This is a genomic window from Pararhizobium sp., assembly GCF_965279435.1.
Lineage (GTDB): Bacteria > Pseudomonadota > Alphaproteobacteria > Rhizobiales > Rhizobiaceae > Pararhizobium.
Genome location: NZ_CBDIHY010000003.1, coordinates 2329423 through 2384199, shown reverse-complemented (window position 1 = coordinate 2384199; position 54777 = coordinate 2329423). Strand labels below are relative to the sequence as shown.

The following is a 54777-nucleotide window of genomic DNA, read 5'->3' as shown; positions in this document are numbered from 1 at the left end:
ACCCTGACCACGGCGTTGATCATCGCCGCCATCTTCGAGGTCGCAGGCGCTGTGTTTGGCGGCGGGCGCGTTGTTTCGACAATCGAGGCCGGGATCGTCGATGCAGCCCAGATGCCATCCGGCGAGGCCTTCGTCTGGGTGATGATGGCAGCGCTGATTTCGGCTGCGGTGTGGATCAACATCGCCACCTGGTCCGGCGCGCCGATTTCGACCACCCACTCGATCGTCGGCGGCATCCTCGGATCGGGCGTTGCGGCGGCCGGATTTTCCTCGATCCACTGGGTATCGCTTGCGGGAATAACCGCCAGCTGGATGGTTTCGCCGATCCTCGGCGGCGGCATCGCGGCGCTGCTTTTAGCCTTTATCAAGACCTTCATTATCTACCGGGAAGACAAGATCGACGCGGCGGTGTTCTGGACGCCCGTCCTGCTCGCCGTCATGACCGGATCGTTCGCCACCTATTTTGCCGTGATCGGCATCGAGAAGGTGGCTCATATTCCGATGACGCAAGGCATCCTGATTGGCCTGGCAGTCGCGGCTCTGACCGCCGTTGTCAGCAAGCCCTGGATAGCCCGCCAGGCGCGCGGTCTCGACAACCGCAACCAGTCGCTACGCAAGCTGTTTCAGATGCCGCTGATCCTGTCGGCCGCACTTCTCTCGTTCGCCCACGGTGCCAATGACGTGTCGAATGCGGTTGGCCCGCTCGCGGCCATCGTTGCAAACGTCAATGGCCTTGCCATCGTGCAGACGACCTATGTGCCCCTCTGGGTCATGCTGATCGGCGCCTTCGGCATTTCCTGCGGGCTGCTGCTGTTCGGCCCGAAACTGATCCGCGTCGTCGGCCAGGAGATTACCAAGCTCAATCCGATGCGCGCCTATTGCGTGGCGCTGGCAACGGCAATCACCGTTATCATCGCCACATCGCTCGGCCTGCCCGTCTCGACCACGCATACGGCCGTCGGCGCTGTTTTCGGCATCGGCTTTTTCCGCGAATGGTACACCCGCAACTCGAAGCGGCGGCTGGAATATGTGCGCCAGAAAACCGGGCAACTGGACTTCGAGCGCCGTGTCCAGCACAGTCCGGAAGAATCGCACCGGCGCCGTCTGGTGCGGCGGTCGCATTTCATGACAATCGTCGCTGCCTGGGTTATCACCGTTCCCATTTCGGCGCTGCTGTCGGCGGCGGTCTACATGGTTTTCGCAGCACTCTTTATCTAGACTAAAGGACTGATCTATGCGCGCCAACTTCCGCATGCAGCGGCTTTTCATCGACGTGCCGCTGGTAAAGGGGACGATCTACGAAGTCTCGCGGGAGCAATTCAACTATCTCGTCAACGTGCTGCGCTTCGAGGCGGGCGACGCCGTGCTTGTCTTTAACGGCCGCGATGGCGAATGGCAGGCTGAACTGTCATTCCCAACCAAGAAACGGCTTTTCCTGACGGCCACCGAACAGGCCCGGCCGCAGCCGGCACCTTGCGATCTGCACTATCTGTTTGCGCCGCTGAAGGTCGGTAGGCTCGATTATCTCGTGCAGAAGGCCGTGGAGATGGGGGCCGGCCTGTTGCAGCCGGTGATGACCCAGCATGTGCAGGGCAAGATCAGCAATCTCGATCGCGTCCGCGCCAATGTCGTTGAGGCCGCCGAACAATGCGGCGTTCTCGGCATTCCCGAGGTCGCAGAACCGCGCAGGCTGGACGATATTCTGAGCGGCTGGCCGAAGGATCGCCGGATTATTTTTTGTGACGAGGGCGATGCCGGGCAAAATCCGTTGCCGGTTCTGGCGGCGGTGAAAGAACGGAAATTGGCGCTGCTGATCGGTCCGGAAGGCGGTTTTTCGGATATCGAACGGTCTCTGCTGCGCAGTCTCGATTTCGTCACGGCCATCCCGCTTGGACCGCGAATCCTGCGCGCGGATACGGCGGCTGTGGCAGCGATGGCGGTGATCCAGGCATCGATTGGCGACTGGCAATAGAAACTGAGGAATTCAAGCCGTTTTAAGGTGTTGAAAATTTGATCCGGCCTTGAAACAATTTCACTTGCACCACACCTGAAACCGGTTCAATCACCCTTCTGATGTCTGCCGTCCGGCAGGTCCAGCCCGTTCAAAAGAAGACGCCCATGGCCAGAGACACCACCGACCAGACGCCGGTTACCTCCGTTGCAGACCTGACCGAATATCTGGCAGAGGGCAACAAGCCGGAGGACAAATTCCGCATCGGTACGGAGCACGAGAAGTTTGCCTTCTTCAAGGCAGACAACAGCCCGGTTCCCTATTCCGGTGATGCCAGTATCTCGGCCCTCTTGAACGGCATGGCGCAGAAAAGCGGCTGGGAGCCGATCATCGACGCCGGCAATATCATCGGTCTAGCCGAACATTCCGGCCAGGGTGCGATTTCTCTGGAGCCTGGCGGCCAGTTCGAGCTGTCCGGCGCGCCGCTCGAAAACCTGCATCAGACCTGCAAGGAATCCAACCGCCATCTGGCCGATCTGCGCGAGATCGCCGAGCCGCTCGGCATCCGTTTCCTCGGTATTGGCGGCAGTCCCAAATGGACGCTGGCGGAGACACCGCGCATGCCAAAATCCCGTTACGACATCATGAGCCGCTATATGCCGAAGGTCGGTACGCAGGGCCTCGACATGATGTATCGCACCTGCACCATCCAGGTGAACCTCGACTTCTCGTCCGAAGAAGACATGCGCCGCAAGATGCAGGTGTCGCTGAAGCTGCAGCCGCTGTCGACGGCGCTGTTTGCCAGCTCCCCCTTTACCGATGGCAAGCCGAACGGACTGCTCTCCTGGCGCGGCGATATCTGGCGCGACACCGACAACCAGCGCGCCGGCGTGCTGCCTGCAGTGTTCAATGCCGATTTCGGCTTTGAAGATTACGTCAAATGGGCGCTCGACGTGCCGATGTATTTCGTCGTTCGTGACGGCAAGTATCATGACTGCACGCATGTCACCTTCCGCCAGTTCATGAATGGCGCTATGAAGGGCGAGCTTGCCGACTGGGAGCCCAACATGGGCGACTGGACCAACCATCTTTCGACGCTGTTTCCGGATGTGCGCCTGAAGCGCTTCCTGGAAATGCGCGGCGCCGATGGCGGCCCGTGGCGCCGCATCTGCGCGCTGCCGGCCTTCTGGGTTGGCCTGCTGTATGATGGCGCAGCGCTTGACGCCGCTGAAGACCTGACCCGCAACTGGACCTATGAAGACACGCTTGCGATGCGCAATGCGGTCCCGGTACAGGGCCTTGCGGCCACGCATCGCGGCACATCGCTGTTCGATATCGCCCGCGAAGTGATGTCGATTTCGCGGCTCGGCCTGAAGAACCGCAACCGGCTGAACGGCGACGACGTTGACGAAAGCATCTTCCTTGCTCCGCTCGACGAAGTGCTGGCCAAAAAGGCAACGCTCGCTGAGGATCTTCTGGCGCTCTATAACGGCCGCTGGAATGGTTCGGTCGAGCCGGTTTTCACCGACTACCAGTATTAAGCGTTAGAACCGCTTCTTCAGGAAATAACGCGGTATTGCGTTCGGCGCGCCTTCAAGCTCGCCGAACACCGTGTAGCCGAGCTTCTCGTAGAACGGCCGCGCCTGAAACTCGAACGTATCCAGCCAGACACCGATATAGCCGCGCGCCCGCGCTATCGCTTCCGCCTCGGCAAGCAGGCGCGAGCCGAGCCCTTGGCCGCGATATTCATCGGGGACCGCCAGATATTTGACGAAGGCCCAGCCGAAGCCGTCCATGCCATAGAGACCGCCGGTAACCTCTTGCGTATCGGGATCGCGCAGCAGAATGGCGAAATCCGGCTTTTCCTCGATTGCACCGATGTGGAGTGCTGCATGCTTCTCCAGAACGGCGAGGATCGGTGCCGCGTCCTTTTGACTGGCGTTTTCAGGGATGATTTCGATGATGGGGCGTTTCATGCGGGTTCCGTTCCTGGCTTTACCAAAAGAGAATAGGCGAACACCCGGACCTTGTGGAGCGTGAAATTCCGCCGGCGTGGACAGCGTGCCGGGCAGTAGTGTCCCGGCTAACAAAAAGCGGTGTTCTCGTGGGCTTTTCCCGTTATAGTGCAGACACATGCGTTGCGCTGCCTGCTGGAGAGGACGGAAAAATGATCCCGCTTTTTGATATGATGATGCAGGCGCAGAACGGCAATGCCATGGATGTGATGGCCAAGCAGCTCGGCCTTGCCCAGGAGCAGATGGCCAAGGCGACGGCAGCGCTGATGCCGGCCTTTTCCACGGCGCTGAAGCGCAACACAGCCAATCCCTATGATTTCAGCACGTTCCTCACCGGCATGTCGAACGGCAATTACGCGCAATATTTCGAGGATATGAACAAGGCTTTCACGCCACAAGGATTGGCTGATGGCAACACCATTCTCAATCAGCTTTTCGGCTCCAAGGACATGCTGCAGGCAATCTCCGGGCAAGCGGCGCAGATGACTGGCATCGGCCAGGAGATCTACAAGCAGATGCTGCCAGTGGTGGCAAGCGCGATCATGGGCGGGCTGTTCAAGCAGGCTTCCGGCCAGATGGGCAGTCCGATGGGCGGAATGCAGAACCCCTTTGCCAATACGCCGATGGAAGCGATGATGAAGCCGTGGCTGGAAGCATCCGGCTTTAGCAAGAAGCCGCAACCGGCACCCAATCCGTTCGACAATCCCTTCACGCAGGCGATGCAGGGCTTCTTCGGCATGGCCAAGCCTGAAGAAAAACAGCAATCCGCACCGGATATGTTTGCCGCCAATCCTTTCATGAAGGCTTTTCAGGACATGATGAGTGGAAAGCCGCAAGCGGCCGCCGCACCGGAGCCGGAAAAGAAGCCTGCCGATGCCAATCCGATGGCGCCGTTCACCGACATGTTCAACAGCATGTTCGACAGCGGGCTTGTGGCGCAGAAAGAATATCAGAAGAGCATCGACGGGCTGTTCGAGACCTATCGGAAGAATACCAGCGTCTGAACCTTGGGTTGGGGCCTTTATAACCCGCTGGGCGATACTTCTGCTGGAAGTTTAAGTTCCAGACCCTCGGCATATTTGGTCAATTGCATCGACAATTCCTTTGCGGCCGAAGCCGAAATCTTCACTTGGATCTGATGCGGCGCCTGGTCTGTTCCGTTGTAGATTTCGTGCTCGCGCTGCGATCGGACGTAGCCTATGCGCAGTACAATCTGTCCCAAGACCGATGCGACGCCCCATTCGACCAGCCCATGTGTCGTCATTTTCCCGTTATCATCGAAATCCCACTTATTCGTATCGGCATCGGTCATGGCAAAACTCCTTTTGGAGGAAGTCGTGCGACCACAATACGTTGAGCCAATCTAATGTTCTATCAGTCTTAAGAGGTAGGCAGGAGGTACGCATAATACCGATCGCCGAAAGGAGATCGGGCCGAAAACTCGCGATGTGATTTCACCAAGCCAGCCGCATCCCCTCACCTCTCTTCCCAAAAAGAAAAAGCCCGGTACCGGTCTTGGGGACCGGACACCGGGCAAGCAGCAGGGCAATTGGCTCTAACCCTGCGGGGAACGGTAACGCGCAGAGGCGGCTGCGCGTCCCTGTTGCGTGGAACGTTTTTCAACGTCTGAGGTCACGCAACAAAACTTTTAAAACTGTCTGCGGGGCTTTCCGACCTTGAGCCCCGCGCTGCGAATGCGCGGATCAATCGTGACGCGCATTCCGGTAAAACGTATTCGCCCGATTGCGGGACGCCTGTGTCAGGTGTCGGCCCGGATCGTCGAAGAAGGATGACGTCAACGCCTCGCGCACTTCATGGCGGCAAAGCCCCATGTCGAGCAGCTGATGATCATCGAGATCCCGCAGGCGGCCGATGGAATTTCGGCTTCGCAGCTGGCGCCATACCGATAGCAGCACGCCCATCAATCCCGTCTGGCGGGATGTCGCGGACAGCTTCCCGGCTAGGGTGAGGTCAAGTGCGTGGTCGGTCGTGCGCATGATACTGCTCCTTTTCGCAGGCACGAAGCGACCCTTCCCCCGCTGGGAGGTCGGCGCGGGGGTTGGGTCGAAACTATGATGGTGGACCGGCTGTGCAGGAGGCTCGCCGGAGTGGTTCAGAATGCGATTTGCAAGCCCAAATTCGCAAATCCTTATTGATCAGTCCAACGAATGTTTCTAATGGTATTCATCAAACAATTTTATGAGTGCTCTTTTTGAGGACCAAAACCATGTCCGCACCGCTCGATATCGATCAACTGCAGACGTTCGTAGCCATCGCCGATACCGGCAGCTTCACCAAGGCTGCAGATCGTGTTTTCAAGACGCAATCGGCGGTCTCGATGCAGATGCGCCGGCTGGAAGAGCGCATCGGCAAACAGCTGTTTGCCAAGGACGGGCGCGGCAACCGATTGACGACGGAAGGTGACCGGTTGCTCAATTTTGCCCGGCGGATGATCCGGCTCAACAATGAAGCGATCGCCTCCTTCGACGACAACCGGCTGGAAGGAACGCTGAGGATCGGCACGCCCGACGATTATGCCGACCGCTACATGCCGGAGATCATCGTCCGCTTTGCCAAGACTCATCCGAATGTCGAGCTCAACATCGTCTGCGAGCCCTCGGTGGATCTTGCCGAGAAGATGGCTAGGGGCGAACTGGACATCGCACTGGTCACGCACAATCCGCGCGCCCGCGCCTCCGACGTGGTTCGCACCGAACCACTCTGCTGGGTCAGCTCGATCAACCATCCGCTGCCGGAAAATGCGCCGGTACCGCTTGCCGTCGGCAAACGCGATTGCGGCTGGCGGCAGGCCGCCTGTTCGGCGCTCGATGCCACCGGCAAGGAATATAATATCCTGTTTACCAGCTGGTCATCGACGGTGGTCGCGGCTGCAGTTTTGGCCGGCATGGCCGTTTCGGTGCTGCCGGAATCGGCGCTACGCACGGGCATGAAGGTTTTGACGCAGGCGGACGGTTTTCCGGCGCTGGCCCCGGTGCAGATCGGCATCATGAAGCGTCCGGGCCTTTCGCCGTCGCTGTCGAATGCGATCACCAATCACATCACCGCCTGCCTCGACAATATCACGCCGACGACGAGCACCGACGATATGGCTGGCGATATGAAGAATTTTTCGCGTTATCCGCGGCTGCGCCAGAGCCATATGCTGCCTGGTTGGTAAGACCCGGCCATCTGAACCAGCAAAAAGGCCGTGCTCCTTGCGGAGGCGCGGCCCTTTTGTATCTGCTCTTATTGATACTCGGCCATAAAACGCGGCCGTAAAAATCGACTGCAATATAATTTGGTCATACGCAGCCCCAAAAAGCACTGCAGGGCATTTATATTACAATATGAACATATGCCCAAGAGGCCGAACTGGAACATTTTTGGTGTAATCCCCTATAAAATTAGGGGTTGATTAACAACAAAATGCCTTGATCTCGCCCGCTGAACGCAAACCGGGCCCTTTTCAGAGCCCGGCTTCCAAAATACAGATGGCTGAACCCACCACTTGCGGCAGTTGCGCACCCTTAACCGATCAGACGATGTCGAACCGGTCTGCGTTCATCACCTTGTTCCAGGCGGCAACGAAGTCACGGATGAATTTCCCCTGTGCATCATTCTGGCCATAGACTTCGGCCAGAGCGCGCAACTGGGAATTCGAGCCGAAGACGAGATCGGTGCGGGTGGCGGTCCATTTCAACTCACCGGTTGTGCGGTCCCGCCCTTCGAAGCTTTCCTTGTCCGGCGAAGCCGCTTTCCAGACCGTGCCCATATCCAGCAGGTTGACGAAGAAGTCGTTGCTCAGGGTTTCCGGGCGTGCGGTGAAGATGCCATGCTGAGACTGGCCATGATTGGCGTTCAGCGCCCGCAGGCCGCCGACCAGAACCGTCATTTCCGGAGCCGTCAGGGTGAGGAGCTGTGCCTTGTCGATCAACAGCTCCTCGGCCGATACCGTGAAGCTTGCCTTCTGATAGTTGCGGAAACCGTCCGAAACCGGCTCGAGCACCGAGAAGGATACGATATCGGTCTGTTCCTGCGACGCGTCGGTACGGCCGGGCGTGAAGGCAACGGCAACATCCTGACCGGCATTCTTTGCAGCCTTTTCGACGGCGGCTGCACCACCGAGCACGATCAGATCGGCCAGCGACACTTTCTTGCCGCCCAGATGAGCATCGTTGAACGCCCTCTGAACGCCTTCGAGCGTGGCGAGAACCGTCGCCAGTTGCTCCGGCTGATTGGCCTCCCAATCCTTCTGCGGGGCAAGACGGATGCGTGCACCATTGGCACCGCCGCGCTTGTCCGAACCACGGAAGGTCGAGGCCGAGGCCCAGGCCGTCGACACCAGTTGCGAAACCGTCAGGCCCGTTGCCAGGATCTTTTCTTTCAGGTCAGCGATATCGGCTGCATCGATCAGCGGATGATCGGCTGCCGGGATCGGATCCTGCCAGATCAGGTCTTCGCTGGGCACTTCCGGACCGAGATAACGCGCCTTCGGACCCATGTCGCGGTGGGTCAGTTTGAACCATGCGCGGGCAAAGGCATCGGCAAACTGATCCGGATTTTCGTAGAAACGGCGAGAGATCTGCTCGTAAGCCGGATCGACGCGCAGCGCCAGGTCGCTGGTCAGCATGGCAGGTGCATGGCGCTTTTCCGGATCATGGGCATCCGGCACCGAGCGGGCGCCCATGCCGTGCTTCGGCGTCCACTGGTGGGCACCGGCCGGGCTCTTCGTCAGTTCCCATTCATAGCCGAACAGGTTCCAGAAGAAGTTGTTGCTCCAGCGCGTCGGCGTCGAGGTCCAGGTGACTTCGAGGCCACTGGAAATGGTGTCGCCACCCTTGCCGCTGCCGTAGCTGCTGGCCCAGCCGAGGCCCTGCTGTTCGATATCAGCACCTTCCGGCTCGGGGCCCACATGGGCGGCATCGCCGGCGCCATGGGTTTTGCCGAACGTGTGGCCACCGGCGATCAGAGCAACGGTTTCCTCATCGTCCATGGCCATGCGGGCGAAGGTTTCGCGGATGTCGCGGGCGGACGCCAGCGGGTCCGGATTGCCGTTCGGGCCTTCCGGGTTCACATAAATCAGGCCCATCTGCACGGCTGCGAGCGGGTTTTCCAGATCACGCTCGCCGCTATAGCGCTTGTCGTCGAGCCAGGTGCGTTCCGCACCCCAGTAGATATCTTCTTCCGGTTCCCAGACGTCGGCTCGGCCACCGGCAAAGCCGAAGGTCTTGAAGCCCATTGATTCCAGCGCGCAATTGCCGGCCAGGATCATCAGATCGGCCCAGGAGAGTGCGTTGCCGTATTGCTGCTTGATCGGCCAGAGCAGGCGCCGCGCCTTGTCGAGGTTGACGTTATCCGGCCAGCTGTTGAGCGGTGCAAAGCGCTGCGTACCCGAGGCAGCACCGCCACGGCCATCGCCGGTACGGTAAGTGCCGGCGCTGTGCCAGGCCATGCGGATGAAGAAGGGGCCGTAATGACCGAAGTCGGCCGGCCACCAATCCTTGGAATCCGTCATCAGGGCAAAGATGTCCTGCTTGACCGCAGCAAGATCGAGCGTCTTGAACGCCCCGGCATAATCGAAGGCTGCACCCAAGGGGTCAGAGAGCGCGGAATTCTGGTGCAGAATTCTCAGATTGAGCTGATTTGGCCACCATTCCCGGTTCGATGTCCCCTCGCCCGAGTTGCTGGTGAGCGACCCGTGCATGACCGGACACTTGCCCGTTTTCTCGACTTTGGCGTCCATTTCTGCCTCCTGTTTGAAATGCAATTGTTTTGGTTCCGCCGCAACATCTCCCATAAGCTCCATAATTTCCAATTGTATTTAATTGAAATATCGATAGGATAAACCTATCATGATCACCATACGACAAATGCGCTATTTCGATGCGCTCGCCAGTGCCCGGCATTTTGGACGGGCGGCCTTGATGGTCAATGTCAGCCAGCCGGCACTCTCGGCGCAGGTCGCCGAAATGGAACGCGAACTCGGCGTCAAGCTTGTGGAGCGCGGCAAGGGGCCGACACTTTTGACGCGCGAAGGCGAAGCGCTTTTGCCGGAAATGCGCAAGATCCTTGGCGGTATCGACCAGCTCTATCAACAGGCGCGCCAGGTCACCGGGGTACTGGAAGGTAAACACCGGCTGGGGATCATTCCGACCGTTGCGCCCTATCTCGTGCCCGTGCTCATTCCTCTCGTGCGCGAACGCTATCCCAATCTGCAGATCGAACTAAAAGAGCTTCTCACCGGCCCCCTCCTCGACGAGTTGCGTCATGGACGGCTCGACAGCGTCATTGTTGCGCTGCCAGTCGATGAGGAGAACCTGTCGAGTTCGCTGCTGTTTGAAGACCGGTTCCTGATCGCCAGCACGGAGGATGAAAACACCATCCTGATGTCGCCAATGACCGAGGACAAGGTCGATGTCGAGCGGTTGCTTCTGCTCGAGGAAGGCCATTGCCTGCGCGACCATGCGCTGGCGGTGTGCGGCATCCATTCCGGCAAACGCGTCGCCAACTATGGCGCAACCTCGATGGCCACCCTTTTGCAGATGGTCAGCCACGGCATGGGCATCACGCTGATCCCGGAGATCGCCGTCAACGATGAAAAGACCCGCAATCGCATGCGGATCGTTCCCTTCGCCGAGCCGCAGCCATCGCGCAAGATCGGCCTCGTCTGGCGCACCCGAAGCGGCCGTCAGAACGACCAGCACGCGCTGGCCAGCCTGATATCGGAAGCGGCGAAACGCCTGCTGCAGTAGATTAGGCGACCTTAGCTTTCAAAAACTCCACAGTCCGGCTCCAGGCCAGATCGGCGGCTTTCTTGTCATAACGGGCTGCCGACGTGTCGTTGTTGAAGGCGTGGTTGACGCCGTCGTAGATGTGGATGGTGAAGTCCTTGCCATTGTCGGTCAGGGACTTCTTGTAGGCGTCGATGCCGGCATTGATGCGGTCGTCGAGACCGGCATACTGCAACAGCAGCGCCGCCTTGATCTTCGGTACGTCTTCAACCGGCGGCTGGGCACCGTAATAGGCGACGCCGGCTTTCAGGTCCGGAGAGGCGACGGCCAGCTTGTTGACCATACCGCCGCCCCAGCAGAAACCGATGGCGCCGGCCTTGCCGGTGGTGAGGTCATTGCCTTCGAGATAGGCGACGGTCGCAACCGCGTTATCGACGGTCTGCTTGCCATCCAGTGCGCCGATCATTTCGCGTGCCTTGTCCTCGTCGGCCGGGGTTCCGCCGGCGGGTGAGAGAAAGTCCGGAGCAAGTGCTACGAAGCCTTCCAGCGCCATGCGGCGGGCGACATCCTTGATATGCGGGTTGAGGCCGCGGTTCTCGTGGATGACGATGACGGCAGGCAGTTTGCCGGTCGCATCGACCGGGCGCACCAGATAGCCCTTCATATCGCCACCGGCGCCGGGATAGGTGACATCCTCGGCCTTCACGCGCGGGTCGGCTTCCGGGACGATTTCCGCCTGCGCACTATTGGCGGCCAAGAGCGGCGCGATGGCAGCGGCAGTTGCGGCCGATCCGGTCAGCGCCGTCAGCTTGCGCATGAAGGCGCGGCGGTCGAGGCTCAGATGGGTGTACTCGTCATAGGCGTTGATCATCGCCTGGGTGATCTGCGGCTTGTCCATGCTTTCCTCCTGTGGCCGGCGCCATCAGGTCCGAAGGACCTGCAGGCGCTGCGATAGCGTTCGATCGCGACATCACGTCCTGCCGAGGAAACAGAATTGCGGCACTTGAAGCATTAGACAATGACAACGTCGCTGAGTTGACGCAAACGTGATCCGGCCAGCGTCAGCCGGATCACGTTTCTTGCCTACTGCATATACCAGCCATGGCTGACGACGAGCGACTGGCCGGTCAGCGCATTGGTCTCGAAACCGGCAAACAGCAGCGCTACTTCGGCGACATCCTCGACAGTGGTGAACTGTGCATCCACCGTGCCGCCAAGCATCACCTTCTTGATGACCTCGTCTTCGGAAATGCCGAGTTCCTTGGCTTGCTCCGGAATCTGCTTGTCGACCAGCGGCGTTCGCACGAACCCGGGGCAGATGACATTGGCGCGCACGCCGTCCGGTCCGCCTTCTTTGGCAACCACGCGGGCAAGGCCAAGCAGGCCGTGTTTGGCGGTAACATAGGCCGATTTCAGCGGCGAGGCTTCGTGCGAATGCACCGAGCCCATATAGATGATCGCCCCGCCCTTCTGCGCCTTCATATGCGGAATGCAGGCCTTGGTGGTGAGGAAGGCGCCGTCGAGATGGATGGCGAGCATCTTCTTCCAATCGGAAAAGGCATAGTCCTCGATCTTGTTGACGATCTGGATGCCGGCATTGGAGACCAGCACGTCCACTCGGCCCCATTTGGCAACGACTGCGGCGACGCCTGAATTGACTGCGTCTTCGCTGGTGACGTCCATGGCAAGGCCGATCGCCTCGCCCGGTCCCTGCGCCGTCAGGTCCTTGGCCGTCGCTTCCGCCGCTTCGAGCTTCAGGTCGGCGATGACGACCTTGGCGCCTTCCGAGATGTATTTCTTGGCGATCGCCAGGCCAATGCCACTGGCCGAGCCGGTGACGATGCAAACCTTGTCCTTGAGTTTCATGGTTTTAACTCCCTATTTTGCAAGATAATCATGGACCACTTCGCCGAGACCCAGCGTCAGGTCGGAGAGGATATGGACGGCGGATTTGACCTCCAGTACCGGCAGATCGGCGACCGGGGCCAGTGCGTGCGGGAACAACGCCAAGGCACCCGGACCTTCCCATGCGCCCTTTACCGTCAGGTCTTCGAGATAGTAGCGGACCAGTTCGCAGATGCGCGGCGTGCAATCGACATGCGGAATAATCTTTAGCATGAAGTTTGGCTGTTTCAGACTTTCCAGAACCTTGGCCGTGTCGAGCGTGCGGTGCTTGAAGCCCATCGTCGCGGTCGCCACGCGCTGGCCGCCATACTCGAGCGTGCCGACCAGCGCATCCTTCATCGATGTCAGCGACGGCTCGGCCAGTTTCTTCGGAAAGCCCCAGATCTCGCGGCCACCGGCGATCGGCGCGTCGTCATTGAGATACATCGAATGAACATAACCGCCGTGCACGCCCTCATAAGTGACCGGGATGACCTGGCCGGACTCGGTGTAGTCGCCGAAACCGGTGGAGTCCGGCATGCGGATGAATTCGTATTTCACCAGCGGTTCATCGAACTGCAACGGCTCCGGCACCACGCGGCGCAACGCTTCCGGATCGGTGCGGTAGGTGATGATCATGTATTCGCGGTTGACGAACCGGTACGGACCCGGCGGATAGGATGGGCTCGTCAGCGGCATGGCAAAGGCATTGCGAACGACATCTTCGATTTTCATGATTTTTTCCCACGCAGGCGTTGCTCGGCAAGATCGAAAACCCGTATCCCATTGGTCGGGCGCGTGCGGTTCAGCCAATCCGGATGATTGAGCGTTTCGACCACATCGTCATGCCCGGCTTTCCAGTGCTCCTCGACCGAGAGCCGCGAAAACTCGTAATCCTTGGAACCGCTTTCATAGGCCGCATGCCGGTAAATCAGGTGCACCATGGTGACGGCGCAATCATTACCGATCTTTTCGAGCAGCCGCGCATCGGGATCGTCTCTCAGCTGCTCCGGCAGTTTTTCCATCAACCGTTTGGCCGCCATGCGGACAGTCTGCAGTTTGCGGAACTGGTCGGTATTCAGGCGCGTGCGGCTGGAGAAGCGGATTTCCTTTTCGCGCGCCTCGACATCGAACAGGTCCTTCGGCAACTGTCCCTTGGCGCTGAACAGATCGACCTGGAAGATGCACATGTCGCTCTCCAGTTCGCTGCCGCCGAGAATGCGCTGGAGAGGCGTATTGGAGACGATGCCGCCATCCCAATAGTAGCGGCCGTCGATTTCCACCGGCGCGAAGCCGGGCGGCAGGGCGCCGGAAGCGGCCACGTGTTTCGGCGAAAAATCGCATTCCGTATTGTCGAAATAGTTGAAATTGCCGCTGACGACATCGACAGCACCGAGGCTGAGGCGGACGGCACCGGCATTGATCAGGTCGAAATCGATCAGGCCGGCCAGCGTCTCCTGGAGAGGAGCGGTATCATAAAGGCTGATCGCCGCCATCGGATCGCCCGGAATATTCCAGGGCGCAAAGGCCCGCGGCGTAAAGAAGCCGGGCACCCCCGTCAGCGAACCGAGAACGGCAGCCGATTCGTTGAACCATTTGCGCATCACATCGCCATTGCCGAGGAAATGGCCCGGCAGACCGGACGAGACGCGATGCCAGAAGGTGCGCAAATTATCGACACGGGCATCGACCGGGCTGCCGGCGATGATCGCAGAATTGATGGAGCCAATGGAGATGCCGGCCAGCCAATCGGGGCGGATACCGGCTTCGTGCAGAGCCTCGTAGGCACCGGCCTGATAGGCGCCGAGAGCACCGCCGCCCTGAAACACCAGAACGGTCTTTCCCGTCGAAATGGTACTCACTGAATGCGCCCCCTTCGTATGCTGCAATTGCGAAATGTTAGCACTTGGAAATGACGGCGTCCTGCTTCCGCAAATTAAGTTTTCGTAATGCGGGACGAGCAGAAGGAAAGCTTATTTCATTTATATTCAATACATTAGAAGAAAACTCGACCCGCCGCCCTACCCGATCTCCGAGATGCTAACCCAGGACTGTGCGCTGTGCAATGCAACAGAATGTGACGCCGGACCCTGTCAAAAACTGGCGATGTGAACCGCGAAAAGCACCCACAGGACGAAATTCAATACGAACCCGATGACGAAAAGCCGCTGGCGGATGCGCAACCGGTTGGATGTTACATGAATATAGGCATGGGCAAAACGGCTGAGCACAAACAGCCAGGCAATGGCGACCACGGCATGATTGACGCCCGCCGTTACATACAACAGCGTGCAAACCAGAAAGAAGAGCACGGGCAGCTCGAACTGGTTGATCAGGCTGCGGGCGACGGTGGCGCTGGGCTCTGGCTCGATGGCGGGAATCCAGAAATCCGATGCCTTGGCCGTTCCCGCGCGCACGGCAGTGTAACGCCGCCTCAGCATCAGGAAATAGATCGCGTGGACCAGCGCAACCTGCGCGATGACCGGCCAGAAGATTGCAGTCGATATGGGCATGATCACTCCGTCGATTCGAACCTGACTTGATCTATAGCGGGCGGGCGGGAAATCCAGAACAGAACGGCGGTGCTCCTGTAGGCCGATCCATGCTTGACAGCTGTTTTATGAATGAAGGATGTTCGAAACAATACTTCTGCAGCCGCGAGAAAGAATCGTATGTCCGAACAGCATGCTCCCGTAGCCTCATTGCCCACCCATCATGCGAGCGCGATGCGCGGACGCGATCCGCACGAACACCACCGGGTGGCAACACCGCTCGAACTGCTGTTCGACCTGACCTTCGTCATCGCCTTTGGCGTTGCCGGGTCGCAGCTTGCCCATCTGCTTGCCGAAGGCCATTACGCCGCCGGGCTGATGGGCTTTGGATTTGCGATGTTCGCCGTCTGCTGGGCCTGGGTGAACTTCTCGTGGTTTGCCTCCGCCTTTGACACCGACGACTGGATTTACCGGCTGACCACGATGGTGCAGATGGGCGGCGTGCTGATCCTGGCACTCGGACTGCCGCAGATGTTTGAATCGATCGACAAGGGCGCCCATGTCGACAACGGCATCATGGTGCTCGGTTATGTCATCATGCGCGTGGCGATGATTTTTCAATGGCTGCGCGCCGCACGGCACACGCCGGAATGCCGCTCAGCCTGCCTGTCCTATGCGACGGCGATCTCGATTGCCCAGGTCGGCTGGGTGGCGCTGATCTTCATCGACATGCCGCTGCTGCCGACTTTTCTCTGCGTCGTTGTGCTCACCCTCATTGAAATGCTGGGCCCGGTCGTTGCCGAACGCAAGGGCGCCGGCACGCCGTGGCACGCGCATCACATTGCCGAGCGCTACGGTTTGCTGGCGATCATCACGCTCGGGGAAGGGGTCGTCGGAACCGTGGCATCGATCTCGGCCATCGTCGGCGAGCAGGGATGGAGCCTCGACGCCATCCTCATCTGCGTTGCCGGCACCGGCCTTACCTTCGGCATGTGGTGGCTCTACTTCCTGCTGCCGTCCGGCCAGGTGCTGCACCGTTTCCGCGAGCGCTCCTTCCTCTGGGGATACGGCCATATTCTGATCTTCGCATCGATCGCGGCGACCGGCGCCGGTCTGCATGTGGCGGCCTACTATATTGAGCATAAGGCGCATATCAGCGCGGTTGCCGCCGTTCTCACCGTCGCAGTGCCGGTGTTTGCCTATGTCACGCTGGTCTTTGCCCATTACGTCTACCTGCTGCGCAAGCTGGACACTTTCTATCTCGGGCTGATGATCGGCATGACGGCGGTGGTTATCCTGGCGGTCGTGTGTGCTGCTGCCGGCGTCAGCATGACCTTCTGCCTCGTCATCCTGATGTTTGCGCCGCTCGTTCCCGTCGTCGGCTACGAGATCAAAGGCCATCGCTATGGCAGCGCCGCCCTTCAGCGGGCCTTGGACGCCTGAGACAAAGAAAAAGCGGCGAAGATACCTTCGCCGCTTTTTTCATAGTCGGGTTTATCGCCGTCGCTTACATTGCGCCCGGATAGTTCGGGCTTTCGCGGGTGATCGTCACGTCATGGGCGTGACTTTCGCGCAAGCCCGCACCGGAGATACGCACGAAGGTGGCGCGCTCCTGGAAGTCCTTGATCGTTGCGCCGCCGACATATCCCATCGAGGCCTTCAGACCGCCTGCGAGCTGATGCAGAACGCCGGAGACCGGCCCCTTGTATGGAACCTGGCCTTCGATGCCTTCCGGCACCAGCTTCAGGGTGTCGCGGACCTCCGCCTGGAAATAGCGGTCAGCCGAGCCGCGCGCCATGGCGCCGACGGAGCCCATGCCGCGATAGGCCTTGAACGAGCGGCCCTGGTAGAGGAACACTTCGCCCGGGCTTTCATCGGTACCGGCCAGCAGCGAGCCGATCATGCAGGCGGAGGCGCCAGCAGCGATGGCCTTGGCCAGATCGCCCGAGAACTTGATGCCGCCATCGGCGATAACCGGGATATTGGCGGCCTGGGCCGCCTCGACAGCCGACATGATGGCTGCGAGCTGCGGCACGCCGACACCGGCAACGATGCGTGTGGTGCAGATTGAACCCGGGCCAATACCGACCTTGACGGAATCCGCACCGGCATCGATCAGTGCCTTGGTGCCGCTGGCTGTTGCGACATTGCCAGCCATGACGCGAACCGAGTTCGACATGGTCTTGACCTTGGTAACGGCATCGAGGACGCGCTGCGAATGGCCATGCGCGGTATCGACGACGATCAGGTCGACGCCGGCATCGATCAGGCGTTCGGCCCGCTCGATACCATCATCGCCAACGCTGATGGCGGCAGCCGCACGCAGGCGGCCCTGTGCATCTTTCGAGGCATTCGGGTTGAGCTGCGACTTTTCAATATCCTTGACAGTGATCAGACCGACGCAACGGCGGTCAGCATCGATGACCAGCAGCTTTTCGATGCGGTGCGTGTGAAGAAGACGCTTGGCTTCCTTCTGATCGACGTTCTCGGTGACCGTGATCAGGTTTTCACGGGTCATCAGTTCGTAAATTTTCTGGCCCGGATCAGATGCAAACCGCACATCACGGTTGGTGACGATGCCGACCAGGCGGCCGGGTATGCCGCCCGTGGCATTCTCGACGACCGGGATGCCGGAGATCGAATACATCTTCATGAGAGCCAGCGCGTCGGCAAGCGTTGCGTCGGGGCTAATGGTCACCGGGTTGACGACCATGCCGCTTTCGAACTTCTTGACCTGGCGAACCTGCTCGGCCTGTTCGATCGGAGTGAGATTGCGGTGAATGACGCCGATGCCGCCGGCCTGCGCCATGGCGATGGCCAGGCGGCCTTCCGTGACCGTATCCATCGCCGAGGAGAGGATTGGTAGGTTGAGGTCGATGTCCTGGGCAATGCGGGTGGCGATATTCGTCTGCCCCGGCATGACCTCGGAATGTCCGGGTTGCAGAAGAACGTCGTCGAAGGTCAGTGCCTCCAAACCGGTTGCCGTTTCGATGATGCGCGCCATGGCCAAATCCCTTCAGTAAAAGGTGTTCTCCCCGCACAGTTGGGCAACAGTGCGGTGGAAGACTCGCCGCGCTCAAGCGGGCGAGAGTTTCTTGGAAGTTGGCGAGGGCTGGTAACACGGATATGACGGATTGGAAATAGCAAAAGCCCGGCAAGAGTGCCGGGCCAGCCAAGATTCTGTTCGCAACTGCAATATCAGATTTCGAACTGGTAGGTTTCCGGCACGAATCGATAGCCCTGATCGAACTTCTCGATGAAACCGACGGCCGGGAACGGCATGTGGTAACCAACGAATGGCAGCCGGTCCGTGGCGACCATATCGAAGACCTTTTTCCGTGACGCGGCGGCCTTTGTCTTGTCCATGTCGAACTTCACTTCCCAATCCGGCCGCTGCAGCGACAGCACGAAATGGTTGGCGGTGTCGGCGGTCAATACCAGCCCCTTGCCTTCCGATTCGACCTTGAAGATCATATGGCCCGGCGAATGCCCAAAGGCCGCCATCGCGGTGATACCGGGAACCACATCGGCGCCATCGCCGATGAAGGTCATCTTGTCGGCCAGCGGCACGACGTTCTTCAGAACACCCTTGTGCCCACCTTCGGCCGGCGTGCCAACCCGGGCTTCATCCTTCCAGAAATCGAACTCTGTCTGACCCGCAACGTAGCGGGCATTCTTGAAGGCCGGCGCGCCGCCTTCCATCAGGCCGCCGATATGATCGCCGTGCATATGGGTGATGACAACGATACTGACCTGATCCGGAGTGTAACCGGCGTTTTTGATGCCCTCCAGCAGATGACCAGCACCAGCAGCACGCCCACCCTCGCCCATGCCGGTATCGAACAGGATCACCTCCGAGCCCGTATCGATCAGGGTCGGCGAGAAGCCGTTGACGAATTTATCGGTGGGCAGGAAGTTGGCTGTAAGCAGATCAGCGACCGCCTGCGGCGTCTGGTTGGTGCCGAAGGTTTCCTCGGGCTTTTCGCCGATGCGGAGACCGTCGCTGATAACAGTGACGCCAAATTTGCCGATCTTGAAACTGCTGGTCCTGCTGGCCGGTATTTTCATCGTGTCCGCTTTCGGTTCGCTTTGCGCAAAAGCCGTCCGCGTCATCACGAACGGTGCCGCCAGGGCGCCAACGGCTGTAGCTCCAAATAAGGCACGGCGGCTCAAGGGAATAGACGTCGTCATGCTGTTCTCCATTTTTTGATTGGAAGGCGGGCATTTTTGGATTGAACGACGGACCCGTCCAATCACCAAGGCGACATCTAGGGTCTTGACAGGAGATGGCTGTAGAATTCACACGGATGTGATCGCAAAGTGAGGGCCGCATGACGACTTTTGGCAAAAAAGTCCTATGTTCCGGTCGCTCCGCAGTTGCGCAAGGCCATTCGCATGAATCGCATCGTTCCGATGATCCTCGCCGTCGCTCTGTTTATGGAGCAGATGGACTCTACCGTCATTGCTACATCGCTGCCGGCGATCGCCCATGACCTCGGCGTCGGACCGATCACGCTGAAGCTGGCGCTGACATCCTACATGGTGTCGCTGGCGATCTTCATTCCCTTGAGCGGCTGGATGGCCGACCGGTTCGGCGCCAAGCGGATTTTTCGGGCTGCCATTCTCGTCTTCGTCTTCGGCTCGATCCTCTGCGCCGTCGCCGACAGCGTGTTTGCCTTCGTCGTGTCGCGCTTCCTGCAGGGCATGGGCGGCGCGATGATGACGCCGGTCGCACGCCTTGTGCTGGTGCGCTCGACGCAGCGCAGCGAGCTGGTCGGCGCCATGGCGCTACTCACCATCCCGGCGCTTGTCGGGCCACTTGCCGGCCCGCCGCTCGGCGGCTTCATCACCACCTATTTCTCGTGGCACTGGATCTTCCTGATCAACGTTCCGGTTGGCATTATTGGCTACATCCTGTCGGGCATCTATCTGCCGGAGATCAAGAGCGACGCGCCGCCACCAATCGATATCAAGGGTTTCTTCCTCAGCGCCATTGCGGCCTCGGGCACGATGTTCGGGCTGTCGGTGATGAGCCTGCCGGCACTGCCGCCACAGATCGGCGCTGCCGCCGTCGTCATCGGCATCATCTGCGGGTTCCTCTATGTCCGCCATGCGCGGCGCCACCCTGCCCCGCTGCTCGATCTCAACCTGTTCAAGGACAGCGCGTTTCGGGCAGCAGCGATCGGCGGCACGCTGTTTCGCATCTCGATCGGTGCCGTCCCCTTCCTGATGCCGCTGATGCTGCAGGTCGGCTTTGGCCTGACGCCGTTCCAGTCGGGCATGATCACCTTCGTCGGCGCCGTTGGTGCGCTGACGACAAAATTCTTTGCCAAGCGCGTGCTGATCTTTGCCGGTTTCCGCACGACACTGATCTTTGCCTGCATCACCGGCACGATCCTGACGTTCGTCAATGGCCTGTTCACGCCGGCAACGCCCTATGCCGTTATGATGTTCATCCTGCTTTTGGCCGGCTTTGCCCGTTCGTTTTTCTTCACCAGCGTCAATGCACTGGGGTTTGCCGACATCCCGGATTCGATGGCAAGCAAGGCCACATCGATGACCGCCGTGCTGCAGCAGATGAGCCTGGCGCTCGGTGTTGCCGTTGCCGGCGCCATTCTTGAGATCGAAACGACGCTGACGGGATCGAAGCTGGAGCTGGGGGATTTCCAGCTCGCCTTCATGCTGATCTCGGCGATCACCCTGACGGCGATCATTCCGCTGATCGGCATGTCGAAGACGGCTGGCGCATCGGTCTCCGGCCACCGGATGCGGACAGATCCGGAGACAGAGACGATCAGCGTCAAGTAAGGCGGGAATGGCCTATTGCGGCCGCTCGCAGACTGCCGACAGCTTGTTACCATCGGGATCGCGAACGAAGGCTGCATAGAAGTGCGCGTGGAACGGCCGCAGACCCGGCGCGCCCTCGTCGGTGCCGCCATGGGCAAGGGCTGCCTGATAGAATGCGTCGACCACGGCGCGGCTTTCCGCCTCGAGCGCGACCATCGAACCATTGCCGATCGTGGCAGTCTTGCGGTTGTGCGGCGTGACCACCCAGAGCCGGCAGCGGCTATCGCTCTCGGCGCCATAGCCGATCTCGACATCATCCTGCTTGCGACGCTTCAAACCCAGCGGCGCGAGCGCTGCGTCATAAAACAGCTGCGCCCGGTCGAGATCATTGCTGCCGATGGTCACATAGAGAAGCACGGCTCAATCGGCCTCCACCGAATCCCGCTCGTCCACCACTTCGCGCTCGTCAATCTCGGTCTCGCTATCATAGAGCGAGCGGGCACCGGGCTTGCGGCCCTTGAAGCCCTTGGCGAGCAGGAACATCTCGACCGATTCGGCCCGCGAGGCCGCCGGCTTCACATGGATGACCTGCTTGAAGTTCTGCTTCAGCAAAGTCAGCAGCTCACGTTCTGCGCCGCCCTGGAAGGTCTTGGCCAGAAAATGCCCGCCCTCACCGAGAACGTCGATAGCGAAATAGGCCGCGACTTCGCAGAGATGCATGGTGCGGATATGGTCTGTCTGGCGATGGCCCGTGGTGGGCGCCGCCATGTCCGAAAGCACCAGATCCGGCGTGCCGCCCAGCGCCGTCATCAGCTTTTCCGGCGCCGTCGGGTCGAGAAAGTCCAGCTGCAGGATATGGACGCCGGCCAGCGGGTCGAGCTCGAGAAAATCGATCGCCACGACCTTCGGATCGCTATCGGTCGAGTTCGTCACCTTGGCGGCGATCTGCGACCAGCTGCCAGGTGCCGCGCCCAGATCGATGATGCGCTTGGCGCCGGTGAGGATCTTGTGCTTCTCGTCGATCTCCAAAAGCTTGAACGCCGCGCGGGCGCGATAGCCTTCAAGCTGGGCGCGCTGCACATAGGGATCGTTGATATGCCGCTCGATCCAGCGCCGGGACGACGCCTTCAGCTTGCCCTTCTTGACCTTCTGGCCAAGCTTGCGCCCGGTGCGGTTTCCGCCGATCGGGGGTTTTGTCATTGTGAGTTTCCTTCGTGGGAACCGTACTGCATGCCGCGCGGATGGCGGCGGGCGCGGCCACGCCGCCAGACACCATCATCGGCCATCATATCGGTCAAAAGCCCTTCGCGCAGGCCGCGATCGGCAACGCGCATGCGCTCAGATGGCCAGCGACGGCGAATGGCTTCAAGAATGGCGCATCCGGCCAGAACCAGATCGGCCCGGTCCGGCCCGATGCAGGGATTGGCGGCACGGGCGGTGAAATCCCAGGACAGAAGCCGCGCCTGCATCGCCGAGACCTCGTCGTCCGACAGCCAGAGGCCATCGACCTTGCGGCGATCATAACGCGGCAGATCGAGATGCACACCAGCCAGCGTCGTTACCGTACCGGAGGTGCCGATCAGGTGAAATCCGTTCTCGTCGCCGGGATTGTCGAGCGTGTGGATGGCCGGGCAATCGAAATTGGACAGCATGCCCTGAACCTCGACCACCATCGCCTCGAAGCTTTCCGGCGAGACGTCCTGGCCGCCATGACGCTCCGACAGCGTCACGACGCCGACCGGCAGCGATGTCCAGTGGGTGATGTGATTGGCCAGCCGGCTCGACCGGTTCTCACCGATCTTGATGACGGCGATTTCCGAGGAACCACCGCCGATATCGAACAGCACCACTGACTTGGTTTCGCGCCCGACCAGCGACGAGCAGCCGGAAACGGCAAGCCGCGCCTCGGTCTCGCGGTTGATAATCTCCAGCTCCAGGCCGGTTTCTGCCAGAACGCGCTCCAGAAAAGCCTCGCCGTTTTCCGCAGCACGAGCGGCCTCGGTGGCAATCAGCCGGGTCTTGCGGATCTCGCGGGTCTTCAGCTTGGCAGCGCAGACTTTCAAGGCCTCGATCGACCGGTCCATCGCATCCTGCGACAGGCGGCCGGACGCACCGAGCCCTTCGCCCAGCCGGACGATGCGCGAAAACGCATCGACGACACGGAACTGGCCCGGACGGGTCGGCTGCGCAATCAACAACCGGCAATTGTTGGTGCCGAGATCGAGCGCCGCATAAAGCGGCGAGCCTGAATCGGAGCCATAGGAAAACGCCTGGCCATTGCCACGCCGCTCGTGACCATTGGCGCCGGACGACGGACGCTCTTCGGTCCGCGCACTGGAAGCGGAAGGCTGCGACGTCGGCTGTTTTGCGGCGTCACTGACGGGCCGAGGCTTTTCGGTGACCGCAAGCGGGCGGCCCTGCAGGCTGCGGCGCTGCCTGCTCTTCTTGCTGCGTTTGCGGCTGGACGTGTCTACGCCTGGGACCACAACGGCCTTTGGACCAGCGGCCTCGGCGACTGCACCGGAGGCAACGGAAGGCTGTGCCTGGCCGGATTTGGAACGGCGCCTGCGCTTGCGTTTGCGCACCGGTTCTCCGGTGGCATCTGTCACTTCGGGACGCCGTGTTTCTCCGTTACCAACGGAGGAACTGGCATTCGCAGAGGCTGCGCGGGACGGTTTTCCCCGCCTGCGCTTGCCTTTGCCGGAACGAGGTACTGACTGCCCATCGTTGCGGTCTGCTGCCGACGCCCCGGAAACGGACGGCTGTTCGCCGTTGTCGGGGTCTCTCACGTGTCTGTCCATTGCGCCGCGCGGAACGATAGCCGCTCAAGGCGCTCTCTTGATTTTCGTTGGGTGGACTTTACCAGTGCCGTCCCAATTCGCCAAATTCTTTTTGCACGGCGTGCAGTAAGTGCCCATCGCGCACCTTTCACAGTGGCCTCTGCGAGTTTTTGCCGGGGCTTGCGGATTTTTTGCCAAAATCTATTGCATCCCCCGATCTTTTGTTTATAAGCCCGCCTCACCGGCTGGGCACAAACATCGCCCAAGCAGTTTTGGGGAATAGGTTAACGGTAGACCCACGGACTCTGACTCCGTTAGTCCTGGTTCGAATCCAGGTTCCCCAGCCATGTTTTTCTTTACGTCTTTTTGGTTTCGCTAACGTAACGTTTGTGGACATTTTGGAAATTGCTTTCTCGCGCAGTCGGGGATTACGGTTCAAAAGTGCGAATCGAGGATAGAACGCACACCGCGAAGGCTGCGACCGGTTATTGCAGCGATTTTCCTCCTCTGTGCATTCAGCGAGCACTAAGCGCGTCACACAGCCGTCCCGATGCCAGTTGCCATGCAATCTCTCTCTAGGCCGTAGACTCATAACGATCTGATCCAAATTCTAGCTGCTGCCAATTTGACGGCGGCGAGAAAGTTCATCGGGTCTTTGTCGTAACGGGTGGCGATGCCTCTGAACTGTTTGAGTTTGCTGAAGAAACGCTCAACGAGATTGCGCTGCCGGTAAACCCATCGGCTGAAAGGGAAGCTTCCCTTCCGATTGCTTTTGGCCGGGATATTGGCCCATGCCTGCCGTTGCTTTGCAAATGCTCGTATAGCGTTGGTATCGTAGGCCTTGTCCGCCAGCAGGATCGCGCCCTTGGAGATTGTCTGTAACAATGGTTCCGCCATGCGGTCATCATGGGCTTGGCCGGCTGTGAGTGCGAGACGCATCGGTCGACCATCGGCATCGACAACGGCGTGGGTTTTGGTGGTCAAGCCGCCACGGGAACGTCCCATGCAGCCATCGTCTTGATCCCCCTTTTTCCCGTCGCCGCATGTTGATGAACACGGACACAGGAGCTGCCGATCATGACGATATCGCCATCGAAAGCCTTGGAAATCTCGCCCAGAACATGATCCCAGACGCCTGCTTTGCGCCATCGCACGAACCGGTTGTAGCAAGTTGTATACGGACCATATCGATCCGGAACGTCTGCCCAAGGGCGAGTCTGTCCGGAACCGCCACAAGATGCCGTTGATCACCCGCCGGTCATCAACCCGGGGCGCGCCGCGCGGCTTATTCGGCAACAAGGGTTGAATAACACTCCACTCGAAATCGGTGAGATCAAACCGGCGACGGGTCATCAGAAGCCTCCATATCAAGGCTTCAGTGAATCAAAATCAAACCGATTTGAAAATCCGGTTTATGAGTGCGCGGCCGAATAAGGCAGCCAGCCTCGTAAAAATCGGGGTTTCATTTTCCGGAAAAATCTGCGAAAGGCCTGTCGTCCGCAAGGACAGGGCGCGGCTGCTATTAGATTTAGAATAGGGCCGGGCGGGTAGATTGACGTCTCTCTCGCTGCCACGAAACGCCGTGGCCGTCCCTTTTATTGGCTCATGCCAATCCTATGACGACGTCAACACGTTGAATATCCATTATATTTCAAGCCCATTCATGGCATTTCGGCCATGCTTTATGGCTGCCTGTTGAACCGCTCCGCGCAAGCAATAGGCGCTATTTTGGCGTTTTGCTGATGATCTCCTGGAATAGCGAATATGGACGGACAAGCAGTTGCGGCGGCGCGGGTTGCCTTTGAACGGGGCGACTATCTGGAAACCCTGACGCTTCTCAGTCCTTTGCTAGGGACAGCCACGGATGCAGCCCCGCTCGTTCTTCTCGGCGACGCGCTCGAAAAGCTCGGGTTGCCGGCCGAAGCGGCACAAGCCTTCGAGCAGGCTGCGCCCCATGCCGGCCGCGATGCCGGCACACTGCTTGGCCGTGCGACGGCGCTTTATGTCGAGGCCGGCGATGACAACCGCGCGCAACTGATCGGCATCAAACTGCTGGACACGATGCCGGACGATGCCACCCTGGCCTATAGCCTGGCTCATTCGTTCCGGCGCACCGGCGACACCGCTCTTGTCGATCTCGTCAAACCAACGCTGGCCAACAGCGATCAACCCGATCATCTAAAACTTGCCGGGGACATTCTTGGCGACAGCGAGCGCAATCCACTGACGCTGAGCGTGTTTCGCAAGCTTGCGGCGCTGTTTCCCGACGATCCCTATACGCAGTTCAAATTCATGTCGGTGGCGCGCGACTTCTGCGATTTCGAGGCGATCGAAAAGCTCGAGCATGCGAATGCCGGTCAGCTGGCAAGCGGCGACCTCTCCGCACTTGAGGGGGAAACCGCCTATTCGAACCTGTTGCGTTGCGGCGACGAGCGGCTGAACCGGCTGGCGACAAACAATCCCGGCCTGATATCGATCCCCTCCCAGGCCAGCAGCAGACAGCGACGGATGCGGCAGCATCCCTGGGGCACGCGCATCCGTATCGGTTATCTCTCCAGCGATTTCTGGAGCGAGCATGCGACGATGCGGCTGCTGCAAAGCGTGCTGGAGGCGCATGACGGCACGCAGTTTGACGTGACGCTCTACTGCTATACGCCCGAGCGTCACACCGTCGCCAATGGCCACCGGTCAAAATGGGGCCGGATCGTTCCCCTTCACGGCAAGACCGATGCGCAGGCAGCCGATATCATCCGCCAAGATAACATCGACATCCTCGTCGACCTCAAGGGTCATACCGGCGGCTCCCGGTCGAACATTCTCAACCAGATGGTAGCGCCCATTCAGGTCGCCTTTCTCGGTTTTCCCGGCAGCGCCGTCAATGTCGATTGCGATTATGTCATCGGTGACCGGATCGTGCTGCCCAAAAATTCCAGACAGAACTACCACGAGAAATTCTGCTTGCTGCCGGAAAGCTACCAACCCAACGATCCAACGTACCGGGCTCTACCGCCCGCCATCGACCGGCAGGTGCTCGGCTTGCCTTCAGACCGTTTCGTCTTTGCCGCCTTCAATGCGGCCCGCAAGGTATCGCTGGCGGTGGTTGATCGCTGGGCGGAGATCCTGCGGCGGTCCGAACGTTCGGTTCTCTGGGTGATGATCGACGGCGACTTGGCTCGCAGCAATTTCCTCGCCGCCTTAGGCAAACGTGGGGTTGCGGCCGACAGAATCGTCTTTGCAGCCCCGACCGGCTATGGCGCCCATATCGCCCGTTTGCAGGCGGCCGATATCGGACTCGATACGTTCCCCTATAATGGCCACACAACCACATCGGACAAATTGTGGGCGGGCCTTCCGGTTGTCTCGCTGACGGGGAGCAATTTCGCCTCGCGGGTTTCCGAAAGCCTGCTGACGGCGCTTGGCCTGCCGAACCTGGTGGCCGCGACACCGGATGCCTTTGTCGAACTGGCGATTAAACTGTCGCAAAGTCCGGATGACGTGACACTGCTGAAGCAGCAGATTTCCGGAAACAGGTTTCTGGCGCCGCTGTTTGATGCCGAACGGTTCTGCCGCCACCTGGAAAGCGGTTATACAATGATGGTGGATCGGGCCAAGGCCAAGCTTCCGCCTGACCATTTCGAGGTGCCCCGCCTGCCGGTTCGCACAGCACCTTTCTCGAAGCGAGCGTAAAGTCATCCGGCTAGAGAATACACTTTCGGTATTTTGTGCATCGCTTGCCAGATTGCCGGTACAGCGACATGACAATCAATGCTACAGATCGCTGCCATGTCACCCAAGCAGGGGCGTGCCTGCCGCAATCACCTATCGCCGTCAGTCCATCGAAACGGCCCTGACCGGCCTTGTCGGCGTCAATTGTTGAAAGGGCCATCCATGGCCGAGAAATTCATCGTTATCCCCTATCGCAAGGTTCGGGGTGGAGTGGGCCCGGGAGAGATGCGCCAGGCATCCAATGCTGCGAGCGCCGAAAAGATTGCGGCGGCTATGGCCGAACGATTTATCGGTGTGGCGGCCTATGCCGTCGAGGTCGATGAGGAAAGCGGCGACATGACCAGTCCGCGCCTGCTGGTGCAATTTGGCGAGATCGCTGAACTGCCGTCGAGCTGATTTCGCCCCCGGCTCCGGCGTATTTAGGAGCGGAAAGGGCATTTTTCCCGGTGCTTTGGCGGTTTTGCCGCCTTCACCGGTCTTTTCGAGGAACATTCGCCTTGCAGCGACGTTTATCGGGCAGTTGCCGTCAACGTTTGCTGGCACAGGCACCATTTCTCGAAAGGATATGTCCGCCATGAATCAACGTTTTGATCCCACTGAAAACCGCAACGTGAATCCTGCAGCATGGCCAGCCGAACAGGCAGGCCCGCGTATCGATCCGGTGACAGGCGCTCCGGTGAACGATCCGTTGGCCAATCAGCGGCGGCCGGAAGAAATCGAACCCCGCTCGGCACGCTCGAAATGGCCGGTCCTGATCATCCTGCTTGCCGGTCTGGTTCTGGCGCTGCTTGTCTGGCTGCCGGCAGAATTGTCGACCGACCAGACCAACGGCACGGCAACACAGCCGACGCCGACGGAACAGACGACCACACCGCCAGCCAACACCGTGACGCCGCCCGCTGACAATAGCGCAACGCCCGGCACGGCAACTCCGGACACCAACGTGACGCCAAATACCACAACCACCCCGAACGCCACGCCGATGACCCCGGAAACCCCGGCGACCGGTACCGATACGCAGGCACCCGCTACCGGTACTGCCCCGCAGAACTAACTGCGATCAACGTTTGATACGGATGGCGGAGCTGCTTTGGCGGCTCCGCCATTTTTTTATGCGCGACCCGGGAAAATTGCGGACCGGCATTTTGCAAATGAACCAAATGTCGCGCCATCCGTTTCTCCCTCAATCCCATCAGAATGAGGACATAGCGATGACCGGCAGGACACCAAAAACCACAGGGCGCGAGGATGACTACCGCGACTACGAGGAACGCGATCTTACCGAAGGCTGGCCCTACGCGGACGCCACCCCTGGTACAGAGACCAAGGTCGGCAATGGCTCTTATGGAGAGGGCGCGGAGAATTTCGATGAAGCGGGAAATCCCGGTTTCCAGCGTAGCAACGATACCGCAATCGAAAGTGAAAATGGCCCCGACCTTTTTGGCGACGATACCGAAGCGGATGTCGATGACGATGCGCTGGAAGATCTGATTGCCAACAGGCTCGAGGACAGCAATATCGACACATCGGGTGTCGATATCAAAGCCCGCCGTGGCGCTGTCTTGCTGAAGGGCTCGGTCGATACCGCACATGAGGCGCGCCAGATCGAAGCATTGATCTATGCCGTTCCCGGCGTGATCAGCATCCGCAACACCCTGGAAACAATCGGCGCAGACAGCGGCATTCCGGCCGACTGGGACGATTGATCGCCAGACTTTCGCCGCAGCTCAGCAAGAGGAGCAGCGGCTTTTGATGCGAATGCGGGAGGGGCCTCATGCAGAAGGTGGGCGCCGGCGCGGCCGGAAGCCGGGATAATTCCCATCGTTCCAAAGAGACTGGCACGCCCGCCAAATTTCTGGTCGGGATTGGCCGTGGCGTAGGCGGTGCGCTGTTGTTTGCACTGCCGATGCAGATGACCATGGAAATGTGGGCGCTTGGTTTTACCATGGACCGATGGCGTCTGGTGCTGCTTCTGGTGCTGGCCATCCCCCTGTTGGTCGGCATCTCCCATCGGATCGGGTTCGAGGAGACGTTTTCCTGGAAGGTGGCCATCCGTGACGCGATGATCGCCTATGGCATCGGCATCGTCACAAGCGCCGTCATGCTGTCTTTGTTCAAGCTGCTGATGGCCGGCATGCCGGCAGAGGAGATCACCGGCAAGATCGCGGTCCAGGCCATTCCCGCGAGCATTGGCGCACTGCTTGGGCGCAGCCAGCTCGGTAGCGGCAAGGACGACACCGGAGACGAGCAACAATCCAGCTATGGCAGCGAGCTTTTCATGATGGCGGTCGGCGCCTTGTTCCTCAACCTGAACATGGCGCCGACGGAGGAAATGATCCTGATTGCCTACAAGATGACGCCATGGCATGCGCTGGCGACCATCGTGATGTCCATCACGCTGATGCACGCGTTCGTCTATGCCGTCTCCTTCAAGGGTGGCCACGAGTTATCCAGCGATACGCCATGGTGGCATGCCTTTATCCGCTTCACTTTGCCCGGCTACGTTATCGCCCTGGTTATCAGCCTTTACGCGCTCTGGAGTTTTGAACGGCTGGATGGTGGATCATTCACGCCCGCGATGATGGCGATGATCGTTCTTGCCTTTCCCGGCGCCATCGGCGCCGCTGCGGCGCGGCTCATTCTGTGAGGAGCTACTATGGCTGACGCAACACCGGTCCAATCGAACAGCCGCACGGTCGGGCGCGGTGCGCACTGGATCGAATGGCTGACGGGTGGAATCTGTGCCCTGCTTGTGGCCGCGATGATCGGCTGGATCACCTACCATGCCATCGTTTCATCCGGCGGCGTGCCGCAACTCGCCGTTCAAATCCTTCGTCAGCAGCCGGCTCCCGGCGGCGGATACATGGTCTCGTTCAGCATCGAAAACAAAGGGGCACGAACCGCCGCTTCCGTCCCGGTCAAAGGTGACTTGATGAATGGGGACATGGTGATCGAAACGCAGGAAATCACCTTCGATTATGTCCCGGCACAATCGGCCACTACAGGCACACTCCTGTTCCGAACCGATCCGGCCGCCCACGAGCTCCACATCCGTGCGTCAGGCTACACCGATCCCTGATCGGCACAGCGTAAGTCAGAGGTGATTTTCGTTGGGGACTGAAGGGACCGGGGAAACGGCGTTCCACTGGAACTGGCTGCTGGAAGGATCACCTGCACCGGGCACCCAGAAGCTGGCCGGCGGCATCGAGCGGCCGACCGGTTTCGATAGTAGCACCTTCACGGCACGTCTTGCTTCGGATGGATGAGAAAACAGACGGCCATCCAGGCTCCAGACGCCGTACTTGACCGCGACAAAGCGGAAACCGTTATCGTCGCGCATCAAAGCGCCCACGGCTTCGCCGCCGAACTCTATCACCTGCTTCTGCATGAAATACGCTCCCGCCGCCGCTTTTCACGACGGTCATTTCCATTCGCTGCGCAACGCACAGCAGACCGAGCCCTCGCCTTCAGCCAACCCACATAACGGGCGACTTTGACGTTTGTTCCAGCTTCAAGGAAATTAATCGGGGAAATCAGAAAATGACTGGGCGCCGGAGATCACACCGGCGCCTCTGCATTGATCAGGCCAGAAACCGGTCAGGCCGGAACGGCTTGATATCGATCACGGTCTTTTCGCCGGTCATCTTTTCGGCAAGGGCGCGGCCGGTGACCGGGCCAAGCGTCATGCCGTGGTGGGCGTGGCCAAAGGCAAACCACAGGCCTTCGTGACGGGGTGCCTTGCCGATGATCGGCATCATATCCGGCGTGCAGGGGCGGGCGCCCATCCAGGGCTCGTCGTCGCGGCGTTCTGCCAGCGGGAAGAATTCGCGGGCAACGCGCTCGGCCCGTGTCAGCTGAACGGGGGTTTTCGGGGCGTCGCGATTGGCAAATTCGGCACCGGTGGTGAGGCGGATGCCGCGCAGCATCGGCGCCAGGAAATAACCTTTTTCGGCATCGAGCACCCAGTTGTTCAGCTGTGCGCCCTCTTCCATGCCGTAATGCATGTGATAGCCGCGCTTGACCGCCAGGGGGAACCGGTAGCCGAGTTTCTTCGTAACCGTATCGGCCCAGGGGCCAAGCGCCACGACGACCTCCTTGGCCTCCAGTGGCCCTTCCGGCGTAGCCACGCGCCAGCCTGCACCTTCGAGGATATGCTCAAGCGTCGCCGCATCACCGGATACCAGACGGCCACCGAGCGACTGGAAATAGCTGAGATAGGCCTTGTTGAGGCTGTGCGGATCGCGGATCGACCAGGGATCGGTCCAGCGCAGGCCGCCGGTGAGGTCTGCCCGGATCGACGGCTCCATCACCTTCAGCTCGCTACTGGACAGCTTCTGATGGTTGACGCCGAACGTCGATGACAGCTTTTCCGCTTCCTTGTAGGCCGCATCGCGCGCGCCCTCGGTGCGGAAGACCTTCATCCAGCCATCCTTGCGGATAAGATCGCCGGCACCGGACGCGTTGATCAGGTCGGCATGTTCGGCGATCGAGTTCTCGATCAGCGGCGCATACATCGAAGCGATGTTCTGGTGCTGGGTAAAACCCGAATTCCACCAGTAACGGATAAGGAACGGTACGAGGCCAGGCAGCGCGCGGATGTGGTAATGCGCATCGATGGTGTTGTTCAGCGCATAACGGAACAGCGCGCCGAAATCGTGCGGGAAACCATAGGGAAAGACACCCTCGCGCTGGATCAGGCCGGCATTGCCATAGGAGGTTTCTTCGCCTGCGCCGCGACGATCGAGCAGCACCACGGATTTACCGCGCCGCGCAAGGTGGATGGCCGTCGACAGGCCGACAATGCCTGCGCCCAAAACAACGACGTCTGTCTTCATGTCCGGTTCCCCGCTCTGCTGTTCTGCTTATTTCTTCAGTCTGGTCATGATCTGCTCAAGGAACCCAAGCATCAGCGCGGAGACCACGAACGCGATATGAATGATGGTCGCCCACATCAGCGCCTCACTGGTGTAGTTCTGCACATTCAAGAAAATCTGCAACAGATGAATGGATGAGATCGCCACGATCGACGATGCCACCTTGATCTTCAGGCTGCCGGAATCAAGCTTGCCAAGGAACGACACCTCGGCATCGGCCTCGTCGAAACGGCTGACGAAGTTTTCGTAGCCGGAGATCATCACCATGACGATCAGGCTGGCAACAAGTGCTGCATCGATCAGGCCGAGCATAGCAAGGATCATGTCCGATTCGTCATACGTGAAGACCATGATGGCGATCTTGTAGAACTTGTAGACGAAGGACACCGCATAGAGCGCAAGCGCTCCGACCAGCCCTAGGTAAAAAACCACCAGGAGCCAGCGGCTCGACAGGATGATTCTTTCGACGATGAGTTCCAGCGATTTCATGCTTCGCGCAGCTCCGGAATGTGCAATTGCGAGATAGTCCGGTCATGAATAGCCAAGCCCATTGCCTTGGGCAAGGCAGAAGCGGGCTGCCCCGGTGAGACATTGAGCCTCAAACGGCAAAAGGGAGCGATGCTTTCGCATCACTCCCTTCCGTTCACGCATCACCTGAGATGGGATCAGGTGCGGCGCATGAGGCCCGCCACCAGCGAGATGACGAGAAAGGCGAGGAACAGGAAGAACAGAATCTGTGCAATACCTGCAGAAGCGCCAGCAATACCACCGAAGCCCAAAACACCGGCGATGATGGCAACAACGAGGAAGACGAGAGCGTAATACAGCATCGGAAATTCTCCTTAGTTTAATTCATTGCTGGATAAACGCCGGACGCGAACCTTTGTTCCGGGAAAAAAGGCGGGCTTCCGCCCACTGCGATTGAAACTAACCATTAACCATGGCGCGAAAGATCGCCCCAATTTGACACGGTTTAGCCACGCATTTCTCGGAACTTTAGCAAGGCAGGGAACGTTGAGAAGGCATATACATCATGCGAGATAGTAAAATGACCGTATCGACAACGAATATCTGGAGATCTGCAGCGGCCTCAGTTCGCTTGCCAAACAAGAACCGCGATAGACACCAGCATATCGGCTCAACGTTGCGGGATCTGTACAACACGGAAAACCTGGCGAAGACAGAAGGGACGCTTTCCGATTTGCTCTCTGATCTTGAGGCTGCGGAAAAATCTTCGCGTGATGGTTCTGACCATTAAAAGGGCATAGGATTCCGGAAAAAAGATAGCGGCCAGTGGCCGCTTTTTTTGTGTCTGTTGAAAATCACTGGCTTTTTTCCGGACAACAAAAAACCGGCGCCTTTTGGACGCCGGTTCATATAGGGATCACCGTTAATTTGCGGGCGCAGCCAAGACGATGCCGCGCGGGTTGGCCTTGTAGGCTTCTTCGTCATAGGCGGCCTGGGTTTCCATTTGCGCCTTGGTGAACGGCGAATAGATAACCATCGTCCCCTTGGCGTCTGCCATCACCTGAACGCTCTCAGCACGCATCGCGACCGGCTTTTGTCCGATACCGAGAAAACCGCCGACATCGATGACATAGGCCTCGACCTTGCCATTCTTGTCGAGAAGAACATCGCCGATCTCGCCGACCTTGGTATCGTCGGCAACCTTGACCTCAGTGCCGATCAGCTTTTCCGCGCTGATCAGCGCCGGATCGACCAATTGCATTTCATCCGGCGGCGTGGCGGCTGTTGTGGCAGTATCGACCGGTGGGGCGATATCCGGGTCGGTCATCTGAGGGGTGGTACCGGTGGCAGGCGGTACTCCTTCTGCTGCTTCATCGGTGATGATGGGGGCGGCTGCCGGAGCTGCAGCGCTTTCATCTTCCGGCACTGTCGCGGCCACACCGTCCATGATGGCTGCGCGCTGGAATTCAGGGGCTGCCTGCAGATCTTCCTTGGTTGCGGAAATGACGATAATCCGCTGGCCATCCCGGTCCGACCAGGAGACGCGGTCAAAACCGATCGCCACATCCTTTTCGCCGATACCGAGAAAGCCGCCAACGCCGATCACCAGCGCTTCTGCGCCACCATTGGCGTTGATGACGACGTCATTGACGTCGCCGATGGCTTCGCCCTGTTCGTCAGCACCGGTATAGACCGTTTTGCCGAGAACCGAGGTAGCCAGAACCTGCTCGGGTGCGGCTGAAAAATATCCGGCTGGACCAGACTTGGACGTTTCAGAACTGGTGCTTGCGGCCTTGGCCGGATCAGCCTTGGTGGCAGCGTCCTGCGCGACGGCGCTTGTGGACAGCATGCTGGTCGTCAGGAACGCCGCAAGCGCGGTCGTCGCCATAAGAGTGCGGATCATTGTTGAGCTCCTTCATGCAAATTTGGGAGAAAGCCATGAGGCCGGAAAGCCAGGGTTCAACTGGCTGTGATTGCCATGGAGAACGGGACGGCGTGGATTTTGTTCCGCATTTTTCCGCCGGTGGCAGTCCGTGCAAGGTACTCAGGCGACAAAGCCAAGTGCCGTTTCAGGCCGGGGAGGTTCTGCGATCAGTGACAAAACGCTGCCTGTTATGCCCGGTCAGTTGCTGAACACACTCTGGCGGTCGCGCTTGCCGGCAACCAGAACCGGTGCTGCCGGCTCATCGAAGGTCACCTGGACATCCAGTTCATCGGCGGGCGTGATCGCCCATGTGATTGTCGCATCTTCGATGTAGAGAGCCGGATCGATCGCGGCACATTTGCCATAAACGATCTTGTACCTGCCCTTGACGTCATTGAGCGATGGCTGCAACAGCGCCTGGCATTCCTCGGCCGTTTCGAAACCGACGGCCGGGGCCGGCAGTTCCTTGCATTCGATATTGCCCGGGGTACAGCCGACAAGCATCATGATCGCTGCAATATATTCCATCGTCGTGCTCCCTGCACAATGAATGATCTGGCAGGGAAACGAAAAAATGGCCGGGAAGTTCCGCAAATATCGCCGGGAACATATTTGCAACGGATAGCGTTTCGCGCGCGCGTACGCGTGAAGCAATGCCAATGCCATCGATGTCATGCCCGCCGATGGTCGAGCCCGCACAAATTTGAGGGGCTGGTTGCACCCATTCTTCTATTCGAGCCGCCGGCCCCATACCGTAAGAATATACTTACGAAACAAGGTCTGACCCAACCTCTGCACAATGCGGTGTCTTTCGTGGCTTAAATCAACACTCACGCTGGAACAAATTCGCGTAAGCCACGTTACCGCAGCAGACCCGTGACCCGCACGGCCAGACCCGAAGAGGAAATAACATGCTCGGTACAATTCTCCTGATCGTCTTGGTGCTCTTGCTGATCGGTGCGCTGCCGAGCTGGGGCCACAGCCGCAATTGGGGCTATGGACCTTCAGGTGGCCTCGGGTTGGTCGTCGTGATACTCCTCATCCTCGTGCTGATGGGCCGCATCTGATCTGCCCCAAAGCTTTTTTCGTCCATCAACACTCTTGAAAAGGAACCATTCATGAAAAAGATCCTCCTTGCAGCCCTTCTCATCCTTCCGCTCGCCGCCTGCTCGCAGACCGAAAAGGGTGCTGGCATCGGCGCCGCATCCGGCGCCATTATCGGTGGTGTAGCGACCGGCAATGTTCGCGGTGCTGCAGTTGGCGCTGCCGTCGGTGGTGTGGCCGGCGCCTTGATTGGCAATGCCAATGAGCCGGGCCGCTGCGTCTACCGCGATCGTTATGGCCGCCGCTACACAGCAGCTTGCTGATCAGACAGCACATCCGTCAAAACAGAAAAACGGGCTTCGGCCCGTTTTTTTACGTCTTGCAAAAAGTCAGAGGGGTTCGGACGCGCTGGCGGTTTCAGCCTTGCGCTTTGCCCAGTTGCTCGGCCTGGTCAAGCTTTTCGAGCAGATCGAGAAATGTATCCGGAATGGGTTCCTGCTCGACGGCGTTATAAAGGGCCTTCAGTTTCGAGGCGATTTGCGCGTTTGGATCGCTGCTGCCGGCGCCTGCCCTGCTGCCCATACCGGCACGCCGCTGATTTTCCGGTATGTTCGTCATCGTCCGTTTCGCTCCTGAACCCGCATCGGCGACGGCATACAGCGCCGCTTCCACGCGTCCTTATCTGATACATTAAAAACGTTGCCATATTCCGAATTTTTATCTGGCGCCCCCGAAATTGACACACAATTCGTTCAGCTGGGAAACTTCCCTTAACGTATAAAACATGTTCAAACCAATACCATGTTCGTAACGCGATAGCGTCGGGCGCTGGTAAAATTCGGCGTCATCATACTGAAGGAAGTCATCAATGTCACTTTCCATGCGGATCGCAGCCCATCTTCCCTACCTGCGCCGTTTCTCCCGCGCCGTGACCGGGTCGCAGGCTTCGGGCGACGCTTATGTCGCCGCCGTACTGGAAGCATTGATCGCTGACATCACACTTTTTCCGCAGGGCGCCAATGACCGCGTCAATCTGTACAAATTGTTCTGCTCGGTGATCGACACGCTGACCATCGATTTACCCGAAACAACGTCGCCTTTCGGTTGGGAGGCCCGTGCGGCGGCCAATCTTTCGGTGATCTCGCCTGCAGCCCGCAAGGCTTTCCTGCTTGTTTCCGTCGAAGGTTTTTCGCCGGATGAAACTGCCGAAATCCTTGGCGTCACCGATGCCGAAACTTCGCGTCTTATGCGCGAGGCGTCCGAGGATATTTCCCGCCAGGTTGCCACCGAGATCCTGATCATCGAGGACGAACCGCTGATCGCTATGGATATCGAGGACATGGTGACCAGCCTTGGCCACAAGGTGGCAGGGGTGGCCAGAACCTACGGTGAGGCGATCACGCTGTTTGAAAAGACCGCACCGAAGATGATCCTTGCCGACATTCAGCTGGCCGACGGCAGCTCGGGGATCGATGCGGTCAACGAAATCCTCAAAAGCGCGACGATCCCGGTGATTTTCATCACCGCCTTCCCGGAACGGCTACTGACCGGCACCAAGCCGGAGCCGGCCTTTCTGGTGACCAAGCCGTTCAATCCGGAAATGGTCAAGGCGCTGATCAGCCAGGCGCTGTTCTTCGACGAGAACGCCCGCGCCCGCAAACTCTGAGCGCTACGGCGTTGGCGAAGGCCGGTCGATTGCAAACGCATCGAACCAGCCTTCCCGATGGCCGGCGCAAATTTCGGCCAGAATGCGCGATGCCATGAAGCTGAAGGTGATGCCGTTGCCGCCGTAACCATAGGCGGCGAGAATGCGCGGCATGCCGGGAACCGCGCCGATCAGCGGCAGGCCGTCGTCGGTTTCACCAAATGCGCCGGACCAGGAAAAGTCGATGGCGGGATTTGCGGCAGGCCATAGCTTGACGAGGTCTTCGACCAGCTTTTCCGATTTCTCCGGCATCTTTTTATCGCGCGCCGCCGGGTCGACCGTGTCGTCGTCGCCGCCGCCGATGACGATGCGCCCATCCGTGGTGGTGCGCGCATAATTGTAGGTTTCCGACGCTTCCCAGATCAGTTCTCCACCGGGCCAGAGCGTACCAGCCACCTGCGGCACGGTTGCAATCGCCCAGCTCGATGCCGTCTGATGAATATTGCTGCGGACGAAATCCGGCATGACATATCCCGTTGCCAGAATGACATGCTTCGCCTCAATGACGAACGGACCATCGGTCTCGACAGTTACAGATCCCGGCGCATCATGGTAAGCCGTTACCATCGCATCGATCAGCCGCGCACCACGCGCCTGAGCATCACGCAACAGGCCCCAGGACAGAAGAAGCGGGTCGGCATCGGCAGATCCGGGTGAGAGAATGGCCGCTGCCCGGTCGATGCCGAAACGGGACAGAAGATCCTTATGGTCCAGCAGCAGCCCGGGCAGGCCGGCGCGCTCTCGCAGCAGATGTTCCTCACGCAAAGCTGAAGGGCCAGCCTCTCCGGCGGAAATATAAAGCGTCGAGCGAGGGCGGAAGGCGCAATCGAAACCGAGGCCATCCACCAGCCCGGCAAGCCCCTGCACGGCGGCAACGCTGCGGCGGTAAAGCTGGGCGGCCCGGTCAAAACCATAAAACCCGGTCAACTCTCCCAGCGTGCAGTCGATTTCCCATTGCAGCATCGCCGTGCTTGCAGCCGTGCTGCCAAGACCGGGCTGCTCACGGTCAACGATAATCACATCGACCCCGCGCGCCGCCAGATGTTGTGCTGCAAGCGATCCGGTGATGCCGCCGCCAACGACCAGCACATCGGTCTTGATGCTTTTCGACAGAGGAAGATTTTGGGGCGGCCGCAAGCCACGGCCCCAGGGTGCCCGGCCGCCATGGAGATCGGCCTGCACCGTATCGAAGGAATCAAGCATTGGGGGCATTCATGTCACTTTCAGTTGCCGCAGACCGGAACCATCCTGAACCGTTTCTGAGCGTCCGGTCAGCCCGGCAATTGCCGCTCCGGTGGCTGGGTGCGGACCTCGTTGAAAATGGTCATGGCGATCAGCGACAGCGGCATGGCCAGCATGGCGCCAACGGCACCCCACATCCAGGTCCAGAAGATAATCGCCAGGAAGATCAGAAACGGATTGATTTCCAGCCGGTGACCGAGAATGGCCGGGGTCACCAGGTTTTCCATGACCAGATGCAGGATGAAGAAGGCGATGGCCGGCGCCAGCGCCAGCAACAGAGCATCATGGGTCATCAGGCCAGCGCAGAGAAGCGCTACCGTCATGACCGTCACGCCGAGATAGGGAATGAAGCTGGAAACGAAGGCGAACAGGCCCCAGAGCGGGGCCATCGTCAGGCCGCCAACAAAGGCAATCGAGGCGGTAATCATGCCAAGCACAATGTAGATCAGGCTTGCGGTCGAGAAATAAAACCCGACTGCGTTCTCCGTCGCATTCATGATGCGGATTGCGGCAAGCCGGCGATCGCGGGTGGCAAAGGCAAGGATGACGGTCTTGCGCAAGTGCCCGCGTCCGACAAGAAAGAGGCCAAGCGCCGCCATGAAGACCATCGTCTGGATGAAAGCCGGCGTTACACCTGCAGCGACCAGCCCAAGCATCGTTCCGGCATTCTGAATGGCAACATCGGTCACGGCTTTTTCATCGGTTCCGGCTATCGCCACCTTTGCCCATTCGAACCGCTGTATGTAAGGCAGAACGCGCTCTATCGCCCGCTCCAGCATGCCCGGCGCCTGCCCAGCAAGCGATGTCAACGGTTCGATCAGAGCATTGATCAGGAAGAAAAGCCCGACGATAAAAATGGCGGCCAGCAGCAGACCACCCAGCGCCGGTGGCAATCCGTATTGCGCCAGCCGATCGGCAGCAAGGCCGAGCACCATGCCGATGACGATGGCAAGCGTTACCGGCATCAGGATCGATTCCATCATGTAGATGACGGCGGAGGCAAAGATGATGAAGGTGCCGACGATACTCCAGGCGACCACCAGATCGAGCCCGGTTTTTGGCGACGTTTCGGGAATATCCGCCGCCGCCACCTGTGCCTCCAGTTCCGCCAGCTTTCGCTTCCTGAAAGCTCCACTCCCCGTCAAGGCAGCACCCATTTTCCGGTTCTCCATGTACCCCGCTACGGCGCGCAGGCTACCGGGCGGACGAATAAGATCAATGTGCGGAAGACACCGGCGCAGAAACAGCGCCGGTGTGTAGCGGCTGTTAAACGCATTGCTTGTGAAAAAGTTCCGATGTCGGCAGGCGGTCGAGAAAACGAGACAAAACCCGCGTAGAACCGCGCCGCGCCGGTGAAGCTAGAGGGGGAAAGTCATGCGCGCGCGGGTGCCGGCCAGAGCGTTGCGATCGTAGGTGAGATCACCACCCATTGTCGCGGCCATGGCGTTGAGGATCTTCGTGCCGAGCCCGGTTCCCTTGACGGGCGCATCCGGATCAAACCCTGTACCGTCATCCTCAACCAGTAGCTCCAGCGTATCGCCGTCGCGGCGTATCAACCGGACACGGATTTCACCCGCCCCTCCATGGGGGTAGGCGTATTTGAAGGCGTTGGTCACCAGTTCGCTGACCACCAGCCCGAGCGAAATCACCTTGTCGGTGCTCAGTTGCAGGGCATCGGCAACAAGCACGATATCATGTGGCCGTGCCTCGTCGCGCATTGAGGATTGCAGTTCGTCGAGCAGGCTTTTCAGGTAACCATCGATATCGACCGTACCAACCTGATTGTTGGCGTAGAGATGACGATGCACGTTGCCGATGGCATGGATACGCATCTGGGTTTCCTGCAGTGCGTTGACGGCCACGGGATCGGCAATCAGCGAGGCCTGCATGCGCACCAGCGACGCCACAAGACTGAGGCTGTTGGCGACCCGGTGATTGACCTCACGCAGCAACAGTTCGGCCCGGTCCCGCGCCTGGCGCATCGCTTCCTGTGCAGCCAGCGCTTCACGCCGCAACCGGGCGCGCTCCAATGCCTGGTTGAGCGCGGCAATGAAAAGATCGACAAAATCCGTGGAGACGCTCTTCGTCACATAATCGTCGGCCCCACGCTTCAGGGCCTCGACCGCAATGCTGGCGTCGCCCGAGCCGGTGACATAGACGACAGGCGGATGGTCCGGTATTTCGGCGATGACGGGAAGAATATCCAGGCCGGTTTCGCCCAACAGATAGTGATCAAGCGCGATGACATCGATGCCGCCCTCTGCCAGATGGGCGAGGCCGGATGTCCGGTCGAGGGCGTTGATGACCCTAAACCCCTGACGCGCCAGGTTTTTGCGTAGGAGAACCCCAAGCGCCTCGTCATCGTCAATATAGAGTATCGTCGTCTCCCGTTGACCGGCGGGCATCTCCCCAAACATCAAGGCACCTCCGGAACAGTGACGACGGACAGGAACAGGCCGAGTTGCTGGATGGCATTGACGAACTTCTCGTATTCCATCGGCTTGGCAACATAGACATTGGCGCCAAGGTCATAGCAACGGTGAATTTCCACCGGATCGTCCGTGGTCGTCAAGACGATCACCATAACCCGCTTGAGATGTTCGCTTTCACGAACCCGCGCAAGAATATCCATACCGGTCATATCCGGAAGGTTCAGGTCGAGCAGGATGAGGAGTGGCAGGCCCGCATGGACCTTTCCACTGCCGTCAGGCCCCAGAAGATAGGAAAGCGCCGTCAGGCCCGTCGCGAACGGTATAATCTCATTGGTAACGCCGGCGCGCCGGATGTTTTTCTCGATCAGCCGGGCATGCCCCTGATCGTCTTCGATCATGATGATGGCGACCGGTTGTACTCCGTTGTTCATGTCTCCCCCCTGCCTTTCGTCGATCGAATATCAGCCGCAAACGTCACGGTAAAAGTCGTTCCCTCCCCGAGAACCGACCGTACCGCCACGTCTCCTCCCAGACGGCGAACCAGTGCACGCACATGCGCAAGGCCTATCCCCTCGCCCGGCCTGTCCTGCGGTCCGGAGCGCCGGAAAAGTTCGAAAATCCGCTCGAGATCACGCTCGGCGATGCCCCTTCCATTGTCGGCAACTTCGATGGCCGCATTGCCGTCGATTACGGTTCCAGACACATGGATCGGCGCAGGCCGCGATGGATCGGCATATTTTATGGCGTTATCCAAAAGGTTGCTGAAAATCTGCTGCAACGCAAGCCGATCCGAGACAACATGTGGCAAGCTTGATGAGAGCACGACACTGGCACCGCTTTCGTCCAGCCGGTGCTGCAAGTTAGCGACGGTCTCCGCCAGCAACGCCGCAAGATCGAGCGGGTCCCGGCTCAACTGGCGGCTCCCTGCCCGCGCGAGCCTCAGTATCTCGTTAATCAGATCATCCATGCGCCGCATCGAGGACCGGATGAAACCCAGCGCTTCTGGAATATCGACATCCACCGCCTCAAGCGCGACTTTCTCGGTGAGCGCGTCACGGGCCGCAGGCGATTTTTTCATATAGCCGGCGAAGATCGCCGCCGCCCGTTCAAGTTCAGAGGTGAAGCCCATGATATTGACCAACGGCGCGCGCAGATCATGTCCTACGATATAGGAATAGCTTTGCAGTTCGCGATTGGCGCGCTGCAGAAATTGCGTGCGCTGGCCGATCCTCTCCTCAAGCATTTCGTTGTGTTCAGCTAGGGCTTTGCGCGCTGCTTCCAGTTGCCGCGCATGGGCGACAGCGAGATAGACGGCGCCGCCGACCAGTACAACCAGCAGCACCGCGCCGCCGGTGATCGAGATCAGCAACCACCGCGCCGCATCATCGAGAGACATGCCTTTCTGAAAGCCGATATTGCTTGTAACGGCTTTGATCCGTGTCATGATCTCGCGAATCTCATCCATCGCCATCTTGCCAGTGTCGCTGCGAACCGTGGCAACGGCTTCGGCATCCTTGCCCGCCGCTTTGGTGGCGATGGTCTTGCGCATCTCGCCAAGCTTATCATCCACCAGGCGCTTCAGGCGGTCGATGGTCACATCGCTGATACCGGCCTTCATCATGTCGCTGGTGATGCTGGTAAACTGCAGATTGACGAGCGCCTGGGCGCGCTTGAAAGGCGCCAGATATTTTTCTTCGCCGGTGATCAGATAGCCGCGCTGGCTGGTTTCGGCATCCTGCATCAGGCTGAAAAGCAGCAGTGCCCGATTGTTCAACCCAGCGGCTTCAAGCGCATCTCTGGAATTCTGCCGGGTTTGATTGGCGAATCTGAGGGAGACGAGAACAACGGCCAGAAGCAAGATAGCTCCCGCCATCAGCAAGAGCGGCACGGCCCGGGAAAACGCCGGTCTTGCGATTACCATTCCTCACTCCACAGCGGCCAAATATTCTCCCTGACCGGAAAACCCTATGCGGCATTATAGATGGGGAGCAACTTGGAAGTGCAATTTTAGTGAAACATTCACGCCGCGAACGTACATCGTTCGCGGCAAAATAACAGGCGCTTTTTGGCAGCTCGCCTCAATATCGTTCTGGCGGAAAAACATGTAGCGTCAGCGAGAACAGGCCGAGGCCCAGGATCACGACGATCAGCGTATTGGCAATGTCTTCCGAATTCGCGGGCAAAATGCCCAAGCCCACAACCGCAGCGGCGAGCAGGAACAGGCATAGCCTTGGCAACCAGTACAGCATGGCACATTCCTTCATGTTGGAGAGCATTCCTTTGGAACACGCAGTTAAACGCGGCGAGGCCTCAATGGTTCCATCGCCTTGCGTAGATCTTCAAGAAACTTTTGGCGCCGGTTCTCCGTTATCCTTCGGTTGAATGATCCAATTGAATGGCGCACCGTATCGAGTGCGATGCGATGGAGACTGCCATGCGGAAAATTGTAATCGTCATTCTGGGCGCCACGATCTCCAGCCTCGCTGCGGCGGCGGAGACAACGCAGATGAAGGAAGCCGATATCCGCAGCCTCATCATTGGCAAGACCATCTATCTCGCCGCCCCGATGGGCGGAGAATTCCCGCTCAACTATCATCCCTCCGGCGATGTCGACGGCAGCGGTAAGGCACTCGGTCTCGGAAAATTCATCCAGCCGACCGACAAGGGCCGCTGGTGGATAAAATCCGACAAACTCTGTCAACAGTTCAAGGTCTGGTACGACGGGTCGCCGATGTGTTTCGACCTGACGGAAACCGGCGAAGGCAAGGTCAAGTGGGTGCGCGACAATGGCGAGACCGGCACGGCGCGCATCGGAAACTGATGACCAGACACAAAAATGCCGGCGCCCCTGAACAGGACGCCGGCTTTTCGCGAATAATGGCTGCTTCTTAGAGAGCGGCGATGACGATGACTTCGACGAGATATTCCGGGGTTGCGAGCTTGGCTTCGCCGGTCGCACGGGCCGGTGTATTGCCCTGTGATGCCCAGACGTCCCAGACGGCGTTCATCTTCGGGAAATCGACCATGTCAGCCAGCCAGATGGTTGCCGAGAGGATGCGGGTCTTGTCAGTACCGGCTTCAGCCAGCAGGCGATCAACCGATGCGAGAGCCTGCTTGGTCTGCTCGGTCACATCCGAGCCGGCTTCGCCGACCTGGCCAGCGAGATAGACGGTGCCGTTGTGAACAACAGCCTGGCTCATGCGCGGGCCGGTTTCGAAGCGTTTGATTTCCATCTTCATATTCCTCGTAAAAATGCGGCGGACCGCATATAAATTGTGGTGACGCAGGCGCTTTACCGCAGATTTCCGGTCAGTGGAACCGTCATCGCGCGATTGCCGCACCAACCTTCCGTTCAGGCCGCGTTTTTGCGGGCAAGCCGTGCCTTGATGCTGTCGACATCGGCGCGTGGCGTCGCGGCAAACAGCGTCTTGGTGTAGTTGTGCTTCGGGTCGTTGAAGACCTCTTCGCGGCTGCCATACTCCACTGCCTCACCGTAATACATCACCATCACGTCGTCGGCGATGTAGCGCACCACCGACAGGTCGTGGCTAATGAAAACGTAGGTCAGCTGGAATTCGTCCTGCAGATCGGCGAGCAGGTTGAGAACCTGGGCCTGCACCGACAGATCGAGCGCCGAAACCGGCTCATCCAGCACGAGCAGCCGCGGATTAAGCATCAGTGCACGGGCAATCGCCACTCGCTGGCGCTGGCCGCCGGAGAACATGTGCGGATAGCGGCCGTAGTGCTTTTCCTCAAGCCCGACCTTCTTCAGCATGGCCATGGCCTTGTCGCGGCGGTCGTCAGCTTTCATGTTGGTATTAATGATCAGCGGTTCGGTGAGGATTTCGCCGATCTTCTTGCGCGGGTTCAGCGTGCCATAGGGGTTCTGGAAGACGATCTGCACCTTCTGGCGCATTTCCGGCGTCAGACGCTCCTTGGCGATATCGACCTTGTTACCATCGATCAGCATGTCGCCGGAGGTTGCCGGATCGATCATGGTAACGATACGGGCCAACGTCGATTTTCCGCAGCCGCTTTCGCCGACGATGGCCAGCGTTTTGCCCTGATCGACCGAAAAGCTCACGCCCTTGACGGCGTGAACGGTCTTGGCCTTTTTGAACAGGCTTCCCGGGATGTGATAGTCGCGGGTGAGGTTTCTGGCTTCGAGAACATGGGTCATCGAACAGCTCCTGCAAAGATCTGGTCGTCGCTGAGGAATTCCGCGATCGTCGGCAGCCGGTCGCCAGTGGCATTGTCCGGAAGTGCCGACAGAAGCGCGCGTGTGTATTCGCTCTTTGGTGATTCAAACAACGACAGCACGTCGGCCTCCTCTATCTTGCGGCCCTTGTACTGGACGATGACGCGATCGGCGGTTTCCGCCACCACACCCATATTGTGAGTGATGATGATCAGGCCCATGCCGTGTTCGGCCTGAAGCCGCATCAGGAGATCAAGGATCTGCTTCTGGATGGTGACGTCGAGCGCCGTGGTCGGCTCGTCGGCGATCAGAAGCTTCGGATTGCACGATAGCGCAATCGCGATCATCACACGCTGGCACTGGCCACCCGACATCTGGTGGGGGAAATGCCCAAGGCGTTCCGCCGGATTGGGAATGCCGACCAGATCGAACAGTTCGATCGCCCGCGCACGGCGCGCCGCCTTGTCGAGGCCGAGGTGAATGCGCAGCACTTCCTCGATCTGGAACCCGACGGTGAAGCACGGGTTGAGACTGGCAACCGGCTCCTGGAAGATCATGGCAATATCCTTGCCAACAATCTTGCGCCGATCCGACGGCGACAGGCCGAGCAGATCGATGCCGTTGAACAGCAGCTTGTCGGCGGTGACCTTGGCCGTCCAGGGCAACAGGCCCATGGCCGCCAGCATCGACACCGATTTGCCGGAGCCGGATTCACCGACGATCGCCAGCACTTCACCGGCATTGACCTTCATCGAGACGCCATCGACGGCACGGAAAGGACCGGCAGCCGTCTGGAATTCGACAACGAGATTTTCGATTTCGAAAAGCGACATCATGACCTCTTCAACTTGGGATCAAGCGCATCGCGCAGGCCGTCGCCCATCAGATTGATGGCAATGACGGTGACGAGAATGGCAAGGCCGGGGAACGTGACGACCCACCAGGCGCGCTGGATGAACTCACGGGCTTCGGCCAGCATCGTGCCCCATTCCGGTGTCGGCGGCTGAGCGCCCATACCGAGGAAGCCGAGCGCTGCCGCGTCGAGGATTGCCGCCGAGAAGGCGAGCGTCGCCTGGACAATCAGCGGTGCGAGGCAGTTGGGCAGGATGGTCAGGAACATCAGACGCATTGTGCCAGCACCGGCGACCCTGGACGCGATGACGTAATCCTTGGTGCGCTCCGACATGACGGCGGCGCGGGTCAGACGCACGAAATGCGGCAGGTTGACCAGCGAGATCGCGATCATCGCGTTGACCAGGCCCGGTCCGAGCACCGCCACCAGCACGAGAGCCAGAAGCAGCGACGGAAAGGCCAGGATGATATCCATGACGCGCATGATGATCGTATCGGTGCGGCCGCGGAAATAGCCGGCGATCAAGCCGACGAGAACGCCGGAAATGACCGAAAGCGTCACGACCACGAGGCCGATGAACAGCGAGAAACGCGCACCGTAGATCAGGCGGGACAGGATATCACGGCCGACAGCGTCGGTGCCAAGAAGGTATGTCCATTGCCCGCCTTGCGTCCAGCCGGGTGGCAACAGAAGCACATCGCGGTTCTGGACACTTGGGCTATGCGGCGCGACGAAAGCCGCAAAGACCGCAACGAACAGGATAATGAGGAAGACAGCCAGCCCCATCACCGCGCCCTTGTTGCGCGAGAAATAGAACCAGAATTCGGCAAAGCCGGTCTGCGGCTTGGTAGTTTTGATTTCAGCGACAGCCATCAGACCCTCCTAATGCCGGATACGCGGGTTGATGAAGCCGTAAAGCACATCAACGATGAGGTTGATGATCATGATCATGGCGGCGATCAGCATCAGCCCGCCCTGCACGACCTGATAGTCACGCTTGAACACCGAATCGACCATCCATTTGCCGATACCAGGCCAGGAGAAGATCGTTTCCGTCAGGATCGCACCGGCCAACAGCACGCCGACCTGCAGGCCGATGGTGGTGATGACCGGGATCAAGGCATTGCGCAGTGCGTGCACGCCGATAACCCGGAACGGCGACAGGCCCTTGGAGCGGGCGGTACGGACATAATCCTCGCCGAGCACTTCCAGCATGGCCGAGCGCGTCTGGCGGGCGATGACCGCCAGCGGAATGGTCGCCAGCACGACGGTCGGCAGGATCAGATAACTGACCGCCGACTTGAAGGCGCCCGCCTGCCCCGAGATCAGACTGTCGATCAGCATGAAGCCGGTGACCTGCGGGAAGAAATACATCATCGAGATGCGTCCCGAGACCGGCGTCCAGCCGAGATAGCCGGAGAAGAAGATGATGAGCAGCAAGCCCCACCAGAAAATCGGCATCGAGTAACCGATGAGGGCGACACCCATCAGCGACTGGTCGAGCCAGGTCCCCCTTTTCACTGCAGCGATCACGCCGGCCGGAATGCCGAGCAGCACCGCCACGATGATGGCGCACAGCGACAGTTCCAGCGTTGCCGGGAAAAGGTTCATGAAATCGTCGAGAACCGGGCGCTTGGTAACGATGGACGAACCGAAGTCGCCCGTCACGAGACCACCGAGATAATCGAAATACTGAACGTACATCGGCCGGTCGAGACCGAGCTGGTTCATGAGTTCAGCGTGCCGTTCCGGAGCCATGACGCGCTCACCCGACATCAACATGACGGGATCGCCCGGCAATAATCGGATGAAGGAGAACGCGATCAGCGATACACCGAGGAACGTGGGTATCAGGACGGCAAGACGTCCGAAGATAAAGCGCAACATGGGAGCCAATCCCTTCTTTCTTTGAAAAACCGACGGCCCGAATGTCTTCGAGCCGCCGGCCATTGCACGCTCTTTGCGGCGTGCCTTTCTTTATCTCAGCCGATCTTATTCGGCGATGTCAACGCCTTCGAAGACGAAGTCACCGAGCGGAGACTGGACGAAGCCCGAAACCTTCTTGCTCATCGGAACGACGGCGAGCGAGTGGTCGAGGGTGTTCCAAGGCGCTTCCTTCTTGAAGACGATCTGTGCCTCTTCATAGAGCTTGGTACGCTCGGCAACGTCGGAGGTTTCCTTCGCCTTCGTTACCAGGTCGTCGAACTCCTTGTTGCACCACTGCGCACGGTTGTTGCCGCCGACAGCGTCGCAACCGAGCAGGGTATCAAGGAAGTTGTCCGGATCACCATTGTCGCCGGTCCAGCCGAGGATGGCCGCACCGTCGCGGTCCTTGGCAGACGAGAGCTTCAGGTATTCGGCCCATTCGTAGGAGACGATTTCGGCGGTAACGCCGATCTTGGCAAGGTCAGACTGCATCAGTTCAGCTGCACGGCGAGCGTTCAGCATGTACGGACGCGCAACCGGCATTGCCCAGATCTTCATCTTGAGATCCTTGACGCCAGCGTCTGCAAGCATCTTCTTGGCGACTTCCGGATCGTACTTGTCGTCCTCGACCTTGTCGTTATACGACCACATTGTCGGCGGGATCGGGTTCTTGGCAACCGTTGCGGCACCCTGGAACACGGCATCGACGATGGCCTGCTTGTTGACCGCCATGTTGAGGGCCTTGCGGACTTCAACCTTGTCGAACGGCGCAACGAGCGTGTTGTAGGCGAGGTAGGAAACGTTCAGACCGGCCTGCTCGGAGATGTGCAGGTTCGGATCGGCCTTCAGTTCGGCAACGTCAGCTGCGTTCGGATAGGACATCAGGTGGCATTCGCCGGCCTTCAGCTTCTGCGCGCGTACTGCGGCATCCGTGGTGATCGCGAACACGAGGTCATCGATCTTCTGCTTGCCACCCCAGTAATCAGGATTGGCCTTGTAGCGGATGGCGGCATCCGGCTGGTAGGCGACGAACGTGAACGGACCGGTGCCGAGCGGCTGCTGGTTCATCAGTTCCATTTTGCCGTCAGCCTGCAGCTTGTCGGCATATTCCTTCGACAGGATCGAGATGAAGGGCATGCCGAGGTTGGCCAGCAACGGCGCTTCCGGGCGCTTCAGAACGATCTTGACCGTCAGGTCATCGACCTTTTCAACCTTTTCGAGAAGGTCCGGCAGGCCCATGCCGGAGAAATACTCCCAGGATGCACCCGGAACGTACTTGTTCCAGGCATTGTCGGCCTTGTACTGGCGCTCGAAGGAGAAAATCACGTCATCAGCGTTCAGTTCGCGTGTTGGCGTGAAGTATTCGGTCGTCTGGAACTTTACGCCCGGACGCAGCTTGAAAGTGTATTCCTTGCCATCAGCGGAAATTTCCCAGCTTTCGGCCAGCGCAGGCTCAATTTCAGTCGTGCCGCGCTTGAATTCAACCAAGCGGTTGTAAACCGTGTGTGCGGCGGCGTCGAAGGTCTGACCGCCGGTATACATGCCAGGGTCGAAGCCTTCCGGCGACGCTTCCGAGCAGTAGACGAAGGTCTTCGACCATGCAGAACCGGCCATCAAAGTGGCGATTGCGGTTGCCGCAAGGAGAGTAGAGAGCTTTTTCATGAGTTTGCTTCCCAGCTTTGTTCTTGTTCTCGTATTTTTCTGACGCAGAAGCCGTTGTTTCCGGTCAAGGCCGGATGGAACGACATTTGATCGGGCAATGCAATAAGCGACCCGAAAAATTTGTCCAATTGGAAAATTCTTCCATATTCGACAAGGCCGGAGGCTATACACGACTTTCTTGTCGCCACCAGTATCGCCGCGCCGAATCGATTTCGTTTTACCGTTAAAGTCAATCCCAAATTGCACTGATAGTATGGGAAGAGGCGTCGTGGCATAAGGCACGTGCGGGGCGGGGAGGACTGTTCAGCTTTTATCTGCCAGGCGGGGATTGGATGAAAGCGACCATATTCAGTCCTCCCTCTCGCCATTGCCCTCCCGGCTCGCCACCTTCGGTGTCAAAACTGCCGACAACTTTCCTTTTCCATTCCGATGCGGTTGCTTTGCGTCAATCGCACGTTAAAATGGTAGTCGCGGGATACGTGGGGGACGGCCGCGACGTGACGACCGATTTAAAAAGCCACCGGCAATACCATGACAACGATTTGGAGAAGGCTCTCAATCGGGTCGATTTCTTTCGCATTTTCCATACGATGGCACTCCGCTATGGTTTCGACCATTTCGGCATCCTGCAACTCGGCAACGAGGGCGACGCCTGCACGCTGACCAACCGGCTGGCGCTGCACGACCTGCCCTCCGGACTTGCCGATGCCTACGACAAGCGCCACCGGTTTGGCGATTCCTCCGTTTTCAAAAACCTTCACACGTCCGCTATTCCATCGATCTGGAAAGCCGACGATCCTCAGCCCGGCCATGGCGGCAATCTCCTTGGCCAACTCGGTTTCGACATGCTGATGTGCGTGCCGGTCGCGGGCATCACCGGTGCCCGGTATGCCGTGCTGTTTCTCGGCGATGGCGAAGACCTTGAACGGCAGGCGCATTTGGCACTTTGCTACGACACTGTCTGCGCGTTCGATTATTTCTACCGGCTGGTTTTATCCAACAAGGCGGGCCTTGGGCTGACGCCTCGAGAGACGGAAATCCTGCGCTGGATATCCCATGGCAAGACGGCAAGCGAAATCGCCCTGATCGTCTCCGTCTCTGAACACACGGTCAATTCGCACACGGCAACAATTCTCAAGAAGCTCGACGTCGTCAACAGAACCCAGATGGTTGCGAAAGCGATCCGGGAACAGATCATACAATGACGCCTGCGGGCGTCTGAAAATGCATTTCACAAGTCTTAATTATTGTCATTCACCAAGTGAAATCGCCAGATGACCCACCCGATCCATATCCTGCTTGTTGACGACGATCCGGCTGAAAACCTGATCATGCGCGGCTTGATGAAAAAGGTCTTAAGCGTGGAGATCCACCTGCACTATTGCCAGACCATCGACGCGGCCCTGGACTTCATCCAAGCCGGAACGCCGGTTTCAATGGTATTGATGGATAACCGGCTGCAGCAATGCGATTTTCGCGAGACGGTACCGGCGCTGCGACAGCAGGGCTATATCGGCCCGATCGGAGTGATTTCCTCGTCGCTTGCCGACCCCTATTTCCAGAAATTCGAAGAGTACGGTGCCGATTTCCGCATTGACAAGGGGGAGCTTGATCCGACCGCGATCGAATTCATCCTGCGGGAATATGTGACGCGAACGTAGACAACAAAAAGCCCGGCTAGACCGGGCTTTTTGTTAATCGAACCATTATCAGGCCGCAGCCTTCTTCGGGTGGGTGATCAGGTCGATGCCGAGCAAGAAGTTGATCTGTGGCCGGGCTTTCACCAGATCGTCGATCGAGTATTGCTGCAGGACTTCGAAGAATGCATTCAGCGCCTTGCGCAAGGCAGCGTTGAGGCCACAGCTGTCAACCAGCGGACAATCAATCTCGCCGGCTTCAAAACACTCCGCCATGGCGAAGCTGTCTTCGGTCACCTTGACGATGTCGAACAGGCTGATATCGGCTGCCGGCTTCGGCAAGCGCACGCCGCCATTGCGGCCACGCACGGTCTCGACCAAACCGGCTTTGTTGAGCGGCTGCAGAATCTTGAAAAGGAACAGCTCCGAGACGCCATAAGCCTTGGCAATTTCCGGAACGCGGCTGAGATGGCCGTCATTGGCAGCGCAATACATCAGCATGCGGACTGCGTAGTTCGTTTGCTTTGTCAGACGCATCATTTACTCCAGGCTTCGATCGTTCGGCGCCCCTGGTTCGGATGAACCTGTGAGCCCATAGAGGCACTCAAGATGTCGTGTCACACGGTCGATTCGACCAGCATTTCACTTCGTGCTTATCATATAGGACGGATGCTAGTTTGGAACAATTCCAAAAAGCAGAAAAACATGATTGAAGTGATCATGATCAGCTTCCAGCGGCCTGTCCACCCTTCAGGCGGGAAAAAGTTGATGTAACACCTCAAGTTTAGGTGGATTATCCCCTCGCCGGCTTAATTGCCAGGCTGTTTCTCACGCAATTCCACCTCGTACTCACGGATCGCCTTCCGGCGGTCGGGCGTGCCCGGATGTGTCGACAGGATGTTGGTTTCGGATGTGTCGCCGAGCTTCTTTTCGATGATCTCGAAGAAGCGCGCAATCGCGGCCGGGTCGTAGCCGGCCTTTTGCATCAGTTCGACCGAATGCCGGTCGGCTGCCGCTTCCGCATCTCTGGAGTAGGACAGCGCCAGAAGGCCACCACCCTGGACAAGCAAATCCTCGACGCTATCGCCGACATCGCCTGCAATCAGCATGATTAAACCGGCCATGCCCGCAGCGCGGTAAATCTGGCGCAGGCTGTGCTCCAGTTCGACATGGCCGATCTCATGCGCCAGAACGCCGAAGAGCATTTCAGTATCGCCGTCTGAAAGGTCGACCAGTTCATCGGTGATGATCAGCGTGCCATCCGGCAGCGCAAACGCATTCGGACCGATCGCTCCGCCTTCGCGGAAGTTCAGCGTATAGGCAGACGGACCACGGGTGGAATTGAGCGCGATACGGGCAAACCCATCCGAAATCGCCCGTCGCTTCGCGTCGTCCAGCTTGGTTTCGCCGAGAACGGTGCGATCCAGCGTTTCCAGCGTACTGACGGACATCAGGCGCGGAACGACCGGCGGCGTCACGGCAACGGCGACTTCCACCAGCACCGGCAGAGCATAACGGTAGACCAAACCGGACAGCAGGAACACCGCGACGACAAAGACCAGAAGCCGCGGATGAAACCGCTCCAGTCCGTGAACAAGCCCTGCCCGCTTGCGTCCGTGCGTCCGTAGCAGGTTGTCGATTGCAGCATTGTCCGTGGTTTCGAACAGCGAGCCATCGGTGAATTCGACACGACGCGGGATCGAGCCAACCCGCGCCGAGATGCCGAGCGTTGAAAAGGCTGTGGAGGCGAGTTCGCTACCGTCTTCCGCGACGGCCAGGATCTGCCCGTCCCTGTCGACCAAGCGGGACGAGATCGAGCGGCTGGAATCACGCGGATGCCAATCGCCCCGGCAGACCGGCTTTTCGTCAGAAGCCAAAGTCGAAGCCCTCGAACTCCATGAATTCCGCACCGACCGCAGAGCCTTCCTGCTCGGCGGTTGCAAGCACTTCGCCCACATCTCCGTCGAAGCGGACGGCCGTGTGTTCATTGACATAACGCGCCATGCGAACCGCAGCCCACGGGCGCATGAGACCGAGCGTCGCAACGGTGACGGCCACATTCGACACGGCGATCCAGACATAGCCGAACCGCGGCAAGTCGCTTTTCAGCTCATGCCTGCCATCAAAGCGGGTCGCCGACCAGGCAATGTTGCGTACGCCGGCGCGGTAAAACAGCGCTGCGATACCGAAGGACAAAAGCACGGCCAGATAGGCAACGGTTCCCAGAACGAACATCGATGCCTGCAAGCCGGGTGGCAGTGCATTTGGGTTATTGATCAAAGCGATGATCAGGGACAAATTGGCAAGCGCTGCGACAGCGATCACCAGCAGGCCGAGAACGATGATCACCGCCGAGAAGAACCATGTCTGGTAGATCGATCCGAGCTTCGGATCCGTCGCAAACGACCGGCCGCCATAGCGCAGATTGTTGGCGAGGTAGCGGTACATCCAGCGGCTGGCAAGTGGCGCCAGGATGCCGAGCGACAACACGGCCATGACCGGGCCGGCCATGAAGGCGATGAACGCGCCGCCCATCCTTCCGACGAAGTTGAACCGGACATTGCGATAGCTGGTGACACGGGCGCTGAAGCGCAGGCCACGCATGATCAGCCAGGGAAAGAAGCAGAGGACGACCAGAACGAGGAGGAACCCGGCAATGGGCAACACCGCCAGAATGATGTTGTACACCACCAGACAGCCAAGGACGATCAATCGCCCGATGAGGATCTGCCCGCCCTTGGCATGATATTCGAAGGCACGGCCAAGCAGCACCGTATTGCCGTAGAAATAACGGTTGCGGCGCACCTTCGCCCAGGCCGAATAGATGCCGAGCGTGATGATAGTCAAAAGGATATTGACGATCCAGATGCCGAAATATTCGGCGGCATTTCCGGTAAATGACAACCGGTGAAAATCCTGCGATGCGGCCGGTAATGGTGCCGTGTCGGGTGTGCTCATCGTCGCCCCTCTTGCGTATCATCAGATGCAATTCAGAAACGGCCGACGATCCCCCGATATTCGGCCGCTTGCGCCAAGTCTTAAACGGTCAACCCCACAGGTCAATCGCACCGGGCAGATCACAACAAAAAAGGGCCTCCTTGCGGAGGCCCAATCGGGGAGAATGCTGTTAAACTCAGCCGTTACTTCATCGTCGGCATGACGAATTCAGCACCGTCCTTGATGCCGGACGGCCAGCGCGAAGTGATCGTCTTGGTCTTGGTCCAGAACCTGATCGAGTCCGTGCCGTGCTGGTTCAAGTCGCCGAAGGACGAGGACTTCCAGCCGCCGAAAGAATGATAGGCCAGTGGAACCGGGATCGGAACGTTGATGCCGACCATGCCGATGTTGATGCGCGATGCGAAGTCACGGGCAGCGTCACCGTCGCGGGTATAGATCGCGACGCCATTGCCGTATTCGTGCTTCATCGGCAGATCGAGGGCTTCCTC

General features: G+C 59.1%; 58 protein-coding genes, 1 tRNA gene and 1 pseudogene (2 of these 60 cut by a window edge). 22 read left to right on the top strand and 38 right to left on the bottom strand.

Annotated features, from left to right (window positions below):
- The 3 genes from ACQY8Q_RS17120 to ACQY8Q_RS17110 all read left to right on the top strand — a co-directional run.
- Positions 1–1218, top strand: partial view of an inorganic phosphate transporter gene (locus ACQY8Q_RS17120; RefSeq protein ID WP_428427664.1) — the 3' portion only. The gene continues 288 nt to the left of window position 1, outside the view; 1218 of the gene's 1506 nt are visible here — the last part of the coding sequence; its start codon lies beyond the left edge, outside the window; its stop codon occupies positions 1216–1218.
- Between the two features lie 16 nt (positions 1219–1234).
- Positions 1235–1972, top strand: coding sequence for a 16S rRNA (uracil(1498)-N(3))-methyltransferase (locus ACQY8Q_RS17115; RefSeq protein WP_428427663.1), 738 nt, complete (start codon positions 1235–1237; stop codon positions 1970–1972).
- Positions 1973–2118: 146 nt separating this feature from the next.
- The gene (locus ACQY8Q_RS17110; RefSeq protein WP_428427662.1) at positions 2119–3492 is read left to right on the top strand and encodes a glutamate--cysteine ligase; all 1374 of its coding nucleotides are present in this window, start codon (positions 2119–2121) and stop codon (positions 3490–3492) included.
- A gap of 3 nt (positions 3493–3495) precedes the next feature.
- On the opposite strand, the gene ACQY8Q_RS17105 is transcribed toward ACQY8Q_RS17110, so the two are convergent.
- The gene (locus ACQY8Q_RS17105) at positions 3496–3927 is read right to left on the bottom strand and encodes a GNAT family N-acetyltransferase (protein WP_428427661.1); all 432 of its coding nucleotides are present in this window, start codon (positions 3925–3927) and stop codon (positions 3496–3498) included.
- Between the two features lie 191 nt (positions 3928–4118).
- Here ACQY8Q_RS17105 and ACQY8Q_RS17100 point away from each other — a divergent pair, with 191 nt between their 5' ends.
- Positions 4119–4970, top strand: coding sequence for a DUF937 domain-containing protein (locus ACQY8Q_RS17100; RefSeq protein WP_428427660.1), 852 nt, complete (start codon positions 4119–4121; stop codon positions 4968–4970).
- 17 nt (positions 4971–4987) lie between these two features.
- Here ACQY8Q_RS17100 and ACQY8Q_RS17095 read toward each other — a convergent pair whose 3' ends face one another.
- Both ACQY8Q_RS17095 and ACQY8Q_RS17090 read right to left on the bottom strand, forming a co-directional pair.
- Positions 4988–5278 carry a hypothetical protein gene (locus ACQY8Q_RS17095; RefSeq protein ID WP_428427659.1) on the bottom strand — a complete coding sequence of 97 codons (291 nt, stop codon included), beginning with the start codon at positions 5276–5278 and terminating at the stop codon, positions 4988–4990.
- Between the two features lie 391 nt (positions 5279–5669).
- Positions 5670–5963 (bottom strand): DUF1127 domain-containing protein, encoded by a 294-nt coding sequence (locus ACQY8Q_RS17090; RefSeq protein ID WP_428427658.1) that lies wholly within the window; start codon positions 5961–5963, stop codon positions 5670–5672.
- 230 nt (positions 5964–6193) lie between these two features.
- On the opposite strand from ACQY8Q_RS17090, the gene ACQY8Q_RS17085 reads away from it, so the two are divergent.
- Positions 6194–7144, top strand: coding sequence for a LysR substrate-binding domain-containing protein (locus ACQY8Q_RS17085; RefSeq protein WP_428427657.1), 951 nt, complete (start codon positions 6194–6196; stop codon positions 7142–7144).
- 357 nt (positions 7145–7501) lie between these two features.
- Here ACQY8Q_RS17085 and katG read toward each other — a convergent pair whose 3' ends face one another.
- A complete protein-coding gene (gene katG / locus ACQY8Q_RS17080; protein ID WP_428427656.1) occupies positions 7502–9709 on the bottom strand; it encodes a catalase/peroxidase HPI in 2208 nt (735 codons plus the stop codon).
- Positions 9710–9818: 109 nt separating this feature from the next.
- Here katG and ACQY8Q_RS17075 point away from each other — a divergent pair, with 109 nt between their 5' ends.
- Positions 9819–10718 carry a hydrogen peroxide-inducible genes activator gene (locus ACQY8Q_RS17075; protein ID WP_428427655.1) on the top strand — a complete coding sequence of 300 codons (900 nt, stop codon included), beginning with the start codon at positions 9819–9821 and terminating at the stop codon, positions 10716–10718.
- 1 nt (position 10719) lies between these two features.
- Here ACQY8Q_RS17075 and ACQY8Q_RS17070 read toward each other — a convergent pair whose 3' ends face one another.
- From ACQY8Q_RS17070 to ACQY8Q_RS17050, 5 genes are all read right to left on the bottom strand, one after another.
- Positions 10720–11595 carry a dienelactone hydrolase family protein gene (locus ACQY8Q_RS17070; protein WP_428427654.1) on the bottom strand — a complete coding sequence of 292 codons (876 nt, stop codon included), beginning with the start codon at positions 11593–11595 and terminating at the stop codon, positions 10720–10722.
- Between the two features lie 185 nt (positions 11596–11780).
- Positions 11781–12563 carry a 3-hydroxybutyrate dehydrogenase gene (locus tag ACQY8Q_RS17065; protein WP_428427653.1) on the bottom strand — a complete coding sequence of 261 codons (783 nt, stop codon included), beginning with the start codon at positions 12561–12563 and terminating at the stop codon, positions 11781–11783.
- Positions 12564–12575: 12 nt separating this feature from the next.
- Positions 12576–13316: an acetoacetate decarboxylase gene (locus tag ACQY8Q_RS17060; RefSeq protein ID WP_428427652.1), complete on the bottom strand. Its 741-nt coding sequence runs from the start codon at positions 13314–13316 to the stop codon at positions 12576–12578.
- Positions 13313–14443 (bottom strand): DUF3734 domain-containing protein, encoded by a 1131-nt coding sequence (locus tag ACQY8Q_RS17055; protein ID WP_428427651.1) that lies wholly within the window; start codon positions 14441–14443, stop codon positions 13313–13315. The genes ACQY8Q_RS17060 and ACQY8Q_RS17055 overlap by 4 nt, the downstream gene beginning before the upstream one ends.
- A gap of 231 nt (positions 14444–14674) precedes the next feature.
- Complete coding sequence (locus ACQY8Q_RS17050) at positions 14675–15094, bottom strand: MAPEG family protein (RefSeq protein WP_428427650.1); 420 nt, start codon at positions 15092–15094, stop codon at positions 14675–14677.
- Positions 15095–15253: 159 nt separating this feature from the next.
- Here ACQY8Q_RS17050 and ACQY8Q_RS17045 point away from each other — a divergent pair, with 159 nt between their 5' ends.
- Positions 15254–16516 (top strand): low temperature requirement protein A, encoded by a 1263-nt coding sequence (locus tag ACQY8Q_RS17045; RefSeq protein ID WP_428427649.1) that lies wholly within the window; start codon positions 15254–15256, stop codon positions 16514–16516.
- A 64-nt stretch (positions 16517–16580) separates the two neighbouring features.
- Here ACQY8Q_RS17045 and guaB read toward each other — a convergent pair whose 3' ends face one another.
- Both guaB and ACQY8Q_RS17035 read right to left on the bottom strand, forming a co-directional pair.
- A complete protein-coding gene (gene guaB / locus ACQY8Q_RS17040; RefSeq protein WP_428427648.1) occupies positions 16581–18077 on the bottom strand; it encodes an IMP dehydrogenase in 1497 nt (498 codons plus the stop codon).
- A gap of 194 nt (positions 18078–18271) precedes the next feature.
- On the bottom strand, positions 18272–19141 hold the full coding sequence (locus ACQY8Q_RS17035; RefSeq protein ID WP_428429809.1) for an MBL fold metallo-hydrolase: 870 nt from the start codon (positions 19139–19141) through the stop codon (positions 18272–18274).
- A 327-nt stretch (positions 19142–19468) separates the two neighbouring features.
- Between ACQY8Q_RS17035 and ACQY8Q_RS17030 the strand changes: the two genes are divergently transcribed.
- Entirely contained in the window at positions 19469–20881 is a 1413-nt protein-coding gene (locus tag ACQY8Q_RS17030; protein ID WP_428427647.1) for a DHA2 family efflux MFS transporter permease subunit, read from the top strand.
- Between the two features lie 12 nt (positions 20882–20893).
- Here the strand turns inward: ACQY8Q_RS17030 and ACQY8Q_RS17025 are convergent, their stop codons facing one another.
- Genes ACQY8Q_RS17025 through ACQY8Q_RS17015 form a run of 3 tightly spaced genes read right to left on the bottom strand, consistent with a single transcriptional unit; the run spans position 20894 to position 23649 of the window.
- On the bottom strand, positions 20894–21277 hold the full coding sequence (locus ACQY8Q_RS17025) for a VOC family protein (RefSeq protein ID WP_428427646.1): 384 nt from the start codon (positions 21275–21277) through the stop codon (positions 20894–20896).
- A gap of 3 nt (positions 21278–21280) precedes the next feature.
- Positions 21281–22060, bottom strand: a complete 780-nt coding sequence (locus ACQY8Q_RS17020; RefSeq protein ID WP_113316614.1) for an RlmE family RNA methyltransferase — start codon at positions 22058–22060, stop codon at positions 21281–21283.
- Positions 22057–23649, bottom strand: a complete 1593-nt coding sequence (locus ACQY8Q_RS17015; protein WP_428427645.1) for a Ppx/GppA phosphatase family protein — start codon at positions 23647–23649, stop codon at positions 22057–22059. Before ACQY8Q_RS17015 ends, ACQY8Q_RS17020 begins: the two co-directional genes overlap by 4 nt.
- A gap of 264 nt (positions 23650–23913) precedes the next feature.
- Between ACQY8Q_RS17015 and ACQY8Q_RS17010 the strand changes: the two genes are divergently transcribed.
- Positions 23914–23987: transfer RNA gene (locus tag ACQY8Q_RS17010), tRNA-Gln, on the top strand.
- A gap of 241 nt (positions 23988–24228) precedes the next feature.
- On the opposite strand, the pseudogene ACQY8Q_RS17005 reads toward ACQY8Q_RS17010, so the two are convergent.
- Positions 24229–24993 (bottom strand): annotated as a pseudogene (locus tag ACQY8Q_RS17005) (IS5 family transposase).
- A 411-nt stretch (positions 24994–25404) separates the two neighbouring features.
- On the opposite strand from ACQY8Q_RS17005, the gene ACQY8Q_RS17000 reads away from it, so the two are divergent.
- The 6 genes from ACQY8Q_RS17000 to ACQY8Q_RS16975 all read left to right on the top strand — a co-directional run bounded on the left by ACQY8Q_RS17000 (position 25405) and on the right by ACQY8Q_RS16975 (position 30445).
- Positions 25405–27327, top strand: a complete 1923-nt coding sequence (locus ACQY8Q_RS17000; protein ID WP_428427644.1) for a glycosyl transferase — start codon at positions 25405–25407, stop codon at positions 27325–27327.
- A gap of 201 nt (positions 27328–27528) precedes the next feature.
- Positions 27529–27762: a hypothetical protein gene (locus ACQY8Q_RS16995; RefSeq protein WP_428427643.1), complete on the top strand. Its 234-nt coding sequence runs from the start codon at positions 27529–27531 to the stop codon at positions 27760–27762.
- Positions 27763–27940: 178 nt separating this feature from the next.
- Complete coding sequence (locus ACQY8Q_RS16990) at positions 27941–28420, top strand: hypothetical protein (RefSeq protein WP_428427642.1); 480 nt, start codon at positions 27941–27943, stop codon at positions 28418–28420.
- Between the two features lie 157 nt (positions 28421–28577).
- Positions 28578–29072: a BON domain-containing protein gene (locus ACQY8Q_RS16985; protein ID WP_428427641.1), complete on the top strand. Its 495-nt coding sequence runs from the start codon at positions 28578–28580 to the stop codon at positions 29070–29072.
- A gap of 68 nt (positions 29073–29140) precedes the next feature.
- Positions 29141–30013 (top strand): TIGR02587 family membrane protein, encoded by an 873-nt coding sequence (locus ACQY8Q_RS16980; protein ID WP_428427640.1) that lies wholly within the window; start codon positions 29141–29143, stop codon positions 30011–30013.
- 9 nt (positions 30014–30022) lie between these two features.
- A complete protein-coding gene (locus ACQY8Q_RS16975; RefSeq protein ID WP_428427639.1) occupies positions 30023–30445 on the top strand; it encodes a TIGR02588 family protein in 423 nt (140 codons plus the stop codon).
- 15 nt (positions 30446–30460) lie between these two features.
- Here the strand turns inward: ACQY8Q_RS16975 and ACQY8Q_RS16970 are convergent, their stop codons facing one another.
- The 4 genes from ACQY8Q_RS16970 to ACQY8Q_RS16955 form a co-directional block, all read right to left on the bottom strand.
- Positions 30461–30754, bottom strand: coding sequence for a hypothetical protein (locus tag ACQY8Q_RS16970; RefSeq protein ID WP_428427638.1), 294 nt, complete (start codon positions 30752–30754; stop codon positions 30461–30463).
- Between the two features lie 193 nt (positions 30755–30947).
- Entirely contained in the window at positions 30948–32201 is a 1254-nt protein-coding gene (locus tag ACQY8Q_RS16965) for an NAD(P)/FAD-dependent oxidoreductase (protein WP_428427637.1), read from the bottom strand.
- 27 nt (positions 32202–32228) lie between these two features.
- Positions 32229–32729, bottom strand: a complete 501-nt coding sequence (locus ACQY8Q_RS16960) for a TIGR00645 family protein (RefSeq protein ID WP_428427636.1) — start codon at positions 32727–32729, stop codon at positions 32229–32231.
- A 176-nt stretch (positions 32730–32905) separates the two neighbouring features.
- A complete protein-coding gene (locus ACQY8Q_RS16955) occupies positions 32906–33070 on the bottom strand; it encodes a DUF1328 domain-containing protein (protein WP_037105882.1) in 165 nt (54 codons plus the stop codon).
- A 218-nt stretch (positions 33071–33288) separates the two neighbouring features.
- Between ACQY8Q_RS16955 and ACQY8Q_RS16950 the strand changes: the two genes are divergently transcribed.
- Entirely contained in the window at positions 33289–33498 is a 210-nt protein-coding gene (locus ACQY8Q_RS16950) for a hypothetical protein (RefSeq protein ID WP_428427635.1), read from the top strand.
- A gap of 132 nt (positions 33499–33630) precedes the next feature.
- On the opposite strand, the gene ACQY8Q_RS16945 is transcribed toward ACQY8Q_RS16950, so the two are convergent.
- A complete protein-coding gene (locus ACQY8Q_RS16945) occupies positions 33631–34611 on the bottom strand; it encodes a PRC-barrel domain-containing protein (RefSeq protein ID WP_428427634.1) in 981 nt (326 codons plus the stop codon).
- Between the two features lie 219 nt (positions 34612–34830).
- A complete protein-coding gene (locus ACQY8Q_RS16940) occupies positions 34831–35160 on the bottom strand; it encodes a hypothetical protein (RefSeq protein ID WP_428427633.1) in 330 nt (109 codons plus the stop codon).
- Positions 35161–35543: 383 nt separating this feature from the next.
- On the opposite strand from ACQY8Q_RS16940, the gene ACQY8Q_RS16935 reads away from it, so the two are divergent.
- Both ACQY8Q_RS16935 and ACQY8Q_RS16930 read left to right on the top strand, forming a co-directional pair.
- On the top strand, positions 35544–35699 hold the full coding sequence (locus tag ACQY8Q_RS16935) for a DUF3309 family protein (protein ID WP_081927957.1): 156 nt from the start codon (positions 35544–35546) through the stop codon (positions 35697–35699).
- A gap of 51 nt (positions 35700–35750) precedes the next feature.
- Entirely contained in the window at positions 35751–35999 is a 249-nt protein-coding gene (locus tag ACQY8Q_RS16930; protein WP_428427632.1) for a YMGG-like glycine zipper-containing protein, read from the top strand.
- A 94-nt stretch (positions 36000–36093) separates the two neighbouring features.
- Here ACQY8Q_RS16930 and ACQY8Q_RS16925 read toward each other — a convergent pair whose 3' ends face one another.
- Positions 36094–36258, bottom strand: coding sequence for a NepR family anti-sigma factor (locus tag ACQY8Q_RS16925; RefSeq protein ID WP_428429808.1), 165 nt, complete (start codon positions 36256–36258; stop codon positions 36094–36096).
- A 286-nt stretch (positions 36259–36544) separates the two neighbouring features.
- On the opposite strand from ACQY8Q_RS16925, the gene ACQY8Q_RS16920 reads away from it, so the two are divergent.
- Positions 36545–37342, top strand: a complete 798-nt coding sequence (locus ACQY8Q_RS16920; protein ID WP_428427631.1) for a response regulator — start codon at positions 36545–36547, stop codon at positions 37340–37342.
- 3 nt (positions 37343–37345) lie between these two features.
- On the opposite strand, the gene ACQY8Q_RS16915 is transcribed toward ACQY8Q_RS16920, so the two are convergent.
- The 6 genes from ACQY8Q_RS16915 to ACQY8Q_RS16890 form a co-directional block, all read right to left on the bottom strand.
- Complete coding sequence (locus ACQY8Q_RS16915; RefSeq protein ID WP_428427630.1) at positions 37346–38584, bottom strand: NAD(P)/FAD-dependent oxidoreductase; 1239 nt, start codon at positions 38582–38584, stop codon at positions 37346–37348.
- A 68-nt stretch (positions 38585–38652) separates the two neighbouring features.
- Positions 38653–39780 carry an AI-2E family transporter gene (locus tag ACQY8Q_RS16910; RefSeq protein WP_428427629.1) on the bottom strand — a complete coding sequence of 376 codons (1128 nt, stop codon included), beginning with the start codon at positions 39778–39780 and terminating at the stop codon, positions 38653–38655.
- A 201-nt stretch (positions 39781–39981) separates the two neighbouring features.
- Positions 39982–41040 (bottom strand): sensor histidine kinase, encoded by a 1059-nt coding sequence (locus ACQY8Q_RS16905; protein ID WP_428427628.1) that lies wholly within the window; start codon positions 41038–41040, stop codon positions 39982–39984.
- The gene (locus ACQY8Q_RS16900; protein WP_428427627.1) at positions 41040–41486 is read right to left on the bottom strand and encodes a response regulator; all 447 of its coding nucleotides are present in this window, start codon (positions 41484–41486) and stop codon (positions 41040–41042) included. Before ACQY8Q_RS16900 ends, ACQY8Q_RS16905 begins: the two co-directional genes overlap by 1 nt.
- On the bottom strand, positions 41483–42976 hold the full coding sequence (locus ACQY8Q_RS16895) for a sensor histidine kinase (protein ID WP_428427626.1): 1494 nt from the start codon (positions 42974–42976) through the stop codon (positions 41483–41485). Before ACQY8Q_RS16895 ends, ACQY8Q_RS16900 begins: the two co-directional genes overlap by 4 nt.
- Positions 42977–43133: 157 nt before the next feature.
- Positions 43134–43304, bottom strand: coding sequence for a hypothetical protein (locus tag ACQY8Q_RS16890; RefSeq protein WP_428427625.1), 171 nt, complete (start codon positions 43302–43304; stop codon positions 43134–43136).
- A gap of 185 nt (positions 43305–43489) precedes the next feature.
- Between ACQY8Q_RS16890 and ACQY8Q_RS16885 the strand changes: the two genes are divergently transcribed.
- Entirely contained in the window at positions 43490–43876 is a 387-nt protein-coding gene (locus ACQY8Q_RS16885; protein WP_428427624.1) for a hypothetical protein, read from the top strand.
- A 67-nt stretch (positions 43877–43943) separates the two neighbouring features.
- Here the strand turns inward: ACQY8Q_RS16885 and ACQY8Q_RS16880 are convergent, their stop codons facing one another.
- The 6 genes from ACQY8Q_RS16880 to ACQY8Q_RS16855 all read right to left on the bottom strand — a co-directional run bounded on the left by ACQY8Q_RS16880 (position 43944) and on the right by ACQY8Q_RS16855 (position 49694).
- Positions 43944–44288: a RidA family protein gene (locus ACQY8Q_RS16880; RefSeq protein WP_428427623.1), complete on the bottom strand. Its 345-nt coding sequence runs from the start codon at positions 44286–44288 to the stop codon at positions 43944–43946.
- A 119-nt stretch (positions 44289–44407) separates the two neighbouring features.
- On the bottom strand, positions 44408–45235 hold the full coding sequence (locus ACQY8Q_RS16875) for a dipeptide ABC transporter ATP-binding protein (RefSeq protein ID WP_428427622.1): 828 nt from the start codon (positions 45233–45235) through the stop codon (positions 44408–44410).
- Positions 45232–46086, bottom strand: a complete 855-nt coding sequence (locus tag ACQY8Q_RS16870; protein WP_426124109.1) for an ABC transporter ATP-binding protein — start codon at positions 46084–46086, stop codon at positions 45232–45234. The genes ACQY8Q_RS16875 and ACQY8Q_RS16870 overlap by 4 nt, the downstream gene beginning before the upstream one ends.
- A complete protein-coding gene (locus ACQY8Q_RS16865; RefSeq protein ID WP_428427621.1) occupies positions 46086–46979 on the bottom strand; it encodes an ABC transporter permease subunit in 894 nt (297 codons plus the stop codon). Before ACQY8Q_RS16865 ends, ACQY8Q_RS16870 begins: the two co-directional genes overlap by 1 nt.
- Before the next feature lie 9 nt (positions 46980–46988).
- Positions 46989–47993, bottom strand: coding sequence for an ABC transporter permease subunit (locus ACQY8Q_RS16860; RefSeq protein ID WP_428427620.1), 1005 nt, complete (start codon positions 47991–47993; stop codon positions 46989–46991).
- A 105-nt stretch (positions 47994–48098) separates the two neighbouring features.
- Positions 48099–49694: an ABC transporter substrate-binding protein gene (locus ACQY8Q_RS16855; RefSeq protein ID WP_428427619.1), complete on the bottom strand. Its 1596-nt coding sequence runs from the start codon at positions 49692–49694 to the stop codon at positions 48099–48101.
- Between the two features lie 497 nt (positions 49695–50191).
- Between ACQY8Q_RS16855 and ACQY8Q_RS16850 the strand changes: the two genes are divergently transcribed.
- The gene (locus tag ACQY8Q_RS16850) at positions 50192–50899 is read left to right on the top strand and encodes a helix-turn-helix transcriptional regulator (protein ID WP_428427618.1); all 708 of its coding nucleotides are present in this window, start codon (positions 50192–50194) and stop codon (positions 50897–50899) included.
- Positions 50900–50968: 69 nt separating this feature from the next.
- A complete protein-coding gene (locus ACQY8Q_RS16845; protein ID WP_428427617.1) occupies positions 50969–51355 on the top strand; it encodes a response regulator in 387 nt (128 codons plus the stop codon).
- A gap of 48 nt (positions 51356–51403) precedes the next feature.
- On the opposite strand, the gene rirA is transcribed toward ACQY8Q_RS16845, so the two are convergent.
- From rirA to ACQY8Q_RS16825, 4 genes are all read right to left on the bottom strand, one after another.
- A complete protein-coding gene (gene rirA / locus ACQY8Q_RS16840; protein ID WP_428427616.1) occupies positions 51404–51868 on the bottom strand; it encodes an iron-responsive transcriptional regulator RirA in 465 nt (154 codons plus the stop codon).
- 272 nt (positions 51869–52140) lie between these two features.
- Positions 52141–53208 carry a M48 family metallopeptidase gene (locus ACQY8Q_RS16835; RefSeq protein WP_428427615.1) on the bottom strand — a complete coding sequence of 356 codons (1068 nt, stop codon included), beginning with the start codon at positions 53206–53208 and terminating at the stop codon, positions 52141–52143.
- A complete protein-coding gene (locus ACQY8Q_RS16830) occupies positions 53198–54289 on the bottom strand; it encodes a YjgN family protein (RefSeq protein WP_428427614.1) in 1092 nt (363 codons plus the stop codon). The genes ACQY8Q_RS16835 and ACQY8Q_RS16830 overlap by 11 nt, the downstream gene beginning before the upstream one ends.
- Before the next feature lie 182 nt (positions 54290–54471).
- Positions 54472–54777 carry the end of a CoA-acylating methylmalonate-semialdehyde dehydrogenase gene (locus tag ACQY8Q_RS16825; RefSeq protein ID WP_428427613.1) on the bottom strand. 1191 nt of this gene lie beyond the right edge of the window, so 306 of the gene's 1497 nt are visible here — the last part of the coding sequence; its start codon lies beyond the right edge, outside the window; it ends in the stop codon at positions 54472–54474.

Bases quoted from the DNA above. Each gene is read 5' to 3' on its own strand.
- ACQY8Q_RS17115 (WP_428427663.1), top strand. From the start codon at position 1,235: ATGCGCGCCAACTTCCGCATGCAGCGGCTTTTCATCGACGTGCCGCTG.
- ACQY8Q_RS17110 (WP_428427662.1), top strand. From the start codon at position 2,119: ATGGCCAGAGACACCACCGACCAGACGCCGGTTACCTCCGTTGCAGAC.
- ACQY8Q_RS17105 (WP_428427661.1), bottom strand. From the start codon at position 3,927: ATGAAACGCCCCATCATCGAAATCATCCCTGAAAACGCCAGTCAAAAG.
- ACQY8Q_RS17100 (WP_428427660.1), top strand. From the start codon at position 4,119: ATGATCCCGCTTTTTGATATGATGATGCAGGCGCAGAACGGCAATGCC.
- ACQY8Q_RS17095 (WP_428427659.1), bottom strand. From the start codon at position 5,278: ATGACCGATGCCGATACGAATAAGTGGGATTTCGATGATAACGGGAAA.
- ACQY8Q_RS17090 (WP_428427658.1), bottom strand. From the start codon at position 5,963: ATGCGCACGACCGACCACGCACTTGACCTCACCCTAGCCGGGAAGCTG.
- ACQY8Q_RS17085 (WP_428427657.1), top strand. From the start codon at position 6,194: ATGTCCGCACCGCTCGATATCGATCAACTGCAGACGTTCGTAGCCATC.
- katG (WP_428427656.1), bottom strand. From the start codon at position 9,709: ATGGACGCCAAAGTCGAGAAAACGGGCAAGTGTCCGGTCATGCACGGG.
- ACQY8Q_RS17075 (WP_428427655.1), top strand. From the start codon at position 9,819: ATGATCACCATACGACAAATGCGCTATTTCGATGCGCTCGCCAGTGCC.
- ACQY8Q_RS17070 (WP_428427654.1), bottom strand. From the start codon at position 11,595: ATGGACAAGCCGCAGATCACCCAGGCGATGATCAACGCCTATGACGAG.
- ACQY8Q_RS17065 (WP_428427653.1), bottom strand. From the start codon at position 12,563: ATGAAACTCAAGGACAAGGTTTGCATCGTCACCGGCTCGGCCAGTGGC.
- ACQY8Q_RS17060 (WP_428427652.1), bottom strand. From the start codon at position 13,316: ATGAAAATCGAAGATGTCGTTCGCAATGCCTTTGCCATGCCGCTGACG.
- ACQY8Q_RS17050 (WP_428427650.1), bottom strand. From the start codon at position 15,094: ATGCCCATATCGACTGCAATCTTCTGGCCGGTCATCGCGCAGGTTGCG.
- ACQY8Q_RS17045 (WP_428427649.1), top strand. From the start codon at position 15,254: ATGTCCGAACAGCATGCTCCCGTAGCCTCATTGCCCACCCATCATGCG.
- guaB (WP_428427648.1), bottom strand. From the start codon at position 18,077: ATGGCGCGCATCATCGAAACGGCAACCGGTTTGGAGGCACTGACCTTC.
- ACQY8Q_RS17035 (WP_428429809.1), bottom strand. From the start codon at position 19,141: ATGAAAATACCGGCCAGCAGGACCAGCAGTTTCAAGATCGGCAAATTT.
- ACQY8Q_RS17030 (WP_428427647.1), top strand. From the start codon at position 19,469: ATGAATCGCATCGTTCCGATGATCCTCGCCGTCGCTCTGTTTATGGAG.
- ACQY8Q_RS17020 (WP_113316614.1), bottom strand. From the start codon at position 22,060: ATGACAAAACCCCCGATCGGCGGAAACCGCACCGGGCGCAAGCTTGGC.
- ACQY8Q_RS17000 (WP_428427644.1), top strand. From the start codon at position 25,405: ATGGACGGACAAGCAGTTGCGGCGGCGCGGGTTGCCTTTGAACGGGGC.
- ACQY8Q_RS16995 (WP_428427643.1), top strand. From the start codon at position 27,529: ATGGCCGAGAAATTCATCGTTATCCCCTATCGCAAGGTTCGGGGTGGA.
- ACQY8Q_RS16990 (WP_428427642.1), top strand. From the start codon at position 27,941: ATGAATCAACGTTTTGATCCCACTGAAAACCGCAACGTGAATCCTGCA.
- ACQY8Q_RS16985 (WP_428427641.1), top strand. From the start codon at position 28,578: ATGACCGGCAGGACACCAAAAACCACAGGGCGCGAGGATGACTACCGC.
- ACQY8Q_RS16980 (WP_428427640.1), top strand. From the start codon at position 29,141: ATGCAGAAGGTGGGCGCCGGCGCGGCCGGAAGCCGGGATAATTCCCAT.
- ACQY8Q_RS16975 (WP_428427639.1), top strand. From the start codon at position 30,023: ATGGCTGACGCAACACCGGTCCAATCGAACAGCCGCACGGTCGGGCGC.
- ACQY8Q_RS16970 (WP_428427638.1), bottom strand. From the start codon at position 30,754: ATGCAGAAGCAGGTGATAGAGTTCGGCGGCGAAGCCGTGGGCGCTTTG.
- ACQY8Q_RS16965 (WP_428427637.1), bottom strand. From the start codon at position 32,201: ATGAAGACAGACGTCGTTGTTTTGGGCGCAGGCATTGTCGGCCTGTCG.
- ACQY8Q_RS16960 (WP_428427636.1), bottom strand. From the start codon at position 32,729: ATGAAATCGCTGGAACTCATCGTCGAAAGAATCATCCTGTCGAGCCGC.
- ACQY8Q_RS16955 (WP_037105882.1), bottom strand. From the start codon at position 33,070: ATGCTGTATTACGCTCTCGTCTTCCTCGTTGTTGCCATCATCGCCGGT.
- ACQY8Q_RS16950 (WP_428427635.1), top strand. From the start codon at position 33,289: ATGACCGTATCGACAACGAATATCTGGAGATCTGCAGCGGCCTCAGTT.
- ACQY8Q_RS16945 (WP_428427634.1), bottom strand. From the start codon at position 34,611: ATGATCCGCACTCTTATGGCGACGACCGCGCTTGCGGCGTTCCTGACG.
- ACQY8Q_RS16940 (WP_428427633.1), bottom strand. From the start codon at position 35,160: ATGGAATATATTGCAGCGATCATGATGCTTGTCGGCTGTACCCCGGGC.
- ACQY8Q_RS16935 (WP_081927957.1), top strand. From the start codon at position 35,544: ATGCTCGGTACAATTCTCCTGATCGTCTTGGTGCTCTTGCTGATCGGT.
- ACQY8Q_RS16930 (WP_428427632.1), top strand. From the start codon at position 35,751: ATGAAAAAGATCCTCCTTGCAGCCCTTCTCATCCTTCCGCTCGCCGCC.
- ACQY8Q_RS16925 (WP_428429808.1), bottom strand. From the start codon at position 36,258: ATGGGCAGCAGGGCAGGCGCCGGCAGCAGCGATCCAAACGCGCAAATC.
- ACQY8Q_RS16920 (WP_428427631.1), top strand. From the start codon at position 36,545: ATGTCACTTTCCATGCGGATCGCAGCCCATCTTCCCTACCTGCGCCGT.
- ACQY8Q_RS16915 (WP_428427630.1), bottom strand. From the start codon at position 38,584: ATGCTTGATTCCTTCGATACGGTGCAGGCCGATCTCCATGGCGGCCGG.
- ACQY8Q_RS16910 (WP_428427629.1), bottom strand. From the start codon at position 39,780: ATGGGTGCTGCCTTGACGGGGAGTGGAGCTTTCAGGAAGCGAAAGCTG.
- ACQY8Q_RS16905 (WP_428427628.1), bottom strand. From the start codon at position 41,040: ATGTTTGGGGAGATGCCCGCCGGTCAACGGGAGACGACGATACTCTAT.
- ACQY8Q_RS16900 (WP_428427627.1), bottom strand. From the start codon at position 41,486: ATGAACAACGGAGTACAACCGGTCGCCATCATCATGATCGAAGACGAT.
- ACQY8Q_RS16895 (WP_428427626.1), bottom strand. From the start codon at position 42,976: ATGGTAATCGCAAGACCGGCGTTTTCCCGGGCCGTGCCGCTCTTGCTG.
- ACQY8Q_RS16890 (WP_428427625.1), bottom strand. From the start codon at position 43,304: ATGCTGTACTGGTTGCCAAGGCTATGCCTGTTCCTGCTCGCCGCTGCG.
- ACQY8Q_RS16885 (WP_428427624.1), top strand. From the start codon at position 43,490: ATGCGGAAAATTGTAATCGTCATTCTGGGCGCCACGATCTCCAGCCTC.
- ACQY8Q_RS16880 (WP_428427623.1), bottom strand. From the start codon at position 44,288: ATGGAAATCAAACGCTTCGAAACCGGCCCGCGCATGAGCCAGGCTGTT.
- ACQY8Q_RS16875 (WP_428427622.1), bottom strand. From the start codon at position 45,235: ATGACCCATGTTCTCGAAGCCAGAAACCTCACCCGCGACTATCACATC.
- ACQY8Q_RS16870 (WP_426124109.1), bottom strand. From the start codon at position 46,086: ATGTCGCTTTTCGAAATCGAAAATCTCGTTGTCGAATTCCAGACGGCT.
- ACQY8Q_RS16865 (WP_428427621.1), bottom strand. From the start codon at position 46,979: ATGGCTGTCGCTGAAATCAAAACTACCAAGCCGCAGACCGGCTTTGCC.
- ACQY8Q_RS16860 (WP_428427620.1), bottom strand. From the start codon at position 47,993: ATGTTGCGCTTTATCTTCGGACGTCTTGCCGTCCTGATACCCACGTTC.
- ACQY8Q_RS16855 (WP_428427619.1), bottom strand. From the start codon at position 49,694: ATGAAAAAGCTCTCTACTCTCCTTGCGGCAACCGCAATCGCCACTTTG.
- ACQY8Q_RS16845 (WP_428427617.1), top strand. From the start codon at position 50,969: ATGACCCACCCGATCCATATCCTGCTTGTTGACGACGATCCGGCTGAA.
- rirA (WP_428427616.1), bottom strand. From the start codon at position 51,868: ATGCGTCTGACAAAGCAAACGAACTACGCAGTCCGCATGCTGATGTAT.
- ACQY8Q_RS16830 (WP_428427614.1), bottom strand. From the start codon at position 54,289: ATGAGCACACCCGACACGGCACCATTACCGGCCGCATCGCAGGATTTT.